The organism is Desulfoprunum sp. (genome assembly GCF_053613775.1).
Window position 1 is genome coordinate 1,342,184 of sequence record NZ_JBSHXH010000004.1, and the last position, 57,445, is coordinate 1,399,628.

Here is a 57,445-nt window from a genome sequence, read left to right on the forward strand (position 1 = left end):
CCAGCAGTTGACCAGACGCTACACCTTCGACCAGATCATCAGCAAGAGTCCGGCGATGCAGAGGCTCTTCGAAATCATGCCGGACATCGCCAGAAGCGAGAGCAACGTCCTGATCCTGGGGGAAAGCGGCACCGGAAAGGAGCTGATCGCCAGCGCCCTCTTTCATGCCTCGAACCGCAAGGACGGGCCCTTCGTCACCGTCAACTGCGGTGCCCTGCCCGACACCCTGCTCGAATCCGAACTCTTCGGCTACAAGGCGGGGGCCTTTACCGACGCCAAAAAAGACAAGGTCGGACGATTTGCAGCGGCGGAAGGCGGCACGCTCTTTCTCGACGAGATCGGCGACATCCCCCAGTCGCTGCAGGTCAAGCTGCTGCGGGTGCTGCAGCAGAAAACCTACGAACCGCTCGGTTCCAACACCCCGGTGAAGGCCGATGTCCGGATCATCGCGGCGACCAACAGAGACCTGCCGCAGCTGGTGCGGGAAGGCCAATTCCGCGACGATCTCTATTACCGCCTCAACGTCGTCAACATCTATCTGCCGCCATTGCGGGAACGGATCGAGGATATCCCGCTGCTGGTCGAGCATTTCGTCAAGAAATTCAGCGCCGAGAAAGGAAAGGACATCGTCGGGGTCTCCGACCAGGCGATCGCCCGGCTGATGCGCTATTCCTATCACGGCAACATCCGGGAACTGGAGAACATCATCGAGTACGCCTTCATCCTCTGCCCCGGAGGATACATCCAGGAGTCGCATCTGCCGGAGCATATCGGTGTCAGGACCTCGCTGGAAGCACCGGAACCATGCGGATTGACGCCGGGAATGACCCTGGAGGACATAGAACGGCAGGCGATTTACCAGTCACTCGAACGCAACCAGTGGAAAAAAATGCTCACCTGCCGGGAATTGCGGATTTCCAAAGACACCCTGCGGCGGAAGATCGAACATTACGGCCTCCATAATCCTGCCGAACCACAGGAAAAGGAAGGATAGCGGCCAAAGACCGACCGGGACGCGGCTGGGAAGAGGAGACCGGGATGAACGCGACACGGCGTATCCTGCGCCGGCGTCAGCGGGCCTTGCGTTCCGCCTCAGGCTTTACGGCTATGGCTTGCTGCTGTTCCTTTTCCCGTTCGGCCCGTTCTTTCCGCCGGGCCTCCATCTCCGCCGCGGGATCGCCGGCCACCCTCAGGCTGCGCGGCAAGGCCCGGTCGACAACCGCATCGCAATTGCACCAGGTCTCCCGCGGACAGCCGGTGATCTCGTAACAACTAGCGAACTGGAGCAATTTCTTGATCCCGGGGATTGATATCCCTTCATCGTGGATCAGCGACCGCAGACAACCGACCCAGGTTATGTCGTTCTGGGAGTAGAGCCGGCGATCGCCTGCCCGTTCCGGCTTGATCAGCCCCTCGTCCTCGTATATGCGCAACGTGCGGGGGTGGACATTGAGCAGTCGCGATGCCACCCCGATGGGGTATACCGGCAGATCATTCCTGATCGGCTCGACACGGGATTTCTTCTTTACCATACACTCTTCCTCCTGGATACACTCTACACCGCCCGATCCGACCCGACAAGCCGGACCGGGCGGCAGAGCATCATCTGCCGCCGGATCCCGGGACCGACCCTCTCAGTGGTCTTCCGAGACGTGGCCGCGGAACAGCTTTTCTCCCATCAGGAAGAGCATCAGGCAGAAGGCGACGCCACCCATCACCACCAGGTTCTCGTGCAGCGACGGCGTATAGCTCAGGAAATCGGCATAATCGACCAGCCCCATCCCGTGATAGTGCGGCACCAGCTGCCCGACGATCACCAGGTCGTAGCGCATGAAGAAGATCCCCACCATCCCCGCCAGCGACGCCGCGAACAGCGCGTTCATGTTCCGCCCCTTCACCAGCATGATGATCACGAACGGGATCACCATCCCCAGCGCCACCTCGCCGCCCCAGAAGTTCAGCGCATAGGGGCCGGTCACCAGCGCCATGATCGCCTCGTACTTGCCCGGAGGGTTGCCGCTGACCCCGCTGATCATCTTCCAGCAGGTGAAAAAGATGATCACCGCCATCATCAGCGCCCCGACCTTGGCCACGCTCTCCATCGACTTCTTCATCTCCTCGCTCATCCGCCAGTTGTTGGCCCGATAAGCCAGCCAGGTGAAGAAGATGATCGCGATGCACCCCGACATCGCCGCCGAGGTGATGAAGTAGATCGGCATGTAGGGGCCGTGCCAGAACTCACGGGCGTTGAGCAGGCCGAACACCGCCCCCAGGTTCGAGTGGGCGGCGACACCGGTCAGCAGCCCGGCCAGACCGAAGGCCGTCGCCTTCTTGTGGTCGTTCTTCTGCAGCATCACGAACTCGATCAGCATGAAGAACAGGTAGGCCCCGTACAGCGTCCCCATCCACCAGATGTTCGAGGTGGCGTTGGCCCCGATGACGTTGCCCACCGGCATCCGCCAACTGTTCTCGATCTCGAAGGCGATCACCAGAAAACCGGCGACGATCGTCGCAATCGACATGAACACCGCCCGCTTGGCGATCGGGTTGAAGTTCTTGAAACCGAAGACATGGCCGATCGACGAGACGATGCACAGCCCGGTCGAGGTCACCACGAAAAAGACATAGGCCGCGATCAGGATTCCCCACGGCACCTCGCGGCTGACACCGAAGGTATGCTCGTGCCCGGCGTACAGGGAATGGATCCCCGCCCCCACCCCGACCAGCGTCAGCAGGCCGAACAGACCTATCGCCGCTGCGTATTTCCCGGATACGCTCGCCTCCAAACCGCCTTCCTGCGGGAGTATCCCCGCCAACATTCTGTTCATTGCTCGTTGCTCCTGTTTGTCTGTCCCGTCATGATACCCCGTCCGGCCCGTTCGAACCGGCAACGTCGCATGACTCCGGGAATTTGAAGATGTCCCCCGCCGCACTCGACACCTCGGTTAAACCGAGTCTACTGCAGAGGGATATCGGTCCCATCCTTGCCGATATTGTCCAATAACGGCTTGATCTTCAGCTCATACAAGGTATGCAGCGTCGCACAGCCGATCCAGACCACAAGAAATACAATCGCTTCCATATATCCCTCCACCGCTTCTTCTTTGAGTCCACCAGGTCGGAACGATCACCACGAGTCGCCCTTCCTCTGACAACCTGCCGGCCGGCATAGTGTGTTACAGATTATGCTGTTTTTTTATTCATGGTATTGTTGTAAACAGCAATTGTCAACTTGTTGCAACTATATTTTTTAGCACAAAGTACCAATCCATTTGCACAACAGCTATATATATGCGTAATTACAACGAATAAAAAATAACCGATCCCGACTCTTTTTTGGCCTGCGGCTCCTGCTGCCTTTCCCGGTGCTGGTCGCATCACGATATGGGCGCAGAATGCGTCTTTTTCATCGTTGAATGACGAAAGATATCACTCCGGAAAATCCCGCAATTTTTCTATTTATGTAATAAAATCAAACAGGGTAGCTGATTTATCAACTACAGAGGATGGGCGCAATCTGCGCCCTGGAGAGGGAAATGGCCATCCTGCAGATGCGGATGGATGCCGTGACGGCAAAAAAAAGCCTGTTCGGCAGGCGAACAGGCAGGAAAAGGGATCGATCCCGATGGACAGGCAGAAGAATACCCCCGGCAATCCCACGGGGCTGCCGATCAGCAGCCCCGTGGCAGGCAGAGGGGATCAGGCGGCGATATCTTCGTGGTTGCCGATCCGGGGAATCCTGACGGCACGGTCAATCTTTTTCGGCACGCAGGTGTTGGAAAAAAAGGCCGAACAGCACTTGCGGCGCTCGAAGCTGCAGTCGATGATGTTCCAGCACGGCGTATACTTCAACAGTTTCTTGATCGCATTGATGCTGACCCCATGCACATGGATCATCTCGCGCAGACATTCTATCCACTGGATATCCCGCATCGTATAGTAACGCCATTCACCTTTGCGGGCCGGTACGATCAGACCCTTATCCTCGTAATTGCGCAGGGTCCGGGGATGGATGTCGAGCATCTTGGCCGCCATTCCTACCGTGAATATCGCTTTGTTGTCCGTATCCATATCAGCCTCGCTTGCATTCCATTGAGTCATTCATACTTTGCTCGAGTCCCGCTCCTCTCTCAGTGCGTCTCCTCGGTTCGGAAGAGCGAACCGAGGAATCTCTCGCCGACCAAAAAACCGTAGCCGACCAGGCCGATGCCGCCGATGACGAGGAGCCACTCCGCCGCCGCCGGGGTATAGGAGAGATAAAGCGGCAGGCCGTTGTCGTAACCGGCGTACTGCGGGACGATCTGGCCGGAAACGACCATGTTGAACCGGGAGAAGAATTGGCCGACCAGGACCATCAGTGCTGCGGCCGACATCGCCTGCACCGAGTTCAGCCGGCTGACGAGCAGCAGGGCGAAGGGCAGGACCAGACCGATACCGATTTCAAAGAGCCAGAAATTGGTGGCCAGAGGGCCGCTCACCATGGAGTCGGCGGCGAGAATCATTTCCCTGTTGCCGCTATAGGCATTGGCGAACTTCCAGGCGGTGGCGATCCCGATCAGAAAGATCATCAGGGCCATGACCTTGCCGGCCGACCGCATGCCGAAGAAGACGGTGGGCGAAACCTCTTCCCGCGACAGAACATGGGTGAGATGGGTGAACAGCACCACGGCGGCGGCGCCGGAGAGGAAGGCGCAGGCGAGGAAAAAGATCGGCAGCTGCGGTCCATACCAGAAGGGACGGGCACTGATCGATGCGAAGACCGACCCGAGGTTGCTGTTGGCCAGCGCCTCGGCGACCGCTCCGGCCACACCGAAGACCAGCGCCTGGGCGAAGCGGCGGGTGACCAGCAGATACATCTCAACCAGCATGATACCGACCGCCATGCCGTACAGGGTACCCATCCACCAGATATTGGAGGTCAGGTTCGGGTGCAGGATGACCCCCAGCGCCATCCGCCAGGGATTTTCGATCTCCAGGCCGATGACCAGAAAGGCGCCGAGGAGGGAGACGATCGACAGCCAGACCATCCGGTTGGCCAGCGGCGCCAGTTTGTTGCCGCCGAAGAGGTGGCTGATCGCCGCCAGCAGACAGAGGCCGGTGGAGATGATGGCGAAATAGGCATAGACCCCGATCAGCATCCCCCACGGCATCTCCCGGGTATTGGCAAAGGCGTGATGGTGACCGACGGCCTGGGCGTAGACGCCGCTGCCGATCCCGGCGGCGAGGAAGAGCAGCGCCATGACCATGAGCCCATTGGTAACCGGGGCGCCGGCAATCTGTCGTGAAGGTAAAGCCGTTGTGAGTGATTCTTTCATTGTAGCCTCCTGCATGCGTAGTTCTGGTAAACAGCCTCTAATCACAATGTATCAGCGAAACTGGTAGCTGGCCGGTTCCGACAGAAGTTCCGGCTCGGATTCACCGCGTTGTTCCGCCGGTAGACCAAGGACGGCGAAAAGTGCCACCGGGGCGGCAAAGGGGCCCATGATCACAAAAAGCACCAGGGTCAGGACAAACCAGCAGGCTTCGGCGACCTTCGACTGCTTCCCTGCAGGCTTGAGCCACAACTTCATTCGATTCCGGGCTGGGCGTTGTTGATTCCGATTCTGTTCCATGAGCCACCTCCTCGTCTCAGTCGACGATCGTTGTCTTTCAATTACTTCTTAAATAGCAAGAGGCGTGCCATCGTCGAAAAAGGGAGACAATCAACCCATTTGAATTTGATATATAGCTGTTTTAATATAGTATTGTTTATTTCTTCGGCAGAGCGCCGGCAGGACGGGGGGGCGTTGAAGTTGTTGCGGAAGGCGTAATCTGCGTCTTTCCCCCCCCTGCCGCTGGGCGCATAAAGCGTCCAACCGGAAACTGATTAACAGGCTGGAATTAAAGCAGATATTTAATTATCACTGATTTCCGGAGGAACCACAGCCATTGGAGAGGGTCCCGGAAGGTACGGCAAGTGGCAATAACTTTAATGTTTATCGACAGATAGATGAGCTGGCAGATAACCGGGCGCAAAATGCGCTGTTAATGAGAGAAAGTCCTGTGCCGGAGGGAGAGAGATTCGCCCGATTGGAGGACTTTTGCGGCAATCGAGGAGAGAAGGGGGGAACTCAGGGGAGGAGAAAGACAGCAGGAGTCTCATGATGCCGGCAGATCCGGGCATCATGAAACCCCTGTAGAGGGAGGTTAGGGGCCGTTACGAAATAACCGTTACATTTTTCACCATTTCGTTACGGCCCCTTATGCCGGAAAGGTATTTCTGTGTAACGGTTATTGTTTGACGACGGCTTACTTCTTCGCGCCATGCTCCGCTGCGGCATCGGAACTACCGGATAGCCGCGCCTGACCGCGAACACCGATATGACAGACAGTACAGCGTTTGTTCGAGGCGAAGGCGGTGTCGCCGTCATGGCAGGCACCGCAATAGCCGCCGTTGTACAGCGTCTCCATCGTGAAGTCCTCCTTCTCCGCCGATGCCCCTGCCTCCATCGGAAACAGTTCGTCGTGGCAGGAGTCGCATTCCAGACCCGCCCCCCGGGTATGGTTCTTGTGCTCGAAGACCACGCTCTTGACCGGCTTCTCCCAGATTATCGGCGCCAGGGGGCCGTAGGTGTCCTCATCGTATTCTTCGGCGGCTTTCTGTTCCTCTGCCGCCCTGAGCCAGGCCCCGGAAAACAACAGGATGCCAATGACCAGCATAGACAAGCTTTTTTTCATGACGATTTTTTCCTCCATCTCTTGAATATCGCCTTTTCTCTGCCGCACCGCCGACACGAAACCGGGGCGGGGCGAGGGGCAGGCATGATCAGTTACTGTCCCTAGGCATTGACATAATAGACATTGGGCAAAGCCCCAACCTCAGGGCGAAGAACCCAGACGATCGTTTCCGGGGTGTGGAGCAGTTCGAATACCCTGCTCTTGGTGTCGGCCAGATCGCCGAAAACCCGGACATCGGCAGGACAGGCCTCGGCGCAGGCCGTGGTCTTTTCCCCCTTGGACAGCCTGGAGTTCCAGCAGAAATCGCACTTGTCAACCGCCCTGGTCTCTTCCTTGAAGTACCGGGCGTTGTACGGACAGGCGGTCATGCAGGTTTTGCAGCCAATGCAGCGGTCGGGTTTCATCATGATGATACCGGTCTTTTCATCCTTCCAGGTGGCCGTGGTCGGACAGACACGGACACACGGCGGCCGGTTGCACTGATTGCACAGAATCGGCATGAATATCGTCTCATGCTCGCCATTGGCGACGGTCCTCCGGCGCTCCAGAATCGTGGTGCGGGAGCCGTATACCGGGACCTCGTTGGTCTTGATGCAGGCCTCCTTGCAGCGTTCGCAGTCGATGCAGAACTTCTCGCGGATGACCATCGCATAGTGGGGACTGTAGGGGTAATGACCGACCTCCGGGACTATCTCGGCGGCCTGAGCATCGCGGACGGACGTCAGCGACAAAACCGACCCACCCAGGTATACCCCGGTAACCGCCAGTCCAAGCTGGAGGAAGCGGCGCCGTTCGATGGATGTCAGCACATCCAGACTTTCACTTTCAAGCTTTTCCAAATCTTCGATTTTCATTCTTTCGCTCCCTGTTGATATCTCTCATTTTCCTGTATTCGACAGGAAAATGTCAGTATGTAATCCGACCCGACCCGACAAGCCGGACCGGGCGGCAGAGCATCATCTGCCGCCGGATCCCGGGACCGACCCTCTCAGTGGTCTTCCGAGACGTGGCCGCGGAACAGCTTTTCTCCCATCAGGAAGAGCATCAGGCAGAAGGCGACGCCACCCATCACCACCAGGTTCTCGTGCAGCGACGGCGTATAGCTCAGGAAATCGGCATAATCGACCAGCCCCATCCCGTGATAGTGCGGCACCAGCTGCCCGACGATCACCAGGTCGTAGCGCATGAAGAAGATCCCCACCATCCCCGCCAGCGACGCCGCGAACAGCGCGTTCATGTTCCGCCCCTTCACCAGCATGATGATCACGAACGGGATCACCATCCCCAGCGCCACCTCGCCGCCCCAGAAGTTCAGCGCATAGGGGCCGGTCACCAGCGCCATGATCGCCTCGTACTTGCCCGGAGGGTTGCCGCTGACCCCGCTGATCATCTTCCAGCAGGTGAAAAAGATGATCACCGCCATCATCAGCGCCCCGACCTTGGCCACGCTCTCCATCGACTTCTTCATCTCCTCGCTCATCCGCCAGTTGTTGGCCCGATAAGCCAGCCAGGTGAAGAAGATGATCGCGATGCACCCCGACATCGCCGCCGAGGTGATGAAGTAGATCGGCATGTAGGGGCCGTGCCAGAACTCACGGGCGTTGAGCAGGCCGAACACCGCCCCCAGGTTCGAGTGGGCGGCGACACCGGTCAGCAGCCCGGCCAGACCGAAGGCCGTCGCCTTCTTGTGGTCGTTCTTCTGCAGCATCACGAACTCGATCAGCATGAAGAACAGGTAGGCCCCGTACAGCGTCCCCATCCACCAGATGTTCGAGGTGGCGTTGGCCCCGATGACGTTGCCCACCGGCATCCGCCAACTGTTCTCGATCTCGAAGGCGATCACCAGAAAACCGGCGACGATCGTCGCAATCGACATGAACACCGCCCGCTTGGCGATCGGGTTGAAGTTCTTGAAACCGAAGACATGGCCGATCGACGAGACGATGCACAGCCCGGTCGAGGTCACCACGAAAAAGACATAGGCCGCGATCAGGATTCCCCACGGCACCTCGCGGCTGACACCGAAGGTATGCTCGTGCCCGGCGTACAGGGAATGGATCCCCGCCCCCACCCCGACCAGCGTCAGCAGGCCGAACAGACCTATCGCCGCTGCGTATTTCCCGGATACGCTCGCCTCCAAACCGCCTTCCTGCGGGAGTATCCCCGCCAACATTCTGTTCATTGCTCGTTGCTCCTTGTGCTGTGGACGTGTCTATATCAGTTTTCTACCACTACTTAGCTGATGCTGCTGAAATGAAAGTCTCTATGAGGGGGGATGTTGTGTTTGCACATTGGCCTGAATATAGGTCGAATCATGACTCAAACACAACCAAAAAAGCCACTTATCGAGAGAAAAAGCTCCACCAGGATATCATCTAACGGCTGATTTATACGACAAATGTCTATCTGCATCGCCCTCTATGCAAAGTATTTAATTAATTTCTTTAATTGAATCTTTCTACTATCCGGGAGATTCACTGTCAAGCTGAATCAATAGGCTGGGCCGGGGAAGACAAAAAATTCGATTATTAGCCGTCATTTCGGTAAAATAAACCAAAAAACCACAGCCAGAAGATTCAAAGGTAAAATAATTTTATAAAATCAAATATTTATTCTTGCAGACCGACAGATATTGTGGTTTTTCAATCAACTGATATCGATCAATCAAGACCATCACGCCCAAAAAGCACAAGCAACCATTCGATGACCAAAACTCTTGGGAATCCATTAGCGGGATAGGCGCCATCAGCCCGGCTGTCAAACCTTTTCGAGCAGAAACCGCGAGACACGGCCCGGCTGTTTGACGCTTACGCTTCAACTCCACTGGAATCGGAAGACGAATTGGACACCAGGACGACAGTTCCGGGCGATCGTGTCGGAATAAAAACATTTCGATCGATCTCCCCGCCCCTGAGCCGAAGCTGACCTGTTCGGCTCTCCCGTTTCAAAACGTGATCTTTTACTGGACTCACGGCGGCGGATTACCACACCATCGTTCGTTCTGCCGACGGAACACGCCGTTGACTCGATATTCGACTTCCGATTCCGATGAGGGTCGGGATGAATTGCCCGATCAGACGTTTTTCAATGGTAAATCTCGCCCTTGACGCTATGCTAATGATGCCGGGGCGTTGCCGAAGCGGCATCGTTTGCCGGCACATCCATGTAATTTTAGGTAATTACATCAATATTTCCACCTGAGCAGCATGACCTCGCAACCTGATATCTCTCGAGGCGATCGACTGGTCTCCCATGCCATGCACGGCTATTTCGCCTTCAGCCGCTGCATGCCGCTTTCGGTGTGGCTCGGCATCGGCCGGGGGATGGGCACCCTGCTCTATCATCTCGCCGGAAAACACCGCAGGATCGCCCGCGCCAACCTCCGCTTCGCCTTCGGTGCCTCGATCGAAGAAAACCGGATCGACCGGATAATTCACGACAATTTCAAACAGTTCGGGATGATCGGCCACGAATTCGTCCAATTCCTTGATGCCCCTCACAGGACAGCCGCCACCCTGGACCGGTTGGTTCGAGTCGAAGGTGAACAACATCTGCTTGCGGCTCGGGCCAAAAGCAGCGCGGTGATCCTCCTCGGCGCCCATTTCGGCAACTGGGAGATAGGACATCGTTACTACGCCAGACATTACAACAGGTTGAATTTCATTGTCCGCCGCATCGACAACCCCCTGCTCGAACAAGCCCGGTTTCAGCGCAATACCGCGCTGGGCGTCAATATCCTCTACAAGGAAAACGGCCTGCGCGAGGCCATCCAGCGTCTCAGGAAGGGTGAGGATCTGGTGATTTTCACCGACCAGAATGCCAACCGGAAGGAGGGAATCATGGCGGAATTCTTCGGCCACCCCACCACCTCGCTCTATATCGCGCCCAGCCTGGCCCAGAAGTACCAGGTGCCGCTGGTGCCGATGTTCACTGTCCGGGACAGGGATCCCCGCTGCCATCGACTCGTCTTCCTGCCGGAAATTCCGATCGGACACAGTGAAGCGAAGGAGGATATCGCGGTGTTGACACGACGCCAGAACGAGCGGCTGGAGGAGATCATCACCAGGTATCCCGACCATTGGCTATGGCTGCACCGCAAATGGAAGGCCGATTATCCCGAGATCTACCGCTGATCAACGTCTCTGAGCAGACCCGCTGTTGTGACACTGGGGGCGCCTCTCCATCGGCGCCCCGTAATGGTGGAAGGTACCGCACCCGGAAACGCCTGACGAATCAGACAATTTCCACCGGTTTGCAGATGCCTGTGGTGTCGACTGCGACCTTGCCGCAGGTTTCGCAGGAGTATCGCATCGCTGCGAACTTTTCCTTGCAGATATGGTTGACGCCGACATCCGGCATATTGCAGTATGAACAGGAGATGATTGTTTCGGTTGGATTGCAGAGCGAACTGGCATCATCCGCCATCAATCCGCAGCTTGAACATGTGTGGGCCATGACCAATCTCCTCTGGGAATGTGATAGCAACGACCACCGGACGTGGTCGATTTCTGAATCTTCTCCCCGTCCAAGTCGATTTACGGCCAACTGATCCAAGACGCCACGGTCTCCATGGCGGTTTCGGACAGTCGAGAAGATCTTATGAAGAAATTAAGAATTGCTCTCACATTGTCAACGACGGCGGCCTCAACCTGCCCCCGGGCTCGAGCCACTATTCATTGGACACCCCACCGGCTCTATGTTAAACAGGGCCGTAGCCGGAACCGAGGAGAGGACCTGCCCCGCGGCCGGCCATGCGTTCTCCTTTCCGCCGCTCTCGCACCGCAGGATCGGTGGATTCCAACGGTTCCACAAATCGATACCGACCGACAGCAGCCTCTGATTATTCACAGACCAACGGATTTCCGTTATCGTTCAAGGGAAAAGACAGATGAAGGTGATTATAAGCGGTTCTCTGGCCTATGACAGGATCATGAATTTCCCGGAGTATTTTTCCGACCATATACTGCCGGACAAGATCCACGTGCTCAACGTCTGTTTTCAGGTCGACGGAGTCAAGGAAAATCTCGGCGGGACCGCCGGCAATATCGCCTATGCCCTGCGGCTGATGGGCGGGACACCCTCTATCTCGGCGACCATCGGCAGTGACAATCACCGTTATTTCGAATGGTTTGCCGACAACAGCATCTCCATCACCGGGATCAGGGTGATCTACACGGAACTGACGGCCGGCGCCTACATCACCACCGACAAGGGCGACAACCAGATCACCGGCTTCAACCCCGGAGCGATGAAGTATTCGTCCGAACTGGATTTTACCGGTCTCGAACCGGAGGACACCCTGGTCCTCGTCTCCCCCGGCAATCTTGACGACATGATCGCCTACCCGCGACGGTGCCGGGACGCCGGTATCCCCTATATCTTCGATCCCGGCCAGTCCCTGCCGGTACTGCAGGCCGACGCCCTGCTCTCGGCTATTCGCGGGGCGAAGATCCTGATCGTCAACGACTACGAATTCGATCTCATCCTCGACAAGACCGAACTGACGAAGGAACAGCTCCTCGACCTCGCCGAGAGCACGATCATCACCCTCGGCGAGGCCGGTTCAATGGTCCATCACCAGGGACGGAGGATACAGATCCCCGCTTTTCCGGCCAAACGGGTGGTCGATCCGACCGGTGCCGGCGACGCCTACCGCGGCGGTCTGCTAAGCGGACTGACCAGGGGGATGAGCCTCGAGGAGAGCGCCCGGCTCGGCAGCGTCTGCGCCTCCTTTGCCGTCGAACACTATGGGACCCAGGTCTATCGCTTTACCGCCGAGGAATTTGCAGCGCGGCTCAACCCGAATCGATGACAAGAAACAAGGGCTGTCCGACCGAGACAGCCCTTGGCGAACCGCCTGGTGATTGGATACCAGGCGGTTGATGCAGCGCCTGCCGGACACTGTCGCGCAATGGCCTGTCATTCCATCTTTTTCAAGGCAATGGGATTCGGCGCCATCCGCTCGTATCCCTGCCCCTGGGCGATGAGGTCGAGCGGCAGACTCGCCAGGTCCGCGAGATCGAGCGGCATCTCCTTGAGAATCGAGCTCTCCACGATCTTGATATAGCTGTGACACCCGTCGCAGGTGGCCAGCCGGAATCCCGGTTCACCATCGGAGACAATGGTGTTGAGCTTCGACGCGTCCCCGGTTCCGCAGTTGGGACAGCCGATGAACTGATAGGTGCCGGAGGTCCCGCAGAAGGAACAGTGGAGGTGGCGCTGCGGCCCTTCGACGATCGTCGCCAGTGCCGGCCGCGCCGAACACAGGGGGCAGCGCCCGTCCTCCCACTGGCCGCCGTCGAGCGGGAAGGTGGCGCGCAGCGCCAGAAAGTACGGACGGCTCAACAGAAACAGGATCATGGACAGCTCATCCGCTGTAGCCGGAAGAGCGGAAATCTCAGGTAATTCACCGAGCGGCAGCCGCATGAAGTCGATCTTGCCGTTCTCCAACGCCTGGCCCAGCGGCGCCAGCTGCTCGCCGGGAAGATCAAAGATGGAGACGAACATCCGAAAAATGGCACCGGCCTTCTCCCGCGGGTAGGCCTGGGAATCATCGGGCAACATCGCCGATCGCTCCTTCGGCAGCAGTTCCGCCGCCTCCTCTTGAAAGCGCTGCCATCTGCCATACAGCTCGAGGGGGTCCTTGAGGTGCGGCCGTTGTTCAATCAAGGCCTGAATATCAATGGTCATGGTACTCCTTATGGAATTTTGGGGTAGGTGAAGGCCATCGGCGCTCCGGTCAACCCTTCTTCGAGGAAAACCTTGAGCTGTCGTTTTTCCTCGGCCGTAAGTTGCAGGGGCGTCAGCACGGTATTGCCTTTGCCGCCGCCCGCATTGAAGAACTCGATCGCTTCATCCAGGGTGGCAGAGATGCCGTTGTGCATGTAGGGAGCCGTCCCGGCAATCTCCCTCAGCGTCGGGGTCCTGAACGCCTTCCAGTCTTTCCGCTCCCCGGTGATGAGAAACCGGCCGGGATCCTCGGCCAGGGTCCGGAACTCCTTGAAATGATAGACCTTGGCGACAAACCGGCGCGTCGCCGCAATCCGGGGATCCGTGAGATGCTCCGGATTTTCCGGGACATTGAGGGCGTGAAACCGGTCATCGGCGAGATTGACGCCGAAATGACACTCGGTGCATTTCCCCTTGCCGGTGAACAGTCCATACCCTTTCACCGCCTCCGGCGAAAGGGCGTTCCTGTCCCCTTTCAGGTACCGGTCGAGCGGGGCGTCACCGGAGACGATGGTCCGCTCGAAGGCGGCGATGGCCATCGCCACGCGATCCCGGGTGATATCGGCATCACCGAAGACCTTCGTGAATTCGGTGACATATTCCGGAACCGCGCGGATCTCCTCCTCCATGTAATCAAGGTTCTGGTTCATCTCGAAGGCCGACATCAGCGGAAACAGCGCCTGGTCTTCGAGACTTGCCGCCCGGCCGTCATGGAACAGGAATTTCTGGAAGGCGACGTTGATCAGTGTCGGTGAGTTGCGCCAGTTCCGGGTGGTGGGATAGTTGAGGGAGATCTCCAGTCCGTCGCTGTAGCCCTGCTGCGGATCGTGACAGGTCCCGCAGTTGGTGGTGCCGTCGCCGGACAGCCGCCGATCGAAGAACAGTTTCCTGCCCAGTTCGATCTTCGCCGGCGTCTGGGGATTCGCCTTCGGGATCGGTACCTCCTTGAACGGCTCGAGGTGTCCGCCGAAACCGCACACCGGCAGGCAGAGAACCGCGAGGATCATCCATAACAGTCTTTTCATCCGCTCACCTCCCCGCCTTCTGCAATTCCTCGTCGATGATCCTCTTGAAGTAGGCGTAGGGCCGCTCACCGATGACCTGCCGGCCGTTGATGTAAAAAGTCGGCGTATTGTAGAGGTCCATCGCCTCGGCCAGTTGCAGATCGTCTTCGATGGCCTTGGCGTGCCGGCCGCTGTCGAGGGCTTCGGTGAATTTCTTGACGTCCAGCCCCAGTTCACCGGCATAGGCGATCAGGCTGGCCCTATCCAGTTTGGGGGAGCGGGTAATCAGGATATCGTGCATCTCCCAATACTTGCCCTGGTCCCGTGCGGCGAGTGAGGCCTCGGCTGCGATCTTCGAAAAGTCACGATATTTATAGGGATAATTCTTGATCACCAGGCGGATCTGGTCGGGGTAGGCCTGCAGTAGCTCTTTGACGGTCGGACCGGCCGCCATGCAGTGAGGTCACTGAAAGTCGATGAATTCGATGATCGTGACCGGGGCGTTGGCCGGCCCCAGCGAGGGAGAGTCGCCGATGGGGACGTCGACCCTCGGCGGTTCCGCCTGTGCCAACCCGGACAGCAACAGGGCAAAAAGGCAGATCAGTACTTGTTTCATCATAATGGTCAAAAAAGGGGGATACCGCACGGCATCCCCCTCTCCTCCTGTTTGATTGTTAACGGGACATCGCCGCTACATCTTGCCGACCGCCTTCATCCACTTGGGATGTTTCTTTTTGGCGTCACTGAGCGGCATCAGGCCATTGATCATGATCTGGAAGGTCCCCGGATTCGCCAACGTTCCGAGATAGATATGGACCGGCACGGCAATCACGAAGATACAGAACGCCACGTTATGGACCAGGTGGGACAGCAGCATGATCGTCGAATTGTCCTTCATCAGCCAGATGCCGAGGCCGGAGAGGAAAATGGCGATCCCCCCGACCAGAATGGCCAGGTAATACAGTTTCTGCCCGGGATTGTATTTCCCCATCGGCGGCACCTTGACCTTGTGGGACAGATACCCGCCCGCCACCTTGAACCATTGGGCATCATCGGCGTCGTATTCCAGTGCATCCTTGAGATAATGGATCGTCGAAACCAGGAGCGACAGACCAAAGATCACTCCCACCCAGTTATGCACCGTTTTCATGGCTTCGTAGCCGCCGAACACGGCGCCGACGGAGTCCAGGTGGAAAAGGAAGGCGAATCCCGTGATGATCAGCAGGATACAGCTTCCGGCCAGTATCCAGTGATTCACAATTTCACCGACACTGGATTTTCTTACCATCTCTGCCATATCACACCTCCTCGTTGTTATCTTTGTGGGGGCCTATCGCCAGATAATGGATCGCCGCAGCGGCGACCACACCGCCCAGACCAATAACGGAGAGCGGCTTCAGATACGTATGCCAGAAGTTGACACTGCTCGGGATTGCCGGGTTTTCAATCATGCCGTAGAGTTTCGGCTCCTCCTTGAAGGCGTAGACCGAACCCAGGCCGCCCAGGTCCTGTTCGCCATATATGGTGGCAAATCCTTCCTTTTTGGCGGCGCCGATCAGCTCCTCCCGGTCGCCGAATTTCAACGCCCCGGTCGGGCAGGTCTTGACACAGGCCGGATTCATCCCGGCGGCGATGCGGTCGAAGCAGAGGTGACATTTGGTCACCTTGCCGTCGGCATCATAGCGGGGGACGTCGAAGGGACAGGCATTGACACAGAGCTTGCAGCCGATGCACTTGTCACGGTCGAAGGCCACGGCGCCTTCAGCGGTCCGGTACAATGCCCCGGACGGACAGATCTTCATGCACCCCGCGTCGTCGCAGTGCATGCACCGCCGGCTGACGAAGAGCCAGCGCACCGGGTTTTCCTGCGACGGCACTTCATTGTAGCGGATGATGTTGTAGGCGGCGCTCGCCAGGTCCGGTGGGTTCTGGTAGCTGCCGGTGTTCTTGGTCTTTATCCCCGGCAGCTGGTTCCAGGACTTGCAGGCAACCTGGCATGCCCTGCAGCCGATGCAGAGCTCCGGGGTAACGAGGATCGCTTTACGGTTGTTTGAGTTATCGTTGGCCATGGTTCACCCCCTATGCCTTCCGGACGTTGACCATGAAGGCCTTCGACTCGGGTATCATTGTGTTCGCATCGCCCACGTTCGGGGTCAGCAGGTTGGCGCTGTCATAGCCGCTGCCGTCCTCGGGAAACTGCCATCCGAAATGCCAGGGAACACCGACCTGGTGCACCGTCGTGTTCTCGATCTTGAATGGCTTGAACCGTTCGGAAACGAGCACGACCGCTTTCACCTTACCACGACCGGATTCGACGAACACCGTTTCACCGTTGGTCATTCCCAACTCCTTCGCCAGCTCGACGCTCATCTCGACGAAGTTCTGCGGCTGCATCTCCAGCAGCCACGAGCAGTGGCGCGTCATGCAGCCGGTCTGCCAGTGCTCCGATACCCGGTAGGTGGAACAGACGAAGGGATACCGGGCATCGCAGGAGAAGGCGGCATCCATCTTGTCGCCGAAGATCTTGATAGTCGGGTTGACCCGCTGCTTGGACATCGAATTCACCTCGAGCGGACACTCCAGGGCCTCGTAATGTTCCGGGAACGGCCCTTCCGCGAGTCCGGGGCCGAAGATCGAGGCGATACCGTCGGGCTTCATGATGAAGGGCAGCTTGCCGGTGGGCGATCCGGCCGGCCCGCCGCCGCCATCGACAACGTCACCCTCCCAGACACCGGGCTTACCGGTTTTGGCGTCGAGCTTTGTCGCATTGAACTTGAGCAGCGGTCGTTTCGGATCCCACGGCTGGCCATCGAGGTCGACCGAGGCCCGGTTGTAGATGATCCGCCGGTTGACCGGCCACGACCAGGTCCATTCCGGGAAGAGGCCGAGGCCCGTCGGGTCTTTCTTGCCCCGCCGCGCCATCATGTTGACCTCTTTGCCGTCCTTGAGGATGTAGGAGTTGCAATAGAGCCAGTTGCCGCTCGAGGTGGTGCCGTCGGCCTGGAGCGACGGGAAGCTGGTGACCAGGTCCCCCTTCTTGCCGATCAGTTTGGGCGGTTCGACCTTGGTGTCGTAGACGTCTTCGAGGAAGTAGCCGTTGATCTCCTTGGCGACGGCATGAATATCGACATGCTTGAGCTTGCCCGCCGCATCGCGCTCACCGTAGTTCCAGGTCAGGTTGACGATCGGATCGGGGTAGGCCCCGCCCTCTTTCTTGTACATCTCCTTGACCTTGAAATACAGTTCGTTCATGATCTCGGCATCGGGCAGGGACTCGCCGACCGGCTCGACCGCCTTGTAGCGCCACTGGGCCCACCGTCCGGAGTTGGAGATGCTCCCCTCCTTCTCCACCGAGGAGGCGCACGGCAGCATGAAGACCTCGGTCTGGATCTCCTTGGGGTTCATGTCGGGACCGCGCCAGAAGGAGCCGGTCTCGTTGTCGAAGAGGTTGACGTTGACCATCCACTTGAGCTTGGTCAGGGCCTGGCGGGTCTTGTTGGAGTTGGCCCCCGAGCAGGCCGGGTTCTGGCCCCAGGCGAAGAAGCCATCGAACTGCCCTTTGAGCATGTTGTCGAAGATCATCAACCACGAGGCGTTCTGTCCCACGTCGATCTTCGGCAGCCAGGAGTAACCGAAATCATTTTCCTTGGTGGCGGTGTCGCCGTAGAGGGCCTTGAGATAGCTGGCGATGTATTTGGGGCGGTTGCCCCACCAGTTGACGCTCTGCGGTTCCTTGGTCGTCGGCGTGTTCTTCTCGTTGTAGGTGGCCAGGTCGACCAGAGAGGCGTTCGGCGTCGGGTTGTAGCCGGGCAGGATATGGAACAGCAGACCATAGTCGGTGGAGCCCTGGACGTTGGCCTCGCCGCGCAGCGCGTTGATGCCGCCGCCGGCCATGCCCATGTTGCCGAGCAGCTGCTGGATGATCGTCATTGCCCTGATGTTCTGGGTGCCGACGGTGTGCTGGGTCCAGCCCATGGCGTAGCACTCGGTCCCGACCCGGTCCGGCTTGCCGGTGGAGCCGTAGAGTTTGTATACCTCCAGCAGTTTATCGAGGGGCGTGCCGGTGATGGCCGAGACCTTCTCCGGGGTGTAGCGGACGTAGTGTTTCTTCAGGAGTTGGAACACGCAGTTGGGATCCTGCAGGGTCGGGTCCTTCAGGGCCAGGCCGTTTTCATCCTTCTGGAACAACCAGGTCGTCTTGTCGTAGTTGCGTTTTTTCTCGTTGTAGCCGGAGAACAGACCGTCCAGATCCGCCGGACCCCTGTACTCCGGGTTCACCAGGAACGAGGCGTTGGTGTAGTGGATGACGTAATCCTTGAAGTAGAGATCGTTTGCCAGGATGTAGTTGATCATCCCCCCGAGGAAGGCGATATCCGTTCCGGAACGGAGGGGGGCATAGAGATCCGCTTTGGCGGCGGTCTGCGAAAAGCGCGGATCGACGCAGATCAGCTTGGCGCCCTTTTCCCGGGCCCGCATGATCCACTTCATCGAAATAGGGTGATTGGAGGCTGGATTTCCGCCCATCGCCAGAATGACATCGGCGTTTTTCAGATCGATCCAGTGGTTGGTCATTGCACCGCGTCCGAACGACTCTGCCAGAGCCGCAACAGTTGCGCTGTGTCAGATACGCGCCTGGTGTTCTATGTACACCAGGCCCCATGACCTCACCAGTTTCTGCAGCAGATAGCACTCCTCGTTGTCGAGGGCGGCGCTGCCGACATGGGCGATGGCGTCGGTGCGGTTGACCACGAATTCCTTCTCGACCTCGATCTCGGTGCCGTCGGGCTGTTTTTCCTTGACCTTGGCCTTGGAGATCGTCTTGAAGCTCTTGTCCCGGGAGTCTTTGACCAGGCGGGCAATGCGGTCCAGGGCCCAGTCCCACTCCACTTCCTTCCACGCCGTTCCGCCGGGCTCCCGGTACATCGGCTTCCTGAGGCGGGTGTCGTTTACCGCCATCTGCACCAGGGAAGAACCCTTGGAGCAGAGCGTCCCTTCGTTGATCGGATGCTCAGGATCGCCCTCGACCTGAATGACCTTGCCGTTCTCGGCGTAGACGAGGATGCCGCACCCTACTGAACAGTACGGGCACACCGTCGTCGTCACCTTGGCGTTCTTGATCCGCAGGTCCTTGGCGTAGGCCTTGGCCGGGTCGAGGTTGACGCCAAGCGATGCAACCAGAACGGTGCCGCCTGACAGCTTGAGAAAATCCCGTCTTGATACTCCCATTGAAGCCTCCTTCTGGTTTTGAGGATGTGTTTCCCGGGGTTGAATGTTGCTCCGGTTGTCGATCATGGCTCTCCTTTCCTGCTCAACACAAGTGAGGTAAAAAAAATGTGAAGCCCGGCATATCCTGCCCGGACCGGATCCCGTTTACAGCCGCCCCTCCGGCCTCCTCCCCTCCTGGCACTGGGCAACCGGATCAGACGCATCTGTCTTGGATGCAAGACGACATCGACGTTCATGACGAGGAAGCCGGAGGATCCGTCCGCTCGAAAACAGCGGACAGGACACCCCAACTATCACAGGTCACTATAGAAAGATGACGATGAGAAGAAAATCAGGCAATTGCCTTTTTTTATGTAAGGATAATGCCGAGATAGAAGTAGGGATCCGACTTAAGAACCGGTAGGGGAATAACGAAAAAAAAGATAGGGATTAACCTGAACGGAACGTGGGGGATCCGCTGAAAATCATGTAGGGATATTACCTACATAACATCTCGAAAAGTTTAAATAACTTCTTTTATGTGGCAGAATAGAGGATTATTTCGAGATGTCAACTGCGGAAACGAAAACGAACCAATAATGACAAAAACGAACAGAAACACGGTTTAAAGAGACCGTGAAGCAGAGGCAATGATCGTCACAGCCGGTCAGGCGGGTCAGCCGGAATTGCCCTGCGATGAGGCCTGCCGGCTAAAATCGGATGATAAGACGCGATACGCTCAAGATCAACCGGGAAAACAGCGCCGCGGGGTATTTTTCTCTGCCCTTCCCGGCCACGGCCGATTGTCGGGGGCATTGCCGGCTGCAGCCGGAGATCAGGTCCCGGGCTGCAGCCGTCGATTTCGCAAAAAGGAGTGGACGATGGCGCAACGATGTGTCACTGGCCCCGCTGCGTTCCCTTCCGCTGTCGGGGGATCATGCCTTCTGCCGCTGGGCCTGCAGCTGTGGCGCAGGACTGGCGACGATCCATGGTTTGCCGACCGGCAGCACATCACGGCCGAAGACCTGCATCAGGATGACATGAGCCATCATGTACCAGGCGTTGAGGGCACAGAGGATCAGGACATAGGCGGCGACCTTGGTCATCGCCGGATAGCCGAAGTGGGCCAGGTCCAGGAGGATGAATCCGGCGACGAGCAGGGTGAATGTCGAGGCCATGGCGCTGTGGATCCGCATCGCCCCGACCCACAGGATCATGGTGTAGAGGGTCCAGACGTTGAGAAAATAGCCGACATCGGTGGTGCTTGATTTATAGATGTCATACTTGTTGAACAGCAGGATGATCGACAGGGCGATCCAGAACGAACCGTACGAAACGAAGGCGCTGTAGCCGAAGTTGTTGCCCGCCTTGAATTCCTGCAATCCCGCCATCAACCGGGCAGCCCCGCCGAAGATGAGGCCGCAGGCGATAACCGGGCCGAGGCCGCAGAGGCCGAGGTTGTGAAACCGAAGAATCAGGGTGGTGAGGCCGAAGCCTGCGAGTCCGACGACTGCCGGGTTGCCCATCGGGGGTTGATTGTCAGCCATTTCTTTCTCCTTTGTGGGGACGTTGATTGTGAGGCACATCGCTGTGCTGCCTGTACCATCAACAGCAAATGGCATGCCAACCCAGGAGATGACGATATTCGTTTTATTTACGGCATGTTGGGCTATTCGGCCAATTGATCGGCGCTACAACAAAAATTGTGGAAATCCCCCCTCCTCAGGGCCGCCCCCCCGATTTCCTGCACGGACGGTTCAACAATTTTTGTTGTAGCCACAAAAAATATTGTACACCCCGGATGGAGTTATTCCTTCGGCTGCCTTTTCAAGCGGCTGCTGAGGGCCTGTTGCGATATCCCGAGCATCGACGCGGCCGCCGACTGGTTGTTGCCGGCCCGGTGCATGGCCTCCTCGACGAGCATGCGGGTTGCCTGCCTGATGGTCGGCAGGGGATCGGCGAAGGTAAGCGGCAATCCGCGGCAGCCGCTGTTGGGATGCAGCCTGCTCTCGACCTGTCTGGTCATCGAGAGGTGGCTGCGAAAGACGGTGAGGGCGAGGATCCCGCTCTTGTGCTGGGCGATAGCGTCAAAGACCATGGCCTGCGGTTCGCGGATATTGCCGGGAAATGGTATGCCTCCAGCATGGCGATCAATTCCCGGGGGATCTTCGGCATGTTTTTTTTCAGGGCCTGGGCAGCGCACTCGGCGAAATGCTCGACCAGCAGGCCGATATCCTCCCTGCGCTCCCGCAGCGGCGGCAGGATGATCCGATGGGTACGGAGGCGGTAGTGCAGATCCTGGCGGAACTGCTCTTTCTGCTGCAGTTCCCAGAGGTCGACGTGGGTCGAGGCTATGATGCGGGCGCTGCTGGTCCGATCGGCATCGCTGCCGAGCGGCATGTACTCCTTCTCCTGCAGCAGACGCAGCAGCTTGATCTGGGAGCTGGCGGAAAGGTCGCCGATCTCGTCGAGGAACAGGGTGCCGCCGGCAGCCCGTTCGATCAGGCCGGAGCGATCGGTATCGGCGCCGGTAAAGGCCCCTCTGACGTGGCCGAACAGGGTGTCCGAAAAAACATTGTCGTCGAGGCCGGCGACGTTGACGGCCACGAACTCTCCCGGGCTGCCGCTCAGCCGATGGATGGCCCTGGCGATCAATTCCTTGCCGGTGCCGGTCTCACCGCGGATCGGAACCGGCTGGAAGGTCGGGGCGACCGATTCGCGGTAGCCGAACAGCAGCAGTATCTTCGGTGAAGTGGTGATGATTTCGGCAAAGGCCTCGGGGATTTTCAGACTGCCCTGCCGCAACTGTTCCTTCAGGAGCAGGTTTTCCTGGTGCAGTTCGCTGTATTGCAGGCTCTTTTTCACCGAGGCGAGCAGCCGGTTTTCCTCGACCGGTTTGACAATATAGTCGAAGGCCCCCGATTTCATGCACTCCACCGCCGTTTCGGCATCGATCCGCCCGGTGATGATGATGACCGGAACATGGGGATACCGACCGGTGATCTGGTCGAGAAGCGCCTCCCCGTCCAGATGCGGCATATTGAGATCCAGCAGGATGACGCCCGGCAGCCGCTGTTCGATGATCGCCAGGACCTGCCTGCTGTCGCTGCAGGTGCGGACATTGTTCATGCCGCTGAGTTGAAGGATGGTGTCGATGGAAAGCAGGATCGCCTCCTCATCGTCGATGACCAGGATCGGCTCGGCCGGGTACGGTGCGGTGTTCATATCATTCTCCCGATAACTTCATCCTGACTGTAGCGTGGCAGCAGGATGGTGGCGGTGGTCCCCTTTCGGGGTTCGGAGCTGAAATCGAGCCAGCCGCCATGGTTGCGGATGATGGTGTCGGAAATGGAGAGGCCCAGCCCGGTGCCGCCGCTGTCCCGCCTGGTGGTGAAAAACGGGTCCTTGGCCTGGGCGAGGACCTCGGCCGTCATCCCCCGGCCGGAATCCTGCACCTTGAGATAGATCTCCTCCGATTCCTCAAGATACCCGGTGGCGATACACAGGCTCCGGTTCGGCTCGGTCAGGGCCTGGCAGGCGTTGACCACCATGTTGACCACCACCTGGCCCAGCCGTTGGCTGTTGCCCTGAAAGGTCGGCAGGTTTTCGTCGTATTCGACCTGGAGATCGTCGGCAGCCTTCCTGATCAGGCTGGAGGTCAGGCCGATCGCCTTTTCCACAACCTGGTTGAGATTCACCGTTTCCCGGAGATCGGCCGGCCTCTGGCCGGGGAACTCCTTGAGGTCGCCGACGATGCGCTTCACCCGTTCAACCCCTTCCTGCGAGAAGTGGAGCAGCCTCGGCATCCTCTCCCGCATCTGGGGGTAGGCCATCGGGCCGACCTCGAGATCACCGTACTGTTCATGGTGCCGGTCCAGGATCGGCTGTACCGCCCGCCAGAATTTATCGAATACCTGGCTGTGCAGCATCACCGAGGAGATGGGATTGTTGATCTCGTGGGCGACGCCGGACACCAGGGTGCCGAGGGACACCATCTTGTTGGTCTGCATCAGCTGTTCCTGCCGCATCCTGGCCTGGGCCTCGACCCTTTTCTTTTCGGTAATGTCCCGGACGGTCATCAGAAAGGCGGGCGAATTATCGGCGGACTCCATCCTGGCGATGGTCGCCTCCACGGTGATCATCCGGTGGTCTTTCAGGATGAAATTGGTCTCGAGGAGGAGGTAGTCGTCGGCCTGGTTATCGTGGATCCGCTCGAGTCTGGCCGCGAATTGGCTGCGCTGCGGGACGGGGATGAGGTCGGTGATGTTGACCTCGGTCATTTCCTCCGGCAGGTAGCCGCTGATCCGCTTCCAGGCGGTGTTGGCGTAGGTGATGCAGAGGTTGGAATCGAAGAGCAGAATGATCTCGCGGGCGGTCTCGGCCAGCAGGCGGTATTTGTTTTCACTCTGGCGCAGCGATTCCTCGATCTCCCGGCGATGGGTCTCGCCGGCCGCCCCCTGCCACACGACATAGACCGAGAGGAGGGCGATGACCTCGAGAATCCCGAGGAAAATAAAGGTCATGCGTTTGGTGATCGCCGCGATCTGGGCCCGGACGTCCTCGACGTACACCCCGGTCCCGACGCTCCAGTGCCAAGGCCGGTATTCCTGGACGTACGAGATCTTCGAGAAGATCCGGCTCGGGTCGTCCTGCCATTGCCGATGGTAATCGACATAGCCGCCGCCGGTGTCCTTGACCGTCTCGAGAAAGGCCTGAAAGAGCTTCTTGCCGGCGGGATCCTTGGTATTCGTCACATCCTTGCCCTCGAGGTCGGCACGGTAGGGGTGCATGATCATCCGGGGATGGGTGTCGTTGATCCAGAAGTAATCCTTGCCTTCAGGGCCGTAGCGGAGGCTGCGGAGATGGGCGGCGGCCTGCTTTTTCGCCTCCTCCACCGTGATCGTCCGCCGCTCCGCGAGTTTGGCGTAGTAGCTGATGGAACCCATCGCCGCCTCGCTGAGGGCATGGATCATCTCCCGTTTCCGCTCCATCAGGTGGTCTTCGACCTTCGGCAGGATATAGCCGAAAAAGGTGCCGATGATCAGCTGCCGGTTATCGCCGGCACAATGCGGTAATCGCGCTGAAAAACCAGGTTATGCAGATCGGCGGCGGCGATCGCCCGCAGCGTCGGCAGTTCGGCGGCGGCGTCGGCAGTGCTGAAGACATTGAGCGGCCACACCCCGACCGTTGCACCGCGCAGATGCGGGTGATGGAAACCATGGCCGAAGAAGGCCTCGAGAGTGATGGGCGGGATTCCCGCCCGGCTCTGCTCCGGCCAGCTCAAGGTCCAGGTCGCCGTCACGTCCCCCGCCGCCGACCTGATGATGGCGCCGCCGGCGATCGTTCCGGTCGCTGACAGCAGCGCCTCGTTCATCTCGCCGAGGGCCTGCCGGACATACGGCGCCAGAAAATCAACGGCGGCGCTGAACAGCCTCTCCTTGTCGGCCCGGCTCACCGCGCCATCACCGTGGGTGCCGTCGCGCAGATCGGCAAAATGGCGCAGCAGCGCCCGCAGGTGGGCCGGCACTCCCTCGAACTCTCTTTCGCTGGCGGTGTTCATCTCGTTTCCCCTCCCTCCGTCAGGCCATGTCCTTGACGTCGAGGTCGTCCCCAGGCATTCCCAGTATTCCAGGGCACCGTGCTCCTTCCAGATGACCCCGGCATTATCGGCAATGCGTTTGTAATCGTCCACCTTGTCCATCGGTAACGGAATGACGAATCCGTCCACATATCTTTCCATGGTCGACCTCCATAGATTCTTGTCCACAATGGCGATGGAGCGCATCCCCTGCGCCTCCATCAGATCACCCGTCGGCCTCAGACCCGATGCCTGATCCCGCCGGGGTCACTTATCGGCAGATTCGATCTCTCAACGGTGTTATTTCCCATCAATGGAACATAACCATCATCGTTGCGGTAAGGAATAGTCCCCGGCAGTTCCGGGCCATGATCTGCCGCCCCACCCGGCGTCGCACAACAGCAACGGTGATGTCGAAATGACGGGCCGGCGGGCGATTACTGGACGGAGCGGGGATTTCATCCCCCGAGCCGGTCGCCGCGCTCGGCTCTCAACCCAAACCCAGAGGAGCCATGCCGTGTGATATATGATCATTGTCAGAGTCACTCAGGACTCGGAAGCCGGCGTCATGCCGGACGAGGCGCTGCCGGCTGAAATGGCCGCATATCACGAGGAACTGGCGAAGGCCGGCGCTGACAGGGACGGCGAGATCGAGGTGCGGCGGATGTTCGAACTGGAGGATTTCAACCCGAGCGAGGAGGTCGGACGATTCCGCAGGATTGGAATCGGCACGGCGAAGTAGTGGCGGGGAGGATCGCTCCCGCAGCGGCCGGAGGGCTGTAGACCGGTGCCGGCGGCGACGGGGCGGTTAGCCCTGGCGGGCGTTGTAGACGGTGCGGCCGCTGGCGCCGAACCAGCGGAAGAGCTTTATCGCCTCCCGGCGCCGTACCCCTTCCGTTACGACAATGCCCCGTCTGGCCAGCTCCGCCCGCCATTGCCGCGGCATCGGCCCCTCGTCGAAGCCGGTCAGGGCCTCGAGCTGCGGCCCGCTGCCGGCGATGGTCAAACGCCGGATGCCGGACCACAGCACCGCGCCGAAACACATGGCGCAGGGCCGCCAGTTGACCACCAGTTCGCACACCGGCTGCCCCGGTCCGCCCAGATCGTAGACCTGAAGGCGGTGCTGGGCCAGCGACAGGGCCATGACCTCGGCGTGGGCGCTGGAGCAATTGGCCGGCATCACCCGATTGACCCCGACGGCGACCAGCCGGCCGCTCTCGTGTTCGAACACCGCGGCGGCAAAGGGGCCGCCGGTGTCCTCCAGGGCGTTGCGCCTGGCCAACTCGAGGACCAGGCGCATCCGCTGTTCCGCCGTCGCGACGAATTCGGGCAGGGCGGCGAAGCTGGCCACCGCCCATTCGGGCAGCGACAGGGTGAAGGCGAAGGGATGTTCAGTCATTGCCGGAGTCGTCATCGATGTGTTGAGACAGGATTTTTCGGCCGCCGCCCCTGCCCCGCCACGAGGCAGCGACCCAGATCGGCCACGGCCGTACCCGTTCAGAGCTGCCTTTAATCAGCGCCCCGAACGATGGCGGCGGCCCAGTTGCCCATGGCGGGCGGGGCCAGCACGACGGCGCCCCCTCCGTCGAGCTGCCGGGTCGGCCCCCACTCGCCGGCGGCGATATCGATCCAGTTCACGGTCCATGGCCCCCGGGCGGCGGGTAGATCGAGCCGCACTTCGCCGCCGGCCGGAAAATACAGGGCATAGGCGGTGCCGGCGGCGACGGCGAGGTAGGCCTCGTTCGGCTGCCGGTCGGCGAGCAGTTCGATGGCCGGGGTCACCGACCACAGCGGGATCTTCGATTCAAGCTTGCGGGCGGCGCGAATGGCCGCGACCGCCTTGTCGCCCAGCCCCAGCCCGGCATCCGGACGATGAAAGCGCAGCGAGGCGGCGCCGGCGAGGAGGTGGCGCCAGAAACGCTCGATGCCGTCCTGGTCGGTCTGGCCGACCTTGCCGCCCCCGGCCCCGTAGGTCTTGGTGGAGTTCATCGGCCTCGGCCTGTCCGCCAGATAGCGGCGGACGTGGAGGAAGTTGTCCCAGTGCTTCTGGCCGCTGATGTGGTTGTTCTGCGAGACATCGACAAAACCGTACAGCTCCGGGTGGTCGAACGTCCGCTTGTGCCGGGCGGCGGCCAGATTCCAGTCATCCCACATCTCGGTCACATAGACGGTCCGGCCGGCCTTCGCCGCCCTCTCCTTGACGACCCGGGCCCAGTGGCGCCCCCACTCCTCCTCGCCGCTGGTCTCGTTGTCGATGCAGTACAGCACATGATCGTAGCGCAGGGTGTGGTCGAGCATCCGATCGACAAATCGCTGCTGGAAGGGCAGGACCGTCCGGTTGTGGCGCTGGTTCGGCGTGGTGAAAAAAAACGGTTGCCGGTTGGCGGCGGGATGGTCGGGATAGCGCGGGGCGAATCCCGACTCTTCATGGCTGTAATTGATGTTGTTTTTTGGATTGTAGGGGTGGATCTGCCAGCGGGCCCGGCCGCCCTGATCGGTGAAGTCGAAACGATCCCAGATCTCGATCTGCACGAATATCCGCCGCTGCGCGGTCTCCCGGAGCAGGCGCTCGAACCGGGTCCAGTACTCCTCGTTCCATTCGCCCAGGTCATACCGGCCGTCGGCCAGCCGTTTGAAGGGATAGACCTCGAATCCCTTATCCTTGCGGTCGCTCATCGTGTTGCGGATGACATTGCCGCCGGCGGCGGCCAGCCGGTCCAACTGAGCGACCAGGTCCTTCTCCGGCCACTGGAAGAGGTTATCGTCATCGCTGCCTCCCAGCAGCAGCACCGGTTCGCCGCGATAGCTCCAGTACCAGGGATTACCGGCCCAGGGCTGCAGTCCGGCCGCGGCGGCAACGACGGCCGGTCCGGTGGAAACCAGGGCGATCAGGATGAAGAGCAGACCAACAAGATAGTGCATGTCGTGAATCCTTGATATTGTGCGGTTCTGGCTGTGCGGTTCCGGCGCCAGGCCCGGGACCGGTTGCCGACCGATCGTTTACTCGGCGATATGGCCTGTCCGGCACCGGATTTTCACGACCGAAACCCTACGGATGCACCCGTTTACCCAGGATCGACAGACTGAATTCCCTGCCGTCCATCTCGGCCACATCGGGCAGTCTCCCCCACTCGGCGAAACCGAACGATCGGAACAGGCGGAGGCTGGGCTCATTGTGGGAAAAGATGAAGCCCACCACCGTCCTGATACCCAGTTGGCGCGTCAGGCCCAGCACCTCGGCCAGCAGGGTCCGGCCCAGGCCCTGGCCCCGGCAGGAGGGGGCGATGTAGATGCTGATTTCGGCAGTGTGATCATAGGCGGGTCGGCCGTAAAAGGACTGAAAACTGACCCAGGCGACAATCCTGTCGCCCTGTTCGTGGACCATGAGCGGTCGCCTGTCGGGATGATGCTGCCCGAACCACTCCCGCCGTGATTCAACCGTCACCGCGACCGTGTCGGCAGTCGACTGCCTGGCCTGGACGGTCGAATTGTAAATGGAGACGATTGCCGGCAGATCGTCCTCGGTGGCAATACGCATACTGCTCTCGATCCTCCTGTTGTTGCCGCCCTGCATGCTGCGAACAATCCCTTTTCCTGCGGCCGGCAACCATCGCCGGCGGTGTTGTATCCCAGTTCACCATGCCGTTCGTGGCCAGGTTCTCCTCCGGCGCTTGACCAAATACTATGCATTCATCTTCCAAATGCCAATCGATTTGATGAACGCCGATCCCCACCGCCTGTTCTGCACACCGAAAGGACTGATCTCCGTGAATGTCGACATCTCCAGCCACCACATTGAAATCGAATCTCATCCCGACGGAGACCGCCACAGTTGAATACTATCGTCAGGGAATCCACCAGTCCTGCCGACCCGTCTTCACCCCGGAACCATTCGGCTGGCCGACCTCTTCTTTACATGCCGCTATCGCCGCCGGACACGATTTTTTCCACGACAATTTCCGGATATGATACATTCAATATTCATTTTATCTCTGATTTTAACTCATTGTCATTTTTCACCCAATAGGTCATTGATAATCTGAGACGACCCGACCTGACGTCTTGTGAAATCCTCCGCGCCAGCTATCTTGGATCGGGTTCGTCATTTCCATCGATAATTGGGCAAGGAAGATTCAAGACAGCACAAAAAAGCAGGAGAACCATGGCACAATTACCCTCACCTCCGAATAGCCAGCAGGGCAGTTGCGGGTTCATGGAAGAGATTTCGTCCTTGAAAGATAAATCATTGCACCTGTTTCGTGAAACAGGATATGCAGCGAAAAATCGCCCTGTATGAAGAATTCCCGCCGATGTGCCGTTACTGCAAGAAGATCCGTGACGATCAGCAAGGTGAACGGGGAAAAGGCAGCTGGTACAGTCTGGAAGAATACTTCAACAAGGCCAAAGGGGTGCGCATTTCCCACAGCTGCTGCCCCGATTGTTACACGGAGCAGTTGAAAAACCTGGGCTCCGACCGGAACAAGCCATCCTCTTCGTGACATTCTGAACGGACCTTACCGCCGTCGACACCGAATGTGTAACGCGGTGCTCCAACCTTTGTTTTAACCCCAGCCAACACTCGCCTGCACAGCAGTCGGATACCATCGGATGTGCCGGTTCAGGCACTTTCGGCGACAAACCAACCCGACATGCACCCGACATGGACCCGACATCCACCCGATATGAGGTCATCCGAGACCCTATACCCCCTGATGTCCACTTTCAATCTCCGGCAATCGGATTTATATATTGAAAGAGGATAAGGCACCCCTCGGAGCGGTCGGGACAATCCACAAGGAGAAGGAGAGTGACCGCACTTCATGGTTCCCGATCGTTTTGCAATGAAAAATGTCAGAGTGCCCGATTGTGATCGTGCAGGCAAGACTACCGGGATGGATTGAAGGTGTGGGCCGCTGCAGGAGATAGAGGCAAATTGAGGATGAACCGTGGGTGTTTCTGCGCAATCTGAAACGGAGCGATGAAAATGAAAAAGAAAATCGCAGTATTAACGTTGATTTTGTGTGTCGTCGGCACGACAACGGCATTTGCCCGGGGCGGATACCGGGGCGGACACCATTACTATGATCGTGGCTACAGTCACGGCTACTATGGCGGCAGAAATCATCACGATGGCCTCGGTATCGCCTTCGGGGTCATGGGAGGATTGCTCCTTGGTTCGGCACTGGTCCATGCGGCAGCCCCGCCGCCAGTTGCGTATGGGTATCCGTATGCGGCATATCCGCCCGACGTCGTCGTCCGGCAGCCGCAAATCTGCGTCGAGGACCGGGTTGTCAGCGGCGAGTGGCAGATCAGCCGATATGACGGCCGTCAGGTCTGGGTATCGTATCCATATCCTCTGAGCCAGAGGGTCCGGGTTCCCTGCTACTGATCGGACCATCGGTAATTCATCCCCTGCCTTCAATGCAGCACGGGCCGGCCGCAGCCGGCACCAGAAGTCAAGACCTGCGATTGCCTGCTGCTGACCAGCCAAAACTCCTGAAGGTGTGCAGGGCGGATATGTCCAAGGAGGACATGATGAAAAAAATTATCATGGGGTTTGTTGTCGTGATGTCGCTCCTGTCCCTAGAGGGCTGTCATCACTGGTATGGATATCACGGCGGCTACTACCGGGACGGCATCCAGTACCGGGATGGCGGTTACTACCGGGACGGCGGCTATTACAGGGGCGACCGGTACCACCGCAGTCGCGATTATTACCAGGGGGACCGTTACGACAGATACAGGGACAGGTATCGACACTAGACGCAAGGGAAGAGTCGAACTTGCGGCCGTTCCCATGAAGCCCGATCCTGGACGCAGAGCAGTCGCGTCCTGATCACTGCAGCGGTGCGACAGTTACCGGCGATAGGCGATCCGGTAGATCGCATCCGCCTTGTCGTCCGAGACCAGCAAGGCCCCGTCGGGCATGACCAGGACGTCGACCGGTCGCCCCCAGGCGGTAAAGCCATCCAGCCAGCCTTCGGCAAATACCCGATAGTCGACTGCCGTGTTGCCGTCGAGGGTGACGGTGGTGATGCGGTAGCCGACGGGGGTGAGCCGATTCCATGAACCGTGTTCGGCGATAAAGATCCGGTTGCGGTACTGGGCCGGGAATGAGGTGCCGGTGTAGAACCTCATGCCCAGCGCCGCGACGTGCGGCCCCATTTCCTTCGCCGGCGGAACCGATTCCCCGCAGGGCCGCCGCTTACCGTAATCGGGGTCGGCGATCGATGCGCCATGGCAGTAGGGAAAGCCGAAATCCATCCCCTTCGCCGGCGCCCGGTTGAGTTCATCGGGCGGTCGGTCCGGCCCCAGCCAATCCCGCCCGTTATCGGTGAACCACAGCTCCCTGGTCCGGGGGTGCCAGTCGAGACCGACCGTGTTGCGGACCCCATGGGCGAAAATCTCCTGGTTCGAGCCATCCGCCTCCATCCGCAGGATCGCCGCAAATCTCCGATCAGCATTGAGGCAGACGTTGCACGGCGCGCCCACCGGCACGTAAAGAAGGCCATCCGGACCGAAGCCGATGAATTTCCAGCCGTGATGCCGCTCCTGCGGCAGCTTGTCGGTGATCACCACCGGGGCCGGCGGGTCGTGCAACCGGCTTTCGATCCGATCATAGCGCAGGATGCGGCCGATCTCGGCCACATAGAGCGAGTCGCCGCGAAAGGCCACGCCGTTGGGCGAATCCAGCCCCGCCGCCAGTACGAGGACCTCGTCCGCCTGGTTGTCGCCGTTGCGGTCGACCACCGCATAGACCTTGCCGGCGCCGCGGGACCCGAGAAAGAGCGTCCCCTCGGCACCCAAAGCCATTGATCTCGCCCCGGGCACCGGAGCGGCATAGAGACTGATCTCGAAGCCCGGCGGCAGCTTGATCGCCCCCAGATCCAGGCCGGAGGCCAAGCCTGGCGGCAGGAGCGACAGGAGCCCGACCAGGGCCGGCACGCCCCCCTTCTTCCAGCAACAAGCGGTGTTCATCGTCATCCCCCCTCCTTCGCCCCTGGGCGGGCGGCCTCGACCGACCGCCCTCGTTTCCAGATCAGCTCGTCGTTGCGGTAGACTTCCCTGATGCGGTGGTACGGCAGCAGATGGCTGACGCCGGCATGGTCCAGCACCCGGACCGCAAAACAATCACCCGGCTCCTGCACGACCTGGTTCAGGGGGACAACGATGATCGTCTCGTCGACCCGGTCATAGTACCCGATCCGGAAGTCGGCAGCGGCAAATTGCCGGTCCCAGCGGATCCGGTTGAGCAACTCGCGAATTGGGATCATCGGCTGTCCATCCCCTTCCCCCCACTCGGGGACAAATCTCTTAAAAAATCCGTGATCTCGATGCACAACAGGCCGAACGGCAGATAGCCCATATAGCCCAGCACCGGCATCTCGAAGAGCTCGAACCGGTGGACATAGGGGTTGCTGTATTTCCATTTGGCCAGGCTGTAAAAATTCCACATTTCCCAGAAACATCCGCAGACCAGGGCCGCCGCGGCCGCGGCCAGCACCGGACGCCAGTCGCCTTCGGCCATCGCGGCGAAGAGGGTGGGCCGGCCGGCCATATGCCGCAGGGTGATGAGGATCAGCAGCGGCGCGATCCACAGCAGCGGGAACAGGGCGGCAAAGAATACCGGCTCCTGCAGCAGCGGGCAGGTGCCGGACCGGCGGACGCACAGGGCGTTGGCCACCACGATATAGGATAACCACAGGGGGATGAACGAATGGCGCTGCCACGGTCCGAGCCAGGAAAACCGGGTCCAGGCGAACACCCACGACACCGCCAGGAACGCCAGGGCGAGCCGGCCCCACAGGGGAAATCTGGATGGACGCAGCGGCATCCCCGATACGGGACCGGATGGCCCGCGGCCGGCGGCAGCCCCTGCCAGGCCTGCAACCCCGGCGAGCGGGAGAAGGTAGGCCAGAAAGACCGCCCACGAAAAGGGGTGGTGCACCGCCGGGGTCGTCAGGGGCGGGAAGGTGGCAAAGAGAGCCACGGCACGATCGGACAGGTACACCCCGACCAGCGGCGCCCCGATGACGACCGTGGTGAAGACGCTCAGGATCCCGATCTTACCGATCACACCGTATTCTCAACCTTATCCTGTTTATGAAAAACACATCTTGCCATCCTGCCGAGCCCCTGACATCTCGATGCTCTACCCGGCCTGCAGTGCCGTGGCCGCGGCCGGCCGTGAACGGGAGGGACAGCGGTCGATTCACCAACCACCGGGTTTCTCCCTCCGCAATACCGAGAACCGGCACGACACGGCACACAGGACGGGAGGTGCGCGTCGTCGCCTGTCCCGCCCTCAGTGCGGCCTGGGATCAGAAACGATAACTGGTCATGATATAGACCTGGTGCGCCTCATAATCGCTGTCCGTCCCGGCCCCGCTGAGGTAGATACTGCCGGCGGTATAGGTGTAATTGTCATACTTCCATTCATCCAGGTTCGACCTCTCATAGGCATACCCCAACGTCATCGACAGCTGGTCGGTGGTCTTGTAGATGCATTTGATCCCGGCCTGGGTCTTATAGTAGTCGTCGGCGTTGGTGATCGTCTCCAGCGGGGCGCCGGCAGTGGCGGCACGGACAAAGTCGATATTGCCGTCGACCAGCTGGTAGTCGACATTCAACACCAGTTCCAGTCTGGCCATCGCCGGGATGCTGATGCTGCCGCCGACAGCAAAGAAGTCATAGGTGAATTCCTCGTTCCAGTTGTAATTGCTGGCAAATGGAGCGACGAGCGGATAGCCGTTGCCCGGATCATAGCGTCGCGAGTCAAAGTCGCTGTTGGTGTACTCGTAGCCGGCGTAGGTGTTGAGCCGGATTTTCGGCTGCAACAGCATACTGGCATCGATATACACCTCGTGCCGCAGGTCTTCCTGCAACCCCAGCATCGTGGCATCGTAATCGTCATAGGCCAGCCCGTAACTCAACCCCAGTTCCAGATTCTCCGCCGGCACGAGATCGAATGCCAGTTTTGCCTTGTAGCGGTCCTTGGAGGCGTAATCGAAGGGGGTGTAAAACTCGTGGATGATCCCATCTCCGGTCAATGTCTCCTCGGAATAGTCGGAATCGGAGGAGCGGTTGAGGTACTCCAGCCGCAATTTCGTGGTGACCCACTCCATCGACGTATTCTTCAGTTCGGCGAAGACCAGGTTGTCGAGGCTCTCGTCGGCGTCCTCCCGCGTCTGGTCGGTAAAGGTCAGCTCGTAGCCGCCGCTCAGTTTATTGACCTTGCTCAACCGGTAATCGGCATCCACACCGGCCTGGTGCTTGTCGTACTCATACGGGTGGTTGGTGCGGGTCCCGCCGGTAATCGTGGTGATCTCTTCCGATTCGTTGTCGCGATTGACGTATCGGTAAAACAGCCGGGTGGCGAGCAATCTGTCCCACTGCGTCGTCAGGATCGCGCTTCCGCGCAAGTAGCTGACATCGCCATCGAATTCGTTATCGGCCGAGGGCGAGACGATCCGCAGATAGCGACTGAAATCGGCCTCGCTGAGATTACGGTTATACGAGGCCTTCACCGCCAGGAGGTTCATCGCCGACAGCCGCTGGGTCAGCCGGCCGCTGAAGTTGTAGCTGTGGTTGTCGGCCGGGGTGCTGTATTCCTCCAGCTCCACCCCGTCGAATGTTGTCAGCAGGTCGTTGTCATTGTCGAATTGACTGTAGCCGGCGGTCATGACGGCGGTGGTCCCCTTGCCGCGATACCCCGCCTCGAGCATGGCGTTGCTGGTTTCGTAGTCGATCGGCATGGGGACTTCAAAGTCTGAGTTGATGATCGTCCCCCATGGCATGATCCCTTCCTTGCGCTGGTGTTCCACCGAAGGTTTGAAATAAAACGGGGTTTGCGGGTCCACGGTGGCCTGGGCCCCGAAGGTTTTCGATTCCAGGCTGTAGTCGAGGGAGTTCCAGGACGAGAGGGGGGGCACGGAGGCCGGGTTGTCGGCATCGGGTATGACCAGGAAGTTCCCGCCTGTGCCGATGACCGGGGACAGCGTGTTGCGGTACAGCTGATGGGTCAGCTCATCATAGAAAATCTCGCCTTTGGCGACACCGAGGAGGTTGCCGCTCACTTCGTAGGACTGGTCATCCAGGGTCGGGTTCTCAAACGAAACCCCCAGAATGTAGGTATCGCTGTCAACCAGCATATCGAGCCCGCCGAACAGCCCGTCACTCATATCGCGGTACTCATCGAATTTTGCACTGCTGTCGTCCGCAAAGTCCGTACCCCGAGCGCCGACGCTCAGTTCCCCCTGAATCTCGGCCAGCCCCGGTGCGGGCGCAAAAAACGGCAAAGCCAACAGAACAGGAATGATCCGTTTCATGGTAATCCTCCTTAGCGAACGAAGCGCAGGCCTTCGGCATGCGGTGAATTCGAGCCATGGATGGCCGGATGGCAACGCAGGCAGTCCCAGCGACTGGTAAACGACGCGGACTTGTCATAGGGGGTGCCGGGGTGACGAGACCAATCGTGACAATTCTGACACAGTTGCGGGATTCGCTCGTTCAACAGCTTCATATGGGAACTGCCATGAACGGCATGGCAACTCTGGCAATCCTCCTCCACGGGCGGATGCTCCCACACCGCCGGTCCGCGCTTGTCGGCATGACAACGGAAGCACAGTTCCCGGGAGTCATCGGCGTTGACCATATACCGGCTGAGGCTCCCGTGCGGGGAATGGCAGGACGAGCATTTGATCTTGCCCTCACGGATCGGATGATGCGACCGCTTGTTCGTCTCGATCTTGATATCCTTGTGGCAACCGAAACAGACATCGGGTTCCCTCGGCTTCTGCCGACCGGCGGCATGGAGGGTGTGGCAGGAATCGCAGGAGACGTCGTTGCGCCGGTGGACTCCCATGGCCCAGAGATCCATGCCCGGCGTCCTTTCATGGCAGGCCAGGCACTTGGCGGACTTGGCGTCAGGATCGACATCCTTGCCGAAGGCGAAGATATCCACCCCGCGCCCCCCGCCTTTTTCGACATGCCTGGCCCCTGAACCGTGGCAGCTTTCGCACGCATCCTGCGATTCGGGCCCCTTGACCGATTTTTTGAAATGGATCGATTCGGCGTAGCTGCCATACTGCGTCTCATGACATTCCTTGCAGGTTTCCGCCCCGATGAATCCCTCCTTGGCACCTGCCGTCGGGTTCTCCGCAGGAGCGCCGATCGACAGCGAGAAAGAGAGCAGAAGCAGGCAAAACGGGAATAACAGGATCATGTACGTTCGCTTCATAATGCCTCCTGGAGATTCTTGGAAATTAGCTGCTCACCCTCGGTCCGCCGCTGCTCACTTGACGGTCTTGACCAGGCGGAAACCGAGTGCGTGATGACCGAAATCGGGTGAAAGCCCGACGCGATGGGAGCTCCGTATCCCCAGAGGCCCATTGCTCCATCCGCCACCGCGCATCACGCGATACTCCCCTGCCCCCTGGTACACCGGATTGTCTTTCGGCAGTTTCGTGTATGCCTCGCTGTTATAGACATCCTCACACCACTCCCAGACATTGCCGAGCATATCGTGCAACCCGTAGCCATTGGCCATGAAGCTGCCCACCGGGGCCGACACCACATGATGGTCGTCGCAGGGAAATGTCGTCCATTTGGGTCGTTGCTTCTTCGCCGTCAGATCGGCGACGTTGGCGTACTTGCAGGATGCATCGGGATCGTTGCCCCAGTAGCGACTCAGCGTAGTCCCGGCGCGGGCGGCATATTCCCACTCGGCCTCCGTCGGCAGCCGATAGGCCTGTCCCGATTTCTCCGACAGCCATCTGGCAAAGGCGACGGCCTCCTCCCAGGAAACATTGGCCACCGGCTGGCTGTCGCCGCCGAGTTGCGCTCCATCGACCACTCCGCCGCTGTGGCCGGGTGCGAATTTTTTGAACTGGGCGTTGGTCACCTCGGTTTTGCCGAGGTAAAAATCACCGACGCAGGCCTCATGCACCGGTCGCTCGTTGGGGTCGCCGTCACCGATCGAATCACCCATGGCAAAACAGCCGCCCTTGATAAACATCAATTCCATCCCTGTCGCCTGATCCTTGTAAGCAGGCTCCGCATCGGCTCCATCGGGATAAGCGAAGAACAATAGAACCAACAGCACACCGGGCGTTTTCCAGATCATCTCGTCCCTCCTCCATGTCTTTTCGTTGTCAATTACCTGGTACGGACGGCGCCACCGGGATATCGCGGGCCGGTCCGACACCAGACCTCCATCGCTCCTCCGGAATAGAGGAAAAAGTTCACATATCCTCGCAGAAGCAGAAATACGGTGTTCATCGATTATTTGAGCAGCCGTTGGGCCGCTTATCATGGATCCGGGACATCAAGGCGCCACTGGGACCGGAATGGAGAGAACCAACAGCATTCCCCGAATCAACGCATTGACTTGTGGTTTCTTTAGAGCACTACAGCGAACAGGCAGACAGAACAGGCAAAAACGAGCGTGACATCCAAATGATATTTTCAACTTCCAGCCACCGCCGATCCAGGGACTCCGGCAATGCCGTTACCGCCCTGCGGTTATGAAAGTTCAATAAATCAATTTGAAGATTATGATGATTCGATTTTATTCAACGCGCCGACGGCTTGTCAAATTGAATTTCGAGGAAATCGGATCGCCAAAGAACGAAGATGGTTGAGGAAAGGATCAGTTGCAGGTTCTGTCATTTCGACCGGAGGGGGGAAATCTCATCGTCCTGGCAACCGAGATTTCTCGTTATCACTCGAAATAACAGCATAAATTAACCAGGCCAACCTCTTCAGGAGACCGGAAGGCCTGGCACGGCGGTCTCCGCCGCTCCTAAAACGTCACCTTTTCCGCCCCCTCCACCAGCCGGGCGAATTCGCTCATCCAGTCCGGGCCGCCGATGGCCTCGGCCAGGACCACCGTCATATGCTGCGGGGTGATCCCCATCTCCCGGTTGCGCCCGAGGCCGGACAGGCAGGACGGGCAGTTGGTGGCGATGATCGTGGCCTCGCTCCCCGCCCCGGCCCTGGCCAGGGATTCGCGTTTGCGTTCGAGCATGGCATGGGCGATATCCGGCCTCGAGACGGCCAGGGTCCCGGCCTCGGAGCAGCAGTTGGCGACACTCCGCACCTCCTGGTACAACTGTCCCAGCAGCCTCGGTCCGGCCCCGTCGAAGGAGTCATGGCAGGGGGTGTGGTACAGCACCGTTCCCTGGCGGCGGGGCCCGAACTGACCGTTCGAATTTTCCATGACGAACTGCGAGATATCGGTCATCGGGCAGTCGAAGATCTCGCTGACCCCCATCTCGTGCAGGGACTCACGGCAGGTACCGCAACTGACGAGAAAGGCGTCGAACACCAGATGGCCGAGCATGTCGCGGATCTGGGTCAGGATGATGGTGTCCCGCAGGCTGATGATCGACGCCATCCTCTTTTTGGCGTTGGCCCTGGCCGGAAAGCCGCAACATTGCGACAGCGGCGGGACGATGACCCGGATATTGTTTTTCGCCAGCAGATAGATGGCGGCGGTGGCGATGTCGGCGTACAGGCGCTCCGAACCGCAGCCGGGAAAATAAAAGACGGTCTTTCCGACCGGTCCTTCCGGGTTGATCATCAGCGCCTCCCGCTCCGAGTAGTACGGCAGCCGGGCGCCGAGGCTGGTCGGTGACGCCGGCATCATCGGCGACTTGAACATGTTGAGGAAGCGCCATCGCTTATCGGTAATCGCCGCCGGCGCCTTTTTGTAGGCCTTGGCCGCCCACCGCTGCAGGTCGCCGCCCCATTGCAGCACCCCCTTGCGGAACACCCTGTTGAAACTGCGGTTCCTGATCTTCAGGTAATACAGCGACATCAGGGTTGCCGGGGCGGTGTGCTTGTAGCCGAGATCGCCGAGGATCTCCCGCTCGAGGAGCGACACCTCGGCGGTGTCGATATCCACCGGGCAGGGCGCCAGGCACTTGCGGCACAGGGTGCAGTGGTCGGCGATCTCCTCGAGGTTTTTGAGCTGGTTGAAACGCGGCAGGTGGGTGCGCTGCATATCGTAGAGCAGGGCCTCGATGAGCGAGCCGATGACCATGTTCTTGTTGCGGGGGTGGAAGAAGATGTTGCTCCCCGGATGGTAGACGCAGCACACCGGCATGCACTTGCCGCAGCGGATGCACTTGGAGATCATCGACGACAGCTGGGCCAGCGAGCCGTACTGGAGGATCTTCGCCTCCAGTTCGAGCAGGTTGAACGACGGGGTGTAGACCTTGTCGATGATCGCCGGATCGTTGAGCATCCCCGGATTCATGATGCCCTGCGGATCGACCTCCCGGCGGTAGCGGCGCAGCTCCTCCAGCCGGGATTGCTCCAGGAATTTCATCTTGGTGATGCCGATCCCGTGCTCGCCGCTCACCACTCCGCCCAGTTCGACCGCCTTGGCCATGACATCCTCGGCGGTCTTTTCGGCCCGCTTCATCATGACGCGGTCGTTGGAGAAGACCGGGATGTTGACATGGATATTGCCATCGCCGGCGTGCATGTGGGTGGCGATGATGATCCGCTTCGACCGCACCTCGCCGTAGATGCTTTCGATCATGCCGCTGACCTTGCTGTAGCCGCTCAACAGCTCGAGCAGATCGGCCAGCAGTTTCCTGATATCGATCGCGTCCCGCATCGACTCGCGGCGGCGGAGATGCAGCTTCTCCAGGGTTTCCCGGCACAGGTCGTTGGCCTTGGGTATCTTCGCCTCGAGCCAGTCCGGATCCTCGATCGGTTCGGCAGTCTTCAGATACTCGACAATCCGTTCAATGAACTGGGTCTTGTTATGGATATCCTCATCGATGTTGTAGGCGTCGACGAACCGGGCGAATCCGGCCAGCGCCGGCAGCGGGAGGACGATGTCCTCGTTGAGCTTGAAGGCATTGGTGCGGGCGGCAATGGCCCCGAGCCGCTTGCGGTCGCGCCAGAACCGGGCGGCCTCGTCGGCATCCTGGGCGACGAACAGCTCGGTGTTGTCATACGGCAGGAGGAGCTGTTTCAACCGCTCCTTGCCGCGCACCACCTGGGCGGTGGTGTGGCCGACCATGTCGATCAGCAGCACCGCCTTCGGATGTTCGCTCCGGGCCGCCTTGAATTTGTACTTGATGGCGCGGATATACTCCTCGTCGAAGTGCTCGAGGGCCATCAGCGCCTCTTCGCCGTGGTTGACGAATTCCTCGGAGATCTCGACGATGACCCGGCTGGCCTCGTCCATGTCGTCACCGAAAAATTCCAGGCAGTAGGTCATCTTCTTTTCGTAGGCCTGGTGGAGCACGAATTCGCCGGAGGTGATGATACCGTCGGTGCCCTCTTTCTGGAAGCCCGGCAGGCCCTTCAGGGCCTTGTTGGTGATGTCCTTCCACAACCCCTTCTTGCGGATCTCGGTCCCGGTCAGGTGGACGTCGCGGAGCAGCCGCCCGTTGTGATCCAGGACCTGAAAGTGGACCGTATCCTCGGGCAGGATCTTGCGCATCGGGTGATTGACCCGGCGGACGGTCACCAGGCCGTTGCCGGGCATGGCAATGGTGTAGGCCAGGATGTTGTCGATCGCCGTGCCCCACAGCACCGCGGTCTTGCCGCCGGCGTTTTCGGCGATGTTGCCGCCGATGGTCGAGGCCCAGGCGCTGGTCGGGTCGGTGGCGAAGACCAGATTGGCCATGGTGGCGTGGGCCATGGCGTCGGAGGTGACGACGCCGGCCTCCACCTTGAGCACCGGAATCCTTGCCTCCGGACCGAGATGGGGCATATCCCAGGAGACGATATCATGGATTTTCGTCAGCTTCTCGGTGTTGATGATGACGCAGTTGCTGGTCACCGGCACGCTGCCGCCGGTCAGGCCGGTGCCGCCGCCACGGGGGATGATTTTCAATCCCAGTTCGGCTACCGCCTGCATCAGCGGCGGCACCTGCTCCTCCACCGACGGCCGCAGAACCGCCAGCGGCAGGAACAGACGCCAGTCGGTGGCATCGGTGGCATGGCTGATGAGGGTGAAGGGATCGAAGCGGACGTTTTCGGCGCCGATGATCGCCCCCAACTTTTTCTGCATCTGGCCGCGCATCGCCGGGGCGTCGTGAATCTCCTGCTTTATTTCGGCAAATCGCCGGCGGCAGGTCGCCACCAGCCGCAATACTTTGGAACTCCGCTCCGAGCCGACCCGGCCGATGCGGGCCGCTTCCTCGATGATCGCCAGATCCTCCTCGGCGGTGTCGAAAAACCGCTGCCGCCGGTGCGGCGAATCGATCAGCTCCTGGAACAGGAAAGGGTTGCGCCTGAGAATGAACAGGTCGCCCATGAAGCGCATCACCAGCCGCGACGAGCGACCGGTGATCCGCTGACTGCGCAGTTCCTCCAGATCCTCCCACACCTCTGCCCCGAAGAGCAGATTGATGATCAGTTTGTCGTCGGCGGAAGTAAAATTATAGGGTATTTCGCGATAGTGATTCTTGTTCATATCCAAAAGGCCTTGAATGGCGAAAAATGTTCCTCGAGCTGCTTTCCATGGGCAGAAGGCTATCTGCGCCGGCAGTTACGAGGAACGATGGAGGGTTGGTTGCATTGCGGCAGTAATCGCCTCCGTCGGGACAGAGATTCCCGCCTGGCGGACGCCGGATTGAAACGAGCGGCAGCCCGAGAGGCGAATTCACATATTCCTGGGAAGACGACGAAGGGTAGAATGATATACAGAAGGATTATTTCAGACACAACATTCAATCGGACTCGGCGGATAGTCGATATGTTTTCTTACACAATTCTCCGCAAACGGGCAAGAGGAGAAGATTTTTCCCCGGCAACTTCGATACGAAGTCATGCCGCCTGTCACGCCTGAACATGATTGACGTCATACCGTCCATGCCATGGAATGCAGTCTCCTTCGAACTCGTTCGTCTTATTGCCGGAACGTGGCGCCCGAACTCGATCGATAGCGAATACATCTCAGACAACCCTGCGGAATGACGAGGCCTTGATCGCGGCGACGACCTCAACCCCCGCCGTGATGCCCATTTCGCGCACCGATTCCGGGACAATCTGGGCCACCAGGCGGTTGCCGCCGCAGTCGAGTTCCACCCCGACCCGGTTGCTGACCCCGAACAGGCCGACCACCTTGCAGGCCAGGAGATTGCGGGCACTGATGGCGGCAGGACAGCCCTTGAACAGGATGATGTCCCTGGCCTCGAGTTCGACGAAATTGTCGCCGTTTCTTCCCCCTTCGGTCAGGACCAGCTCGACCTCTCCCCAGGGATAGCGCCACAGATCACCAACCGGGCGCGGGGGGCCGAGATGCAGCATATTGGTATAGCCGCCGCCGGCCGTGGCCATGTCGCTGCGGGCCAGGCTTTCGGTCGCCAGCTGCGCCTGCACGGCGCCATCGCGAAAGACCAGGACCTCGTCGGTCATCAGCCGCATCTCCCGCAGCGAATGGCTGATGAAGAGCAATGGGATGGCGAAATCATCGAGGGCCCTCTGCAGATAGGGGATGATCTGGTATTTCAGTTCCTCGTCGAGTCCGGTCAGGGGTTCATCCATCAGGATCAGCCGGGGACAGGCCAACACGGTGCGGCCGAGGGCCACCCGCTGCCGCTCGCCGCCCGACAGCCGGTTGACGCCACGATGAAGCAGGTGGCCGAGATTGAGGACCTCGATCAGGGCCTCGGGGTCGATCCGGCGGTCGCCGGCATCGGTCCGCCGCCAGCCGTACAGCAGGTTGCGCCGCACGTTCATATGGGGAAAAAGGCGGGCATGCTGAAACACCACCCCGATCCGCCGCTGTTCCGGCGGGAGGTTGATCCCGGCCTCGCCATCATACAGGGTGTGCCCGGCGAGGCGGATCCTGCCCCGATCCGGAACGAGAAGTCCCGCCAGCAGGTTCATCAGGGTCGATTTGCCGCTGCCGGAAGGCCCGAACACCCCGCACCGCGGCAGATGCAGGGTGAAGGCGGCGGTGCAGCGAAACGAGCCGAGCCGTTTTTCGATATCGACCTCGAGTTCCATCCCCTCACCTCCTCTTCAGATTGCGGCCGATCGCCTCGCTCACCAGCAGGATGGCAAAGGACAGCACGATCGACACCAGGCAGAGGTTGAGGGCCATCCGGTCGCCGCCGGGGGTGTTGGTGTACTCGTAGATGGCCAGGGGGATGGTCTGGGTCACGCCGGGGATATTGCCGGCGAGGATGATCGTCGCCCCGAATTCGCCGAGACTGCGGGCGAACATCAGGGTCATGCCGGCCAGGACCGCCCGCGCCGACAGGGGCAGGGTAATGGTCGCCAGGGTGTCCCACCATCCCGCCCCCAGGGTCCTCGCCGCCATCAGGCAATTGCCGTCGATCTCCTCCATGCCGATGCGGATCGCCCGGACCATCAGGGGAAACCCGACCACCGCCGAGGCGAGGACCGCCCCGGTCAGGGTGAAGATGACGCGGATATCGACCGACCGCAGCAGAGGACCGAGATATCCAGCCTGGCCGAAAACCAGGAGCAGCAGATACCCGACGACCACCGGCGGCAGGACGAGGGGCAGGTTGATCAGTCCTTCGATCAGCGACTTGCCCGGCATGCGGGAGAAGACCAGAAAATGCGCCGTGGCAAAGCCCAGAGGGGTGGCGATCAGAGTCGCCCCGCAGGCCACCTTGATGGACAGCCAGATGGCATCGGTATCCTGGGCGGTGAGAGTCAGAAACGTTTCCATGTCGCGCAAGAATAAAGATCCGGCTTGAATTGGGGAAAAACGGCGGGGATATCGACGCACAGCCGGTAACGGCGTCATCCCGGTCGGCCGGAGGCGACGCCGTACGGTCGGTTATGGTGCGGCGCACCTATTTTTCTGTCACAAATCCGAATTTTTTCAATATTTCTCCGGCTTCCGGACCGGCAAGGTAGCTGTAGAACGCCCTGGCCTCGGCCTTGGCCGCACCGGCGGCGGTAATGACCATCGGATAGGCCACCCGATCGTAGAGTCCATCCGGGACTTCGAACAGCACCGCAGCCTCCCTGGCCAACATGGCATCGGTCCGGTACACGAACGCCCCATCCACCTCGCCGCGGTCGGCATAGAGCAGGGCCTGGCGGACATCCTGGGCCATCACCAGCTTGTTCGCCTGGTGCAGTTCTTCGTAGACACCGGCGGTGCGCATCGCCTGTTCGGCATACTGGCCGGCCGGAACACTGGCCGGGGTGCCGAGGGCAATCCGCTGCAGACCCTTCAGGTCGGCCAGGGATTTGACCGCACCACCTTGTTTGCCGACAAAGACCAGCTTGTTATAGGCGAACACGCCTCTGTTCCTGCCCTCGGCCTTGCCCTCCCTGACCACATAGTCCACCCACTTGTCGTTGGCGGAGAGAAAGATATCCGTCGGCGCGCCCTGCACCGTCTGTTTGGCCAGGGCCCCGGAGGCCCCGAAATTGGTCCGAACCCTGGCATCCGGTTGCACCTTCCCGAAGCCTTTGATGATCTCCATCATCGCCTCCCTGGTGCTGGCCGCGGCCGACAGATTGATATCACCGGCCTGGGCGAGACTGGTTACCAGCAAACCGACGGCCATGATGACCGCGACCAATATTGTTCTTCTCTGCATTGTCCTTCCTCTTTTCATTTATGATTGAGTGATATACGTTTCCCCCGACCCCGTCAGACGACCGCCAGCAGTACGCTCGAGGCCTTGAAGATCGCCGATACCTCGATCCCCGGCTGCAATCCGAGCCGACGGACGCTTTCGCAGGTATTGATCGCAGTCACCGTGTTGCCCCCGGGCAGATCGATGATCACCTCGTCGTTGACCACCCCCGGCACAACCCGGGCCACTGTGCCCGGCAGGACGTTGCGGGCCGAGAGCTGTTCCCGCCGGACATCGCGGCCGAGCAGGACCGAGGGGGCCTTGACCATCGCCAGCACCTCCACCCCCGGAGCCAGGCCAAGTCGATGGACGCTGTTGTCGGTGATGACCGCCACCACCGTATCGCCTCCCTTCAGGGCCACCGTGATGACGCTGTTGACCGCCCCCTGCTCGATCGCGGCCACCGTTCCGGCCCAGACATTTCTCGCGCTGACCTTCATCTCAAACCTCCGCAGCATCTTCAGGGCATTCAGGGCTTCTTCCGGCCGCTCTCCCAAAAAACCGACAAAGGCGGCAAATTCCCGCCGCAGCACCGCAACTTTCCGTAACAGTTCTCTGCCCTCTCCGGTCAGCACCGTTCCGCCGCCGCCGCTGCCGCCGACCTGACGAATGACCAGCGGTGTACTGGAGAGGTTGTTGAGGGTCTCGATTTTTTCCCAGGCGGCCTTGTAACTGAGACCGACGTTCTTCGCCGCCCGGTTGATCGAACCGCAGGCGTCGATACTCTCCAGCAGGCGGATGGAGGTATTTTCCTCTCCCGACCACCCGAGGATGTGCTGTAACGTTGTCGATATCGGCAACATGATCTCACCGTTGTCTGTTGAATGCACCGTCCGCCCCATTCGTTATTCCTTTTATGAATAACGAATGGGGCGGACGGTTGCAACCAATTTTTTAAACCTGCTGCCGTTGGGACTTGTCTGCTTCCAGCATCTGGAGGTATCAGAGAAAACCGCCCCTTATCCGGTGTCCATCCGATACGAACCAGGCTGCTGAAGCGCGCTTTTTTGTCATTACCGGTTAATGATGGTCATTTCCAGTTCATGTGATGAAAAGATTCGCTTTCGGGGTTAGGCTTTCCCCAGCAACAGATCCGTGTCGGGCGAAAAGCACCTATTCCCATTCACTTGAATTACCGAAACAGGGGAGAAGATCGATGACCAGTCCTGCAACAATCGTGATTAACGGCAAGGAAATACAGTTTAGTAGGGGCAAGACCATTCTCGAGGTCTGCAGGGGGGCGGGCGTACCGATCCCGACCCTGTGCCATGACAACCGGCTGAAACCCTATGGCGGCTGCCGGCTGTGCATCGTCGAGATCAAGGGGGTGCCGCGACCGCTGGCCTCCTGCACCACCCCGGCCGAGGCCGGGATGGAAATCACCACCGAAAGCCCGCGGCTGACCCGCCTGCGCAAGACCGTTCTCGAACTCCTGCTGTCCAATCACCCCAACGACTGCATGTGCTGCGAGGCTGCCGGCAACTGCAGTCTCCAGGAACTGGCCTATCGCTTTGGCGCCAGGCTGGACCGGTTCCCGGGCGAGCAGTGGCGGTTGCCGATCCGCCAGGACAACCCCTTCATCACCTATGAACCGAACAAGTGCATCGTCTGCGGCCGTTGCACCCGGATCTGCAACGAGGTCGTGATGGCCGGCACGATCTCGCTGGTCAATCGCGGTTTCGAGGTCATGCCGGATACCGCCTTCGCCAAGCCGCGCAGCCTCGACAACTGCGAATTCTGCGGTCAGTGCGTCTCCGCCTGCCCCACCGGCGCCCTCACCGACACCAAGGGTCGCGGCCTCGGCCGCGCAGGCGATGTCACCAAGGTCAAGACCACCTGCACCTACTGCGGCACCGGCTGCAACTTCTTCCTCAACGTCAGAAACGACAGGGTGGTCCGGGTCACCTCCGATCTCGACGCCCCGGTCAACCATGGCAACCTCTGCATCAAGGGCCGCTACGGCTACGATTTCATCCATCACCCGGACCGCATCCGCACCCCGCTGATCAAGGAGGGCGACGGTTTCCGCGAGGCCAGTTGGGATGAGGCTTTGACCCTGGTCGCCTCCCGCTTCAAGGCCCTGGTCGACGAATTCGGGCCGGAGAAGGTCGGCGGTTTCTCCTCCTCCCGCTGCACCAACGAGGAAAACTATCTCATGTCGAAATGGGTGCGAACGGCGGTCGGCTCCAACAATGTCGATAACTGTGCCCGGGTCTGACACGCCCCCACCGTGGCCGGTCTGGCCACCAGTCTGGGCGCAGGAGCAGCAACGAACTCCCTGGCGCAGATGCCCGACATCGACACCCTGTTCCTCTTCGGCTCCAACCCGAACGAGGGTCACCCCATCATCTCCCTGTACCTCAAGGAGGCCATCGCCAACGGCGCCAAGCTGATCGTCGGCGACCCCCGCAAGACCTGGATGGCCAAGCGGGCCGATGTCTGGCTCAACCTCAAGCCGGGCAGCAACATCGCCATGCTCAACGGCATCATCAACGTCATCCTGGAGAACGGCTGGGAGAATACAGCGTTCATCGCCCGGCGGACCGAAGGGTTCGCGGAACTGAAGGCCAAGGTCGCCGAATATGACCTCGACCGGGTCGAAAAGCTGACCGGCGTCAGCCGCGACCGGATCGTCGAGGCGGCCCGCCTCTATGCCCGGGCCGGCCGCGCGATGATCGTCTACGGACTCGGCGTCACCGAACACCGGACCGGTACCGAGAACGCCATGGCCATCGCCAACCTGGCCCTGGTCTGCGGCCATATCGGCCGACCGGCCACCGGCATCATGGCCCTGCGCGGCCAGAACAACGTCCAGGGGGCCTCCGACCTCGGGCCCCTGCCGGCGACCCTGCCCGGATATCAGGCGGTGACGGATCCCGTCTCGCGAGCCAAGTTTGAAAAGGCCTGGGGGGTGAAAATCAAGGACCAGCCCGGGCTCAAGTCGGTCGAGATGCTCGATGAATGCCGCCGCGGCAACTTCAAGGGGATATTCATCCTCGGCGAGGACCCGGCCCACACCGACGCCGATGCCAAGCATGTCCAGGAGGCCCTGGCCGCCGTCGATTTTCTGGTCGTCCAGGATCTGTTCCACACCGAGACCACCCGCTTCGCCGACGTCATCCTTCCCGGCGCCAGCTTCGCCGAAAAGGACGGGACCTTCACCAACGGCGAACGCCGGATCCAGCGGGTGCGCCGGGCGGTGACGCCGGTGGCCGGCCTGGCCGAGTGGGAGGTCATCTGCCGGATCTCGACCCTGATGGGGTACCCCATGGCCTACAACCATCCCTCCGAGATCATGGACGAGATCGCCGGTCTGGTGCCGATCTACGGCGGCATCAGTTACGACCGCCTGGAGGAGCAGGGGATCCAGTGGCCCTGCCCGACCAAGGATCACCCCGGCACCACCACCCTCTACACCGACCTCTTTTCACGTCCGGGAGGTCTGGCGACCTTCATTGCCCTTGACCACCAGGGCTCGGGCGAGGTGCCGGACGAGCAGTACCCCCATGTCCTGATCACCGGCAGGATCCGCGAGCATTACAACAACGGCTCGATGACCAGGAGATCGGCGGGCATCGCCGAGGTGGTGCCGGAGGAACTGGCCGAAATCCATCCGGCCGACGCCGATTCCTTGCAGATCAAGAATGGCGACTGGCTGAAGATTTCCTCACGCCGGGGCGAGCTCAAGGTTCGGGCCAAGGTCAGTGACCGCTCCCAGCCCGGCAATGTGTTCATGACCTTCCATCACCAGGACACCCTGACCAATATCCTCACCTCGGGGGTCCGCGACCCGATCACCGGCACCCCGGAATACAAGTCCTGCGCGGTGAGAATTGAGCCATTAAGTCGGTAGAGTGGTGGAAATGTAACAATTCGAACGTGAGGGTCGATCGCAACAATCGCTTTCTGCTGTCTTGAAGTGATCGTTGCGATCGACCTGGGTTGTTTTTTCGTTACCCCATCTCCCTGTATCCGGTATCGCTCGAATCCAGAGCAGCAAAATCGTTTAATCCGGTAAAAACCGGATGTCCTCCATCGTGTCGCTGAATGGCAAGGACATCGGGCAGTTTCTCTACCTGCCTGATCACCTGTTCCAGTTTTTGATCTTCGTTGACGTGCAGCCACATGCGGCTTGTCGAGCCGGTTCCTACCGGAATGCAGACAATCCCCTCAAGATTGTAGGCCCGCCGTGAAAAGAGGCCGCAGACATGGGACATCACCCCGGGATGGTTGTTCACCGTCAATTCCAGAACAGTGCCGAAGGGCAGCTCTCTCTTCTCTTCAGTCCTGACATTTTTCGACATGACAGCCTCCAAGCATGGTGGAATTGGCGGCACCAGGCGGCACCATCGGATAAACCTCTTCTTCCCTGTCTATCGGGATACTGAGCAGGCACGGTCCCTTGTCTGAAAAAAGCCGTGCCATCATCCCGGTCAGGTCACCGTCATCCGGCACCGAGTAGGCCGGCATGCCGAAACCCCGGGCGATGGCGGCAAAATCTATGTCGATCTGGAAATCAGAGGCAAAAAACCGGCGGTGATAAAAGAGGTTCTGTTGTTGCCGCACCAGACCAAGGGAGCGATTGTTCATAACGATGATTTTGATATTTGCCTGCTGCTCGACCGCCGTTGCCAGTTCCTGGATGTTCATCTGGAGACTGCCGTCGCCGGTAAACAGCACAACCTGCCTTTCCGGATGGGCAAGTGCGGCCCCGATCGCCGCCGGCAGACCGAAACCCATGGTTCCGAGACCACCCGAGGTCAGGAATTGTCTCGGGCGCATGAAGGGATAGACCTGGGCAGTCCACATCTGGTGCTTGCCGACATCGGTGGCAACAAAGCCCCCCTCTGCCAGCATCGATGCCGCCTGCAGGATCAGCCCGTACGGTTTCTCAGGGACTACGGCCTCCGGTGTCGCTATCGGGTACCTCTCCTGCAGCACCTTGATCTGTTGCCACCAGTCCCTGCGTTCCTGGTATTCGAGCAGCGGAACCAGGGCTGCCAGGATCTGCCGGACATCGCCGACCAGGGCGATATTGGCCGGTTTCAGCTTCGATACCTCACTCGGATCGATGTCCATATGGATGACGTTTGCAGCCGGACAAAACTCGACGATCTTACCGGTTGCCCGGTCGTCGAATCTCGCCCCGGCGGCAATAAACACGTCACAGTCCTGCAGCGTCATGTTGGTCGAGCGGGCGGCATGCATCCCCAGCATGCCCAGCGATTTTGAATGGCCGACCGGCAAGGAGCCAAGTCCCATCAGAGTCATCGCCGCCGGGATTCCAGATCGCTCCACCACGGCCCGCGCATCCCCGGCTGCCTCGGCATGGATGATTCCTCCACCGAGACACACTACCGGCCGCCTGGCCCGGTTGATCATCTCCGCCGCAGCTGCCAGCTGCAGCCGATCCACCGATCGAGCCTCCAGCCGACGCCCTGGTTCCGGCCAGTCGTGAAAAGAGACGGATGCCGTCTGCACATCCTTCGGCACATCGATCAGCACCGGTCCAGGTCGTCCCGACAATGCCAGAGAAAAGGCCCGTGGGATGGTGTCTAAAAGTTCCTCGACCGAGCGGACGAGAAAATTGTGTTTGGTGATCGGGATCGACATGCCGTAGATATCGACCTCTTGAAATGCATCGGTACCAATCAGCGGCAGCGGTACCTGGCCGGTGATACAGATTACCGGAATCGAGTCGAGATAGGCGTCGGCAATGGCGGTCAGGACGTTGGTCGCCCCCGGCCCCGAGGTGGCGAAACAGACGCCGGCTTGACCGGTCGTCCTGGCGATGCCCTGGGCAAGAAAACCGGCGCCCTGCTCATGCCGGCAGAGAATGTGGCGGAGGCGCCGACTCTCCGCCAGTGCCTCGTACAATGGCAGGTTGGCACCGCCAGGAATACCGGCGATGATCTCCACCTCCTGCCGCTCCAGCAGCTTGATGATCAGCCGGGCTCCATTCATCGTATACATATTGATCTCCTTTGTTGGATGATAGGTTGCATCGGCGCTTCGGCAGGGCAAAAAAAACCCCCGCCGGCGAAGCGCCGACGGGGGTTAATACACTGCTATTTCTTTATCTTATCCCCTCATGGCACTCCGCCTTCGACCTTTCGGACCACGACCACCACACTCACAATCAGTGCCACGCATAGAATAATGCCGGTGTTTGTCGGTTGGTCGATCCGCATTCTTTAAAAAATACTGGGGGAATATTTACGGTACTGTTTTTTATCGATAGCAGAAGAAAAACAGACCGTCAAGGGCTTTCCGGCTGGTACACCCGGACCGGCACAGGATACAGGCCATCACTCTCCTCTTTTACTCCGGCTTCTGGTACGTATTCCATTCACACTGGGCCATCGGCTCGAGTCCTTTCTCCTGAACCAGTATGTCGAGGTGGGCGAGGCTGATTGCCAGGAGATCGGCCGAAGTACTCCGCAAGTTTCCAGACTGATCGATGGTAATGAGATACTTTTGGCATTTGCTGCAGGTGAAGGCCATCTCCCCTTTTTTCCCCTCGACGAAGAGAAATCCGGAATTCTCCGGATCCTCATGTTCGCAGTAGGGACAAGTCATGCGGGGAAATCCCCATTCATGATTGCACTGCGGACACTGCAGCCAGCGCTGCCCCTTGTCCCGGATGATGGCCAGATGCGGGAAACTGCCGCAGACCGGGCAATAGCCTTTTGCCCAACTGAGCGAGGCAAGTTCCGTGGCCATTTCCGCGGCCTTGATGCCCAGCATCAACCGCCCGATACAGCGGAGAAAGACGGCCAGCGACAGTTCCTGGACGCCGGTCTCCCTTGCCTTCCTTTGCAATTCCTCCGGTTTGAGATCGATGGCCGACCGGTAGACAGCATAACAATCCAGCCCGCCCCGGATTCTGTCCGCCAGAAAGTCCATGTCCCCGGCAAGCTCACGAAAACCGGAACCGATCGCCCCGGCGGCGGCGAGCCCTGCATCATGCCACCGGTCATCATCGAGAAGATCCCGGCATTGCTGTATCAGTGTAATCCCGCCGGAATATTGCAGCGGATCGACGGAAATGGTCGTTCCCTCCTTCCGTTTGTCCTTCATCCATCGTTCCCGCAGCAGCAACATCGGCCCGAAGGAGGTGAACAGGTTGTCGAGATACGGTCTTTCCTGCTTCAGTCTGGTGATCTCTGCGGCCAGTTCTTCTTCCCTGTTTCTGGTATGACTCATGGTTCAACAACCCTTGTAAGTTTCATTTCCGCCCCTCGATGCAAGGGGTGCGGACAGAAAAGGACCGGGGCCACTGGAAGCCCCGGTCCTCACGAAAATACCGCTTTCATGCCGGCGAAAACATCTTCGACCGGCATATCCCCATCAGCAACGCTTTTTAGCGGAGGCCTTGCCTTCGCCATACACAACGAGTGTCCCGTCCTTCTCCATTTCCTTCAACCATTTCGGATGCTGGACCTTGACCCAGCCCCTGGTCACCCAACCGGAAAACATCGCCGGGGCCGAGCCTGGCGCACCGATGGTGACCAGGTAGAGATGGATGAAGAAGAAGGCGAAGATCACCACATAGCCCAAGGCATGCAGGGCGAACATCCAGCGGACCATCTCGACCGAATAGCCGAGCGGGAACCACATGATGAGGCCGGAGACAACCATGGCGATGCCGAACAGGGCCACCGCCAGGAAGAACATCTTCTGGCCGGGATTATACTTGCCGACCTCCGGCATGTTGTCGACATGCCAGAGATAGCCGCCGGCAGCGGCGAACCACTGGCCATCTTCGGGGAAAGAGAACAGCCCGGCCTCCTTCCACCACATGACGATGGCGAAGAGCAGGCTGACCCCGAAGAAAATCCCGGTGTAATTGTGGATCACCTTCAGGTTGCCCATGCCGCCGAAGATCGTGCCGATAAAGTTGAGGGAATGATACATCATCCCCATACCGGTGATGCACAGGAAGAGGCAGGACAGAGCCAGACACCAGTGCACCACGCGCTCAAAGGGCCCAGTGGCCTTGATCATTCCTTTTTTCATAGCTTGTTGCCTCCTTCACTGGTGGTTTCCTCGTCGGGAGTCTTGGGACCATGGGTAATGTAGTGGAGGAAGGCGCCGGCGACGACACCGCCCGCCGCCAGGAGACCCGCCGGCTTCAGAACATCCTTCCAGACAATGATCGACAGCGGCACCTTCGGACTTTCCGGCAGCTTATCATACACGCCGGGTTTCTCGGTCAGGACATAGATGACATGGGTGCCGTCGACGAACTGGTCGCCGTAGACGGAGGCGTCGCCGCCCAGTTCCTTCACCCGGGCATGCGCCTTGGCCACCATCTCGTCCCTGGTCCCGATCGCCAGGGTTCCGGTCGGACAGGAGAGGACGCAGGCCGGCGGCTGATTGGCCGCCAGACGGGTATAGCAGAGATCGCACTTGCTGATCTTGTTGGTCACCGCATCGTATTTCGGCACGCCGAAGGGGCAGGCGTATATGCATTCCTTGCAGCCGATGCATTTTTCGGGATGCATGCTGACGCTGCCGAATTCGGTATGGTACAGGGCGCCGGTGGGGCAGACCTTGACACAACCGGCATCGGTGCAGTGCATGCAGCCGTCCTTGCGGAACAGCCATCGCAGTTTGCCGTTTGAATCGACATGCTCCTGGAAGCGAATCAGGGTCCAGGTGTTCGACTGCAGGTCCGGCGGATTCTGGTAGCTGCCGAAATTATTGGTCTTCGAGGCCGGCAGTTCGTTCCACTGCTTGCAGGCGATTTGACAACCACGGCAGGCGGTGCAGCGGGACAGATCGATCAATTTCACGAGTTCGTGTTTCATATCCTCACCCCCTTACGCCTTGCTGACGTTGACCATGAAGGCCTTATACTCGGGACAGAACGTATTCGGACAGCCGATGGCATTGGTCAGATAGTTGGCCGATGCGTCAGCCGCGCCTTCCGGGAAGCGCCAACCGTAATTGAACGGCATGCCCACCTGATGAACGGTTTTGCCTTCGATTTCGAACGGCGTCATCCGCTTGGTGACCATGGCCACACATTCCACCTGCCCACGGACGGCAGCGACCTTGATCTTTTCACCATTCTTGATTCCCAGCTTCTCGGCCAGCTGCTCACTCATCTCGAGATAGGCCTCGGGCATCGCCTCCAGCAGCCATGGCTGCCAGCGGGTGAAACCGGAACACCAATGCTCGGTGCAGGAATAGGTGGTGCAGACATAGGGAAACTTCTCGTCGGCATTGGCGATGACGTCGAGATCACTCTTGAACCTCTTGACAACCGGATTGAGCAGCTGACCGCCCAACGGGTTCTTGGCCAGCGGCCCTTCCAGCGGTTCATAGTGTTCCGGGAAGGGACCTTCGGCCATGCCCGGACCGAAGATCGATCCGACGCCATCGGCCTTCATGATGAAAGGCATTTTGCCCTTCTCCGTATTCGCCATCGGCGGCCACGGACCGTCGGGGACATCGCCGACCCACTTGTCGCCCACCCATTCCAGGATTTTTCTCTTTGGATCGTAGGGCTTGCCATTGAGATCGCAGGAAGCGCGGTTATAGATGATCCGCCGGTTGAGCGGCCAGGCGTAAGACCAGTCCGGAAAGAGGCCAAGCCCGGTGGGGTCGTCCTTGCCCCGTTTCTGCATCTTGTTTTCGCCCTTCTGATCGAAACTGCCGGCCATCAGCCAGTTGCCGCAGGCAGTATTGCCATCGGCCTGCAGTTTGGCAAAAGACGGTATCGTATCGCTCTTCTTATAAATTTCCTTGGTACCGGCAACCAGGTCCTCGATGACGAAATCCTGAGTGGCCTGGCCGTTGATCCATTTGGCGACCTTGGGGACATCGAAGCGGTTCAGGCCATCCCGATAATCCCACTTCAGGTTGAGAATCGGCTCCGGACAGGCTCCTCCTTCCTTGGCATACAGTGCCCGGATTTCATCCATGATCCGCATGCAGATATCGCCGTCCGACAGGGCATCACCCGGTGGATTGGCGGCCTGGTAGCGCCACTGCACCCAACGGCCGGAATTGCTCTGGCTGCCCGCTTTCTCCATGCTGGCGGCGGCCGGCAGCAGGAAGACCTCGGTACCGACGGTCTGCGGGTCAACCCCGGGCCCTTTCCAGAACATGGCGGTCTCGTTGTCGAAGATATTGACGTTGACCATCCACTGCAGCTTCTGCAGGGCCTTTCTGACCTTGGTGGTGTTGGGGTTGCTGACGGCGAGGTTGGAACCGTAGGCGAAGAAGCCCCTGACCTTGCCGGCGTACATGTCATCGAAGGTGTGCATGACCGAGCAGGCCTGGCCGTCATCCAGCTTCGGCAGCCAGGAGTAGCCGAACTCGTTTTCCGGCGTCGCCTTGGCGCCCCACACCGCCTTCAGGAAGCTGACGGCGTATTTCGGGTAGTTCTGGTACCAGTTGGCCGACATCGGATCTGCCGACTTGGTTGTATATTTTTCGTTATAGGCCGCCAGGGTCTGGATCGGCCCGGTGGGCATCTTCAGATATCCGGGCAGGATATTGTAGAGAATGGCGTGGTCGGTCGATCCCTGAACGTTCGGCTCGCCGCGCAGGGCATTGATGCCGCCGCCGGCGATGCCCATGTTGCCGAGCAGCAGTTGGATGATCGCCATGGTCCGGATATTCTGGCTGCCGACGGTGTGATGGGTCCAGCCGAGGGCGTAGCACTCGGTGCCGGCCTTGTCCCTGGCACCGGTGGCGCCATAGAGGTTGTAGACCTTGAGCAGGTTGTCCTTCGTGACGCCGGTGATCGACGACACCTTGTCGAGGGTATAGCGCTCATAGTGCTTCTTCAGCATCTGATAGACGCAGCGCGGATCCTGCAGGGTGTAGTCACGGATCGGGATCCCGGCCTCGTCCTTGTCGGTGGTCCAGGTGTCCTTGCTGTACTTGCGCTTCTCGGCGTCATAGCCGGAGAACAGGCCGTCGTTGAAGGCATAGCCCTCGCTGACGATCTGCGAGGCGTTGGTATAGTATTTGACATACTCTTCCTGAATCAGATTGTTGTCGATGATGTGCTTGATCATCCCGCCCAGGAAGGCGATGTCGGTGCCGGAACGCAGCGGCACGTGATGGTCGCAGCGGGCCGAGGTCCGGGTGAAACGCGGATCGACATGGATCAGCGTGGCGCCCCGATCCTTTGCCTTGAGGATCCACTTGAAGGCGATCGGGTGGTTTTCGGCGGGGTTGCCGCCCATGATAAGGATACAGTCACTGTTCTTCAGGTCAATATAGTGGTTCGTCATCGAACCGCGGCCAAACGACTCTCCCAGAGCCGATACGGAGGGGCTGTGTCAGACGCGGGCCTGGTGATCGATATGGACGAGACCCATGGCCCGGCAGGCGACGGACAGGGTCCAGCATTCCTCGTTGCCGATGTTCGATGAGCCGTAGTGGCCGATGCTCTCGACCCGGTTGACCAGTTCACCCTTGGCGTTATGGGTGATGAAATCCTTGTCACGGGTGTCCTTGAACAGGCGGGCGATCCGTTTCAGGGTCCAGTCCCAGTCCTTCTCCTCCCACTTGTCACTCTTCGGCGCCCGGTAGAGGACCTTTTTCAGGCGGTGCTCATTAGCCTCGGTCAGGCCGAAGAGGCCGGCGCCCTTGGCGCAGAGCGAGCCCTCGTTGATCGGCATATCGGGATCGCCCTCGATGTTGAAGATCTTGCCGGTCAGCCTGTCGGTGCTGCAGATGACATTGCAGCCCACCGAGCAATAGCAGCAGATCGAGATTGACTGCTTCGCCGTCCGGATCCTATCCATCTTACTGAGCTCCGCGGCATGGGCCTTCAGAGCGGTAAGATCCAGTCCGAGCGAGGACAGGGCGACACCCGATCCTATGGCCCCGGACATGGACAAGAACCTCCTCCTACTGATTTTCATACATTCTCCTTTTTTTGGTTCTGAATGATGAGTGGAACAGCCTATCACCACGTAACGCCGTCAGACATTCATCCCTGGCCGTCAGCCGGCGTCACCCCTGAACAGGCTGGCAAAACATTGTCTTCCCTGCCTTCATCCCCGTTCTGCATCCGACAGTCGTTCAATCCTGCCAGGAAGCGGGGGACAACCATATCGGCAACCAACCTCGGTTTGCCCATCACCGCAGATGGAAGCCAGAGCACGGGAACAGCGTCGCTTTGACCCCGCCACACGAGCCGCCCTGCCAAAGATCGGTCAGTCATGGTCAATTCGCCGCCTGCCTTACGGATCTCGGCGATAAAAGAACCATCCACTTCCGGGAAACCTATGCCGATGAGCAAATCCGTACCGCTGTCGATAAATCGGCCGATAGCCGTTAGATCAGCCTCCAGGCCGCCATGCAGAGCGATCTCGAAAACGATTTCGCATCCCAGTTCAATGCACCTGCCTTGCACGGCAGCGACTGTTTCCTTCAAGCAACGAGGAGATCCAGGACAAGGAGCTGTCAGGATGCCGACTCTCGACCGGTTGAAGGGCAGGACGTCGATGACGGGACGGCAGCGGCGGCAGATTTCCTCGGCCCGGTTGATTGTTCCGTCAGCCGCTTGCGCAAGTTCGAGCCATATTTCGGCGACCAGTTGGTTTTTGACGACGGGCTGTTCCACCGCCAGGACATTCATCCGG

Annotated in this window: 52 protein-coding genes (2 of these 52 cut by a window edge); 10 read left to right on the top strand and 42 right to left on the bottom strand. The window is 59.6% G+C overall.

Annotated features, from left to right (window positions below; translation table 11 throughout):
• A protein-coding gene (locus ACWGKN_RS10105) for a sigma 54-interacting transcriptional regulator (RefSeq protein WP_424255988.1) crosses the window boundary here: on the top strand, positions 1 to 994 show its 3' end. 1,406 nt of this gene lie to the left of the window's left edge; the window shows 994 of its 2,400 coding nt (coding positions 1,407-2,400); the start codon falls outside the window, past its left edge; it ends in the stop codon at positions 992 to 994.
• Between the two features lie 76 nt (positions 995 to 1,070).
• Here the strand turns inward: ACWGKN_RS10105 and ACWGKN_RS10110 are convergent, their stop codons facing one another.
• The 9 genes from ACWGKN_RS10110 to nrfD (ACWGKN_RS10150) form a co-directional block, all read right to left on the bottom strand.
• Entirely contained in the window at positions 1,071 to 1,532 is a 462-nt protein-coding gene (locus ACWGKN_RS10110) for a MerR family transcriptional regulator (protein ID WP_424255990.1), read from the bottom strand.
• 102 nt (positions 1,533 to 1,634) lie between these two features.
• Positions 1,635 to 2,828 carry an NrfD/PsrC family molybdoenzyme membrane anchor subunit gene (nrfD, locus tag ACWGKN_RS10115; RefSeq protein WP_035231864.1) on the bottom strand — a complete coding sequence of 398 codons (1,194 nt, stop codon included), beginning with the start codon at positions 2,826 to 2,828 and terminating at the stop codon, positions 1,635 to 1,637.
• A 128-nt stretch (positions 2,829 to 2,956) separates the two neighbouring features.
• A complete protein-coding gene (locus ACWGKN_RS10120) occupies positions 2,957 to 3,082 on the bottom strand; it encodes a hypothetical protein (protein ID WP_424256004.1) in 126 nt (41 codons plus the stop codon).
• A 617-nt stretch (positions 3,083 to 3,699) separates the two neighbouring features.
• Positions 3,700 to 4,071, bottom strand: a complete 372-nt coding sequence (locus ACWGKN_RS10125; protein ID WP_452095136.1) for a MerR family transcriptional regulator — start codon at positions 4,069 to 4,071, stop codon at positions 3,700 to 3,702.
• A 59-nt stretch (positions 4,072 to 4,130) separates the two neighbouring features.
• Positions 4,131 to 5,315 (bottom strand): NrfD/PsrC family molybdoenzyme membrane anchor subunit, encoded by a 1,185-nt coding sequence (gene nrfD, locus ACWGKN_RS10130; RefSeq protein WP_452095137.1) that lies wholly within the window; start codon positions 5,313 to 5,315, stop codon positions 4,131 to 4,133.
• A gap of 51 nt (positions 5,316 to 5,366) precedes the next feature.
• Positions 5,367 to 5,570, bottom strand: a complete 204-nt coding sequence (locus ACWGKN_RS10135; protein WP_035233667.1) for a hypothetical protein — start codon at positions 5,568 to 5,570, stop codon at positions 5,367 to 5,369.
• 718 nt (positions 5,571 to 6,288) lie between these two features.
• Entirely contained in the window at positions 6,289 to 6,717 is a 429-nt protein-coding gene (locus tag ACWGKN_RS10140; RefSeq protein WP_424255999.1) for a cytochrome c3 family protein, read from the bottom strand.
• 101 nt (positions 6,718 to 6,818) lie between these two features.
• On the bottom strand, positions 6,819 to 7,571 hold the full coding sequence (locus ACWGKN_RS10145) for a 4Fe-4S dicluster domain-containing protein (RefSeq protein WP_035233662.1): 753 nt from the start codon (positions 7,569 to 7,571) through the stop codon (positions 6,819 to 6,821).
• Positions 7,572 to 7,705: 134 nt separating this feature from the next.
• Positions 7,706 to 8,899: an NrfD/PsrC family molybdoenzyme membrane anchor subunit gene (gene nrfD, locus ACWGKN_RS10150; RefSeq protein ID WP_035231864.1), complete on the bottom strand. Its 1,194-nt coding sequence runs from the start codon at positions 8,897 to 8,899 to the stop codon at positions 7,706 to 7,708.
• A gap of 1,024 nt (positions 8,900 to 9,923) precedes the next feature.
• Between nrfD (ACWGKN_RS10150) and ACWGKN_RS10155 the strand changes: the two genes are divergently transcribed.
• The 3 genes from ACWGKN_RS10155 (at position 9,924) to ACWGKN_RS10165 (ending at position 12,529) form a co-directional block, all read left to right on the top strand.
• On the top strand, positions 9,924 to 10,850 hold the full coding sequence (locus tag ACWGKN_RS10155; RefSeq protein ID WP_452095138.1) for a lysophospholipid acyltransferase family protein: 927 nt from the start codon (positions 9,924 to 9,926) through the stop codon (positions 10,848 to 10,850).
• 134 nt (positions 10,851 to 10,984) lie between these two features.
• Entirely contained in the window at positions 10,985 to 11,266 is a 282-nt protein-coding gene (locus ACWGKN_RS10160) for a hypothetical protein (protein ID WP_424252998.1), read from the top strand.
• A gap of 339 nt (positions 11,267 to 11,605) precedes the next feature.
• Complete coding sequence (locus ACWGKN_RS10165; RefSeq protein ID WP_035227257.1) at positions 11,606 to 12,529, top strand: carbohydrate kinase family protein; 924 nt, start codon at positions 11,606 to 11,608, stop codon at positions 12,527 to 12,529.
• 107 nt (positions 12,530 to 12,636) lie between these two features.
• On the opposite strand, the gene ACWGKN_RS10170 is transcribed toward ACWGKN_RS10165, so the two are convergent.
• The 12 genes from ACWGKN_RS10170 to ACWGKN_RS10225 all read right to left on the bottom strand — a co-directional run bounded on the left by ACWGKN_RS10170 (position 12,637) and on the right by ACWGKN_RS10225 (position 25,395).
• On the bottom strand, positions 12,637 to 13,407 hold the full coding sequence (locus tag ACWGKN_RS10170; RefSeq protein WP_052159721.1) for a formate dehydrogenase accessory protein FdhE domain-containing protein: 771 nt from the start codon (positions 13,405 to 13,407) through the stop codon (positions 12,637 to 12,639).
• A gap of 8 nt (positions 13,408 to 13,415) precedes the next feature.
• Positions 13,416 to 14,471 carry a cytochrome-c peroxidase gene (locus tag ACWGKN_RS10175; protein WP_035227254.1) on the bottom strand — a complete coding sequence of 352 codons (1,056 nt, stop codon included), beginning with the start codon at positions 14,469 to 14,471 and terminating at the stop codon, positions 13,416 to 13,418.
• A 4-nt stretch (positions 14,472 to 14,475) separates the two neighbouring features.
• Positions 14,476 to 14,904, bottom strand: coding sequence for a DsbA family protein (locus tag ACWGKN_RS10180; RefSeq protein ID WP_035227251.1), 429 nt, complete (start codon positions 14,902 to 14,904; stop codon positions 14,476 to 14,478).
• Positions 14,905 to 14,913: 9 nt separating this feature from the next.
• Positions 14,914 to 15,069: a hypothetical protein gene (locus tag ACWGKN_RS10185; protein ID WP_424253002.1), complete on the bottom strand. Its 156-nt coding sequence runs from the start codon at positions 15,067 to 15,069 to the stop codon at positions 14,914 to 14,916.
• A 72-nt stretch (positions 15,070 to 15,141) separates the two neighbouring features.
• Positions 15,142 to 15,747, bottom strand: a complete 606-nt coding sequence (locus ACWGKN_RS10190; protein WP_035227246.1) for a formate dehydrogenase subunit gamma — start codon at positions 15,745 to 15,747, stop codon at positions 15,142 to 15,144.
• 1 nt (position 15,748) lies between these two features.
• Positions 15,749 to 16,519 carry a 4Fe-4S dicluster domain-containing protein gene (locus tag ACWGKN_RS10195; protein WP_035227242.1) on the bottom strand — a complete coding sequence of 257 codons (771 nt, stop codon included), beginning with the start codon at positions 16,517 to 16,519 and terminating at the stop codon, positions 15,749 to 15,751.
• Between the two features lie 10 nt (positions 16,520 to 16,529).
• Positions 16,530 to 19,676: a formate dehydrogenase-N subunit alpha gene (gene fdnG / locus ACWGKN_RS10200; protein WP_424253005.1), complete on the bottom strand. Its 3,147-nt coding sequence runs from the start codon at positions 19,674 to 19,676 to the stop codon at positions 16,530 to 16,532.
• A gap of 914 nt (positions 19,677 to 20,590) precedes the next feature.
• Positions 20,591 to 21,202 (bottom strand): acetate uptake transporter, encoded by a 612-nt coding sequence (locus tag ACWGKN_RS10205; protein WP_035227238.1) that lies wholly within the window; start codon positions 21,200 to 21,202, stop codon positions 20,591 to 20,593.
• Between the two features lie 260 nt (positions 21,203 to 21,462).
• Positions 21,463 to 21,681: a helix-turn-helix domain-containing protein gene (locus tag ACWGKN_RS10210; protein ID WP_424253007.1), complete on the bottom strand. Its 219-nt coding sequence runs from the start codon at positions 21,679 to 21,681 to the stop codon at positions 21,463 to 21,465.
• Entirely contained in the window at positions 21,678 to 22,880 is a 1,203-nt protein-coding gene (locus ACWGKN_RS10215) for a sigma-54-dependent transcriptional regulator (protein ID WP_452095139.1), read from the bottom strand. The genes ACWGKN_RS10210 and ACWGKN_RS10215 overlap by 4 nt, the downstream gene beginning before the upstream one ends.
• On the bottom strand, positions 22,877 to 24,646 hold the full coding sequence (locus ACWGKN_RS10220) for a cache domain-containing protein (protein ID WP_452095140.1): 1,770 nt from the start codon (positions 24,644 to 24,646) through the stop codon (positions 22,877 to 22,879). The genes ACWGKN_RS10215 and ACWGKN_RS10220 overlap by 4 nt, the downstream gene beginning before the upstream one ends.
• A gap of 50 nt (positions 24,647 to 24,696) precedes the next feature.
• Complete coding sequence (locus ACWGKN_RS10225) at positions 24,697 to 25,395, bottom strand: DUF1428 family protein (protein ID WP_452095141.1); 699 nt, start codon at positions 25,393 to 25,395, stop codon at positions 24,697 to 24,699.
• 364 nt (positions 25,396 to 25,759) lie between these two features.
• Here ACWGKN_RS10225 and ACWGKN_RS10230 point away from each other — a divergent pair, with 364 nt between their 5' ends.
• Positions 25,760 to 25,975 carry a hypothetical protein gene (locus ACWGKN_RS10230; RefSeq protein WP_452095142.1) on the top strand — a complete coding sequence of 72 codons (216 nt, stop codon included), beginning with the start codon at positions 25,760 to 25,762 and terminating at the stop codon, positions 25,973 to 25,975.
• Between the two features lie 66 nt (positions 25,976 to 26,041).
• On the opposite strand, the gene ACWGKN_RS10235 is transcribed toward ACWGKN_RS10230, so the two are convergent.
• The 3 genes from ACWGKN_RS10235 to ACWGKN_RS10245 form a co-directional block, all read right to left on the bottom strand.
• Positions 26,042 to 26,632 carry a nucleoside deaminase gene (locus ACWGKN_RS10235; protein WP_035227233.1) on the bottom strand — a complete coding sequence of 197 codons (591 nt, stop codon included), beginning with the start codon at positions 26,630 to 26,632 and terminating at the stop codon, positions 26,042 to 26,044.
• Positions 26,633 to 26,742: 110 nt separating this feature from the next.
• Entirely contained in the window at positions 26,743 to 28,155 is a 1,413-nt protein-coding gene (locus tag ACWGKN_RS10240; protein ID WP_052159717.1) for a hypothetical protein, read from the bottom strand.
• Positions 28,156 to 28,282: 127 nt separating this feature from the next.
• Positions 28,283 to 28,771 (bottom strand): GNAT family N-acetyltransferase, encoded by a 489-nt coding sequence (locus ACWGKN_RS10245; RefSeq protein WP_035227283.1) that lies wholly within the window; start codon positions 28,769 to 28,771, stop codon positions 28,283 to 28,285.
• Positions 28,772 to 29,004: 233 nt separating this feature from the next.
• On the opposite strand from ACWGKN_RS10245, the gene ACWGKN_RS10250 reads away from it, so the two are divergent.
• The 4 genes from ACWGKN_RS10250 to ACWGKN_RS10265 all read left to right on the top strand — a co-directional run bounded on the left by ACWGKN_RS10250 (position 29,005) and on the right by ACWGKN_RS10265 (position 30,996).
• The gene (locus ACWGKN_RS10250; protein ID WP_452095143.1) at positions 29,005 to 29,202 is read left to right on the top strand and encodes a hypothetical protein; all 198 of its coding nucleotides are present in this window, start codon (positions 29,005 to 29,007) and stop codon (positions 29,200 to 29,202) included.
• A gap of 302 nt (positions 29,203 to 29,504) precedes the next feature.
• Positions 29,505 to 29,732, top strand: coding sequence for a hypothetical protein (locus ACWGKN_RS10255; protein WP_052159716.1), 228 nt, complete (start codon positions 29,505 to 29,507; stop codon positions 29,730 to 29,732).
• A gap of 485 nt (positions 29,733 to 30,217) precedes the next feature.
• Positions 30,218 to 30,622: a hypothetical protein gene (locus ACWGKN_RS10260; RefSeq protein ID WP_424253021.1), complete on the top strand. Its 405-nt coding sequence runs from the start codon at positions 30,218 to 30,220 to the stop codon at positions 30,620 to 30,622.
• A 143-nt stretch (positions 30,623 to 30,765) separates the two neighbouring features.
• Positions 30,766 to 30,996 carry a hypothetical protein gene (locus tag ACWGKN_RS10265; protein ID WP_424253023.1) on the top strand — a complete coding sequence of 77 codons (231 nt, stop codon included), beginning with the start codon at positions 30,766 to 30,768 and terminating at the stop codon, positions 30,994 to 30,996.
• A 93-nt stretch (positions 30,997 to 31,089) separates the two neighbouring features.
• Here the strand turns inward: ACWGKN_RS10265 and ACWGKN_RS10270 are convergent, their stop codons facing one another.
• The 11 genes from ACWGKN_RS10270 to ACWGKN_RS10320 form a co-directional block, all read right to left on the bottom strand.
• A complete protein-coding gene (locus ACWGKN_RS10270; RefSeq protein WP_035227279.1) occupies positions 31,090 to 32,211 on the bottom strand; it encodes a PQQ-dependent sugar dehydrogenase in 1,122 nt (373 codons plus the stop codon).
• Positions 32,212 to 32,213: 2 nt separating this feature from the next.
• Positions 32,214 to 32,507, bottom strand: coding sequence for an RNA repair domain-containing protein (locus ACWGKN_RS10275; RefSeq protein ID WP_052159715.1), 294 nt, complete (start codon positions 32,505 to 32,507; stop codon positions 32,214 to 32,216).
• Positions 32,504 to 33,310, bottom strand: coding sequence for a hypothetical protein (locus ACWGKN_RS10280; RefSeq protein ID WP_052159714.1), 807 nt, complete (start codon positions 33,308 to 33,310; stop codon positions 32,504 to 32,506). The genes ACWGKN_RS10275 and ACWGKN_RS10280 overlap by 4 nt, the downstream gene beginning before the upstream one ends.
• A 244-nt stretch (positions 33,311 to 33,554) precedes the next feature.
• On the bottom strand, positions 33,555 to 35,561 hold the full coding sequence (locus ACWGKN_RS10285; protein ID WP_035227226.1) for an MtrB/PioB family outer membrane beta-barrel protein: 2,007 nt from the start codon (positions 35,559 to 35,561) through the stop codon (positions 33,555 to 33,557).
• A gap of 11 nt (positions 35,562 to 35,572) precedes the next feature.
• On the bottom strand, positions 35,573 to 36,472 hold the full coding sequence (locus ACWGKN_RS10290) for a DmsE family decaheme c-type cytochrome (RefSeq protein ID WP_424253031.1): 900 nt from the start codon (positions 36,470 to 36,472) through the stop codon (positions 35,573 to 35,575).
• A 54-nt stretch (positions 36,473 to 36,526) separates the two neighbouring features.
• Entirely contained in the window at positions 36,527 to 37,357 is an 831-nt protein-coding gene (locus ACWGKN_RS10295) for a formylglycine-generating enzyme family protein (protein ID WP_452095144.1), read from the bottom strand.
• Between the two features lie 678 nt (positions 37,358 to 38,035).
• Positions 38,036 to 41,674 (bottom strand): DUF3683 domain-containing protein, encoded by a 3,639-nt coding sequence (locus ACWGKN_RS10300; RefSeq protein ID WP_035227224.1) that lies wholly within the window; start codon positions 41,672 to 41,674, stop codon positions 38,036 to 38,038.
• Between the two features lie 482 nt (positions 41,675 to 42,156).
• Positions 42,157 to 43,212 (bottom strand): molybdenum ABC transporter ATP-binding protein, encoded by a 1,056-nt coding sequence (modC, locus tag ACWGKN_RS10305; protein WP_424253037.1) that lies wholly within the window; start codon positions 43,210 to 43,212, stop codon positions 42,157 to 42,159.
• Between the two features lie 4 nt (positions 43,213 to 43,216).
• Positions 43,217 to 43,906, bottom strand: a complete 690-nt coding sequence (gene modB / locus ACWGKN_RS10310) for a molybdate ABC transporter permease subunit (protein WP_424253062.1) — start codon at positions 43,904 to 43,906, stop codon at positions 43,217 to 43,219.
• 127 nt (positions 43,907 to 44,033) lie between these two features.
• Positions 44,034 to 44,792 (bottom strand): molybdate ABC transporter substrate-binding protein, encoded by a 759-nt coding sequence (gene modA / locus ACWGKN_RS10315; protein WP_424253039.1) that lies wholly within the window; start codon positions 44,790 to 44,792, stop codon positions 44,034 to 44,036.
• 53 nt (positions 44,793 to 44,845) lie between these two features.
• A complete protein-coding gene (locus ACWGKN_RS10320; protein WP_452095145.1) occupies positions 44,846 to 45,634 on the bottom strand; it encodes a TOBE domain-containing protein in 789 nt (262 codons plus the stop codon).
• Between the two features lie 353 nt (positions 45,635 to 45,987).
• Here ACWGKN_RS10320 and fdhF point away from each other — a divergent pair, with 353 nt between their 5' ends.
• Positions 45,988 to 48,684 carry a formate dehydrogenase subunit alpha gene (gene fdhF / locus ACWGKN_RS10325; RefSeq protein ID WP_424253064.1) on the top strand — a complete coding sequence of 899 codons (2,697 nt, stop codon included), beginning with the start codon at positions 45,988 to 45,990 and terminating at the stop codon, positions 48,682 to 48,684.
• A gap of 100 nt (positions 48,685 to 48,784) precedes the next feature.
• Here the strand turns inward: fdhF and ilvN are convergent, their stop codons facing one another.
• The 7 genes from ilvN to ACWGKN_RS10360 all read right to left on the bottom strand — a co-directional run.
• Positions 48,785 to 49,135, bottom strand: a complete 351-nt coding sequence (ilvN, locus tag ACWGKN_RS10330; protein WP_452095146.1) for an acetolactate synthase small subunit — start codon at positions 49,133 to 49,135, stop codon at positions 48,785 to 48,787.
• Complete coding sequence (ilvB, locus tag ACWGKN_RS10335; RefSeq protein WP_035233554.1) at positions 49,113 to 50,804, bottom strand: acetolactate synthase large subunit; 1,692 nt, start codon at positions 50,802 to 50,804, stop codon at positions 49,113 to 49,115. Before ilvB ends, ilvN begins: the two co-directional genes overlap by 23 nt.
• 348 nt (positions 50,805 to 51,152) lie before the next feature.
• Positions 51,153 to 52,037, bottom strand: coding sequence for a formate dehydrogenase accessory protein FdhE (locus tag ACWGKN_RS10340; RefSeq protein WP_452095147.1), 885 nt, complete (start codon positions 52,035 to 52,037; stop codon positions 51,153 to 51,155).
• Positions 52,038 to 52,181: 144 nt separating this feature from the next.
• The gene (locus ACWGKN_RS10345) at positions 52,182 to 52,850 is read right to left on the bottom strand and encodes a formate dehydrogenase subunit gamma (RefSeq protein ID WP_035233553.1); all 669 of its coding nucleotides are present in this window, start codon (positions 52,848 to 52,850) and stop codon (positions 52,182 to 52,184) included.
• Positions 52,847 to 53,644, bottom strand: a complete 798-nt coding sequence (locus ACWGKN_RS10350; RefSeq protein ID WP_035233552.1) for a 4Fe-4S dicluster domain-containing protein — start codon at positions 53,642 to 53,644, stop codon at positions 52,847 to 52,849. Before ACWGKN_RS10350 ends, ACWGKN_RS10345 begins: the two co-directional genes overlap by 4 nt.
• A 12-nt stretch (positions 53,645 to 53,656) precedes the next feature.
• Positions 53,657 to 56,722: a formate dehydrogenase-N subunit alpha gene (gene fdnG, locus ACWGKN_RS10355; RefSeq protein ID WP_452095148.1), complete on the bottom strand. Its 3,066-nt coding sequence runs from the start codon at positions 56,720 to 56,722 to the stop codon at positions 53,657 to 53,659.
• A gap of 68 nt (positions 56,723 to 56,790) precedes the next feature.
• Positions 56,791 to 57,445, bottom strand: the 3' portion of a protein-coding gene (locus ACWGKN_RS10360) for a molybdopterin-binding domain-containing protein (protein ID WP_035232583.1). 323 nt of this gene lie beyond the right edge of the window; only the last 655 of its 978 coding nucleotides appear in the window; its start codon lies beyond the right edge, outside the window; its stop codon occupies positions 56,791 to 56,793.

Excerpts from the sequence above, each read along its gene's own strand:
- ACWGKN_RS10110 (WP_424255990.1), bottom strand. The coding sequence starts at position 1,532 with ATGGTAAAGAAGAAATCCCGTGTCGAGCCGATCAGGAATGATCTGCCG.
- nrfD (WP_035231864.1), bottom strand. The coding sequence starts at position 2,828 with ATGAACAGAATGTTGGCGGGGATACTCCCGCAGGAAGGCGGTTTGGAG.
- ACWGKN_RS10120 (WP_424256004.1), bottom strand. The coding sequence starts at position 3,082 with ATGGAAGCGATTGTATTTCTTGTGGTCTGGATCGGCTGTGCGACGCTG.
- ACWGKN_RS10125 (WP_452095136.1), bottom strand. The coding sequence starts at position 4,071 with ATGGATACGGACAACAAAGCGATATTCACGGTAGGAATGGCGGCCAAG.
- nrfD (WP_452095137.1), bottom strand. The coding sequence starts at position 5,315 with ATGAAAGAATCACTCACAACGGCTTTACCTTCACGACAGATTGCCGGC.
- ACWGKN_RS10135 (WP_035233667.1), bottom strand. The coding sequence starts at position 5,570 with ATGAAGTTGTGGCTCAAGCCTGCAGGGAAGCAGTCGAAGGTCGCCGAA.
- ACWGKN_RS10140 (WP_424255999.1), bottom strand. The coding sequence starts at position 6,717 with ATGAAAAAAAGCTTGTCTATGCTGGTCATTGGCATCCTGTTGTTTTCC.
- ACWGKN_RS10145 (WP_035233662.1), bottom strand. The coding sequence starts at position 7,571 with ATGAAAATCGAAGATTTGGAAAAGCTTGAAAGTGAAAGTCTGGATGTG.
- nrfD (WP_035231864.1), bottom strand. The coding sequence starts at position 8,899 with ATGAACAGAATGTTGGCGGGGATACTCCCGCAGGAAGGCGGTTTGGAG.
- ACWGKN_RS10155 (WP_452095138.1), top strand. The coding sequence starts at position 9,924 with ATGACCTCGCAACCTGATATCTCTCGAGGCGATCGACTGGTCTCCCAT.
- ACWGKN_RS10165 (WP_035227257.1), top strand. The coding sequence starts at position 11,606 with ATGAAGGTGATTATAAGCGGTTCTCTGGCCTATGACAGGATCATGAAT.
- ACWGKN_RS10170 (WP_052159721.1), bottom strand. The coding sequence starts at position 13,407 with ATGACCATTGATATTCAGGCCTTGATTGAACAACGGCCGCACCTCAAG.
- ACWGKN_RS10175 (WP_035227254.1), bottom strand. The coding sequence starts at position 14,471 with ATGAAAAGACTGTTATGGATGATCCTCGCGGTTCTCTGCCTGCCGGTG.
- ACWGKN_RS10180 (WP_035227251.1), bottom strand. The coding sequence starts at position 14,904 with ATGGCGGCCGGTCCGACCGTCAAAGAGCTACTGCAGGCCTACCCCGAC.
- ACWGKN_RS10185 (WP_424253002.1), bottom strand. The coding sequence starts at position 15,069 with ATGATGAAACAAGTACTGATCTGCCTTTTTGCCCTGTTGCTGTCCGGG.
- ACWGKN_RS10190 (WP_035227246.1), bottom strand. The coding sequence starts at position 15,747 with ATGGCAGAGATGGTAAGAAAATCCAGTGTCGGTGAAATTGTGAATCAC.
- ACWGKN_RS10195 (WP_035227242.1), bottom strand. The coding sequence starts at position 16,519 with ATGGCCAACGATAACTCAAACAACCGTAAAGCGATCCTCGTTACCCCG.
- ACWGKN_RS10205 (WP_035227238.1), bottom strand. The coding sequence starts at position 21,202 with ATGGCTGACAATCAACCCCCGATGGGCAACCCGGCAGTCGTCGGACTC.
- ACWGKN_RS10210 (WP_424253007.1), bottom strand. The coding sequence starts at position 21,681 with ATGACCAGACAGGTCGAGAGCAGGCTGCATCCCAACAGCGGCTGCCGC.
- ACWGKN_RS10215 (WP_452095139.1), bottom strand. The coding sequence starts at position 22,880 with ATGAACACCGCACCGTACCCGGCCGAGCCGATCCTGGTCATCGACGAT.
- ACWGKN_RS10220 (WP_452095140.1), bottom strand. The coding sequence starts at position 24,646 with ATGGAGCGGAAACGGGAGATGATCCATGCCCTCAGCGAGGCGGCGATG.
- ACWGKN_RS10225 (WP_452095141.1), bottom strand. The coding sequence starts at position 25,395 with ATGGAAAGATATGTGGACGGATTCGTCATTCCGTTACCGATGGACAAG.
- ACWGKN_RS10230 (WP_452095142.1), top strand. The coding sequence starts at position 25,760 with ATGATCATTGTCAGAGTCACTCAGGACTCGGAAGCCGGCGTCATGCCG.
- ACWGKN_RS10235 (WP_035227233.1), bottom strand. The coding sequence starts at position 26,632 with ATGACTGAACATCCCTTCGCCTTCACCCTGTCGCTGCCCGAATGGGCG.
- ACWGKN_RS10240 (WP_052159717.1), bottom strand. The coding sequence starts at position 28,155 with ATGCACTATCTTGTTGGTCTGCTCTTCATCCTGATCGCCCTGGTTTCC.
- ACWGKN_RS10245 (WP_035227283.1), bottom strand. The coding sequence starts at position 28,771 with ATGCGTATTGCCACCGAGGACGATCTGCCGGCAATCGTCTCCATTTAC.
- ACWGKN_RS10250 (WP_452095143.1), top strand. The coding sequence starts at position 29,005 with ATGTCGACATCTCCAGCCACCACATTGAAATCGAATCTCATCCCGACG.
- ACWGKN_RS10255 (WP_052159716.1), top strand. The coding sequence starts at position 29,505 with ATGCAGCGAAAAATCGCCCTGTATGAAGAATTCCCGCCGATGTGCCGT.
- ACWGKN_RS10260 (WP_424253021.1), top strand. The coding sequence starts at position 30,218 with ATGAAAAAGAAAATCGCAGTATTAACGTTGATTTTGTGTGTCGTCGGC.
- ACWGKN_RS10265 (WP_424253023.1), top strand. The coding sequence starts at position 30,766 with ATGATGAAAAAAATTATCATGGGGTTTGTTGTCGTGATGTCGCTCCTG.
- ACWGKN_RS10270 (WP_035227279.1), bottom strand. The coding sequence starts at position 32,211 with ATGAACACCGCTTGTTGCTGGAAGAAGGGGGGCGTGCCGGCCCTGGTC.
- ACWGKN_RS10275 (WP_052159715.1), bottom strand. The coding sequence starts at position 32,507 with ATGATCCCAATTCGCGAGTTGCTCAACCGGATCCGCTGGGACCGGCAA.
- ACWGKN_RS10285 (WP_035227226.1), bottom strand. The coding sequence starts at position 35,561 with ATGAAACGGATCATTCCTGTTCTGTTGGCTTTGCCGTTTTTTGCGCCC.
- ACWGKN_RS10290 (WP_424253031.1), bottom strand. The coding sequence starts at position 36,472 with ATGAAGCGAACGTACATGATCCTGTTATTCCCGTTTTGCCTGCTTCTG.
- ACWGKN_RS10295 (WP_452095144.1), bottom strand. The coding sequence starts at position 37,357 with ATGATCTGGAAAACGCCCGGTGTGCTGTTGGTTCTATTGTTCTTCGCT.
- ACWGKN_RS10300 (WP_035227224.1), bottom strand. The coding sequence starts at position 41,674 with ATGAACAAGAATCACTATCGCGAAATACCCTATAATTTTACTTCCGCC.
- modC (WP_424253037.1), bottom strand. The coding sequence starts at position 43,212 with ATGGAACTCGAGGTCGATATCGAAAAACGGCTCGGCTCGTTTCGCTGC.
- modB (WP_424253062.1), bottom strand. The coding sequence starts at position 43,906 with ATGGAAACGTTTCTGACTCTCACCGCCCAGGATACCGATGCCATCTGG.
- modA (WP_424253039.1), bottom strand. The coding sequence starts at position 44,792 with ATGCAGAGAAGAACAATATTGGTCGCGGTCATCATGGCCGTCGGTTTG.
- ACWGKN_RS10320 (WP_452095145.1), bottom strand. The coding sequence starts at position 45,634 with ATGTTGCCGATATCGACAACGTTACAGCACATCCTCGGGTGGTCGGGA.
- ilvN (WP_452095146.1), bottom strand. The coding sequence starts at position 49,135 with ATGTCGAAAAATGTCAGGACTGAAGAGAAGAGAGAGCTGCCCTTCGGC.
- ilvB (WP_035233554.1), bottom strand. The coding sequence starts at position 50,804 with ATGTATACGATGAATGGAGCCCGGCTGATCATCAAGCTGCTGGAGCGG.
- ACWGKN_RS10340 (WP_452095147.1), bottom strand. The coding sequence starts at position 52,037 with ATGAGTCATACCAGAAACAGGGAAGAAGAACTGGCCGCAGAGATCACC.
- ACWGKN_RS10345 (WP_035233553.1), bottom strand. The coding sequence starts at position 52,850 with ATGAAAAAAGGAATGATCAAGGCCACTGGGCCCTTTGAGCGCGTGGTG.
- ACWGKN_RS10350 (WP_035233552.1), bottom strand. The coding sequence starts at position 53,644 with ATGAAACACGAACTCGTGAAATTGATCGATCTGTCCCGCTGCACCGCC.